Here is a 57,671-nt window from a genome sequence, read left to right as displayed (position 1 = left end):
GCGCTGGAAGGCTCTGGCATTCCGGTTGCTTCCGTTGCAACCGGCTTTCCGGCTGGCCTGACGCCGCTCCCCTTACGCCTTGCCGAAATCACCTATGCGGTGGAACAGGGAGCAACAGAAATCGACATCGTGATTACCCGCGAACATGTGCTCACACAGAACTGGACGGCTCTTTATGATGAGATTGCCGCCATGCGCGAGGCCTGTGGTGAAGCGCACATGAAGGCAATCCTTGCAACGGGTGATCTCAATACGCTCACCAATGTCTATCGCGCCTCGATGGTTGCGATGCAGGCAGGCTCCGATTTCATCAAGACCTCGACCGGCAAGGAAGAGATCAATGCAACCCTGCCGGTAAGTCTCACCATGGTGCGGGCACTGCGCGATTATGGTGAACTCTCCGGCCAGACCGTCGGCTTCAAGCCAGCCGGGGGCCTCAAGACCGCCAAGGATGCGCTCACCTGGTTGACCTTGATGAAGGAAGAACTTGGCAATCGCTGGCTGGAGCCTGATCTGTTCCGCATCGGCGCCAGCTCGCTGCTCGGTGACATCGAGCGGCAATTGGAACACTTCGTGACCGGACGCTATTCGGCCGCCAATCGTCACGCTGCGGCGTAAGGAAATGGACATGCCACCCATCAAGGACATTCTGAAGACCATGGAATATGGACCTTCCCCCGAAGCAAACAGCGACGTGACCAAGTGGCTGGACCAACATGGCCGCTCCTTTGGCCATTATATCAATGGTGCTTTCATCAAACCGGAAGGCCGGAAAATCATCGCAGTTCAAAATCCCGCCAATGGCGACAAACTGGCTGAAATCGTCTGCGGCGATGCGGAAGATGTAGACAAGGCTGTCAAGGCCGCGCGTGCTGCTTTCGGCAAATGGTCAAGGCTTTCTGGCCATGAACGCGCCAAATATCTTTATGCCATTGCCCGCCATATCCAGAAGCGTGAGCGTTTTCTGGCCGTGCTGGAAAGCATGGACAATGGCAAGCCGATCCGCGAAACCCGCGATATCGATATTCCGCTTGCCGCGCGCCATTTCTATCATCATGCCGGCTGGGCCGAAATGGTGGATGATGAATTCCGCGGCTTCTCGCCGGTTGGCGTCTGCGGACAGGTGATCCCCTGGAATTTTCCGCTGCTCATGCTGGCATGGAAGATTGCACCGGCGCTCGCAGCCGGCAACACAGTGGTGCTGAAGCCTGCTGATCTGACGCCGCTTTCAGCCATGGCCTTTGCGGAAATCTGCCATGAGATCGGCCTGCCGGCCGGCGTTATCAATATCGTGCAGGGCGATGGCACAACGGGTGCTGCAGTCTGCGGCCATGAAGGCATCGACAAGGTGGCCTTCACCGGCTCGACGGAAGTGGGCCGCGTCATTCGCAAGCAGATCGCCGGATCGGGCAAGAAACTCTCGCTGGAGCTTGGCGGCAAATCACCTTTCATCGTCTTTGAAGATGCCGATCTTGATGCCGCCATTGAAGGCGTGGTCGACGCCATCTGGTTCAATCAGGGCGAAGTCTGCTGCGCCGGCTCGCGCCTTCTGGTGCAGGAGGGCATTGCAGAGCGCTTTTTTGCCAAGCTGAAAAAGCGTCTGGAAACATTGCGCGTTGGCGATCCGCTCGACAAGTCAACCGATGTCGGCGCCATCGTCTCGCCCGGACAGATGAAGCGCATTTCCGATCTGGTGCAGAAAGGCATCGCCGAAGGCGGAGAACTGTGGCAGACACCAAACCCGCTGCCAGCAAAGGGCAATTATATCGCGCCGGGCTTTTTCACCAATGTGGATCAGGCATCCACCGTCTGTCAGGTGGAAATTTTTGGACCGATTGCTGCCGCCACCACCTTCCGCACCCCGGATGAGGCCGTCGCGCTTGCCAACAATACCCGCTATGGCCTTGCCGCTTCGATCTGGTCAGAAAACATCAATGTCGCACTTGATATTGCCGCACGGGTGAAAGCCGGCGTGGTCTGGATCAACTGCACCAATATGTTCGATGCGAGTGCGGGTTTTGGCGGCTATCGTGAAAGCGGATTTGGCCGCGAAGGCGCACGCGAAGGCATGTATGAATATCTTGCAGCCGACTGGGAAAAGGCGCTGCCCGCAGCCAAAGCTGCAGAAAGCTTCGTGCCATCAGCCTCACCATCCGGAGATGACAGGATCATCATCGAGGGCATTGACCGGACGATGAAGAACTATATTGGCGGCAAGCAGGCGCGACCCGATGGAGGCTACAGCTATTCCGTCATCGGCAAGGGCGGCGCAGTCATTGGTCAGGCGGGCATTGGCAACCGCAAGGACATCCGCAATGCCGTGGAAGCGGCAGGCAAGGCGTCAGGCTGGGGTGGTGTCACGGCGCATAACCGGGCACAGGTCCTCTATTATCTCGGCGAAAACCTTGATGCGCGCCGCGCAGAATTCGTTGAACGGCTGATTGAAAGCACCAGTGTCACAGCGAAAAAAGCCGAAGAAGAGTTTGAAGCCGCCTTGCGCCGCATTTTCTATTATGCCGCGCAGGCCGACAAGTTCGACGGCGCCGTTCATGCCACCAAGTCGCGCCATGTAACATTGGCCATGAACGAGCCATGGGGCGTGATGGGCATTGTCTGTCCGGATGAGGCGCCGCTTCTGTCACTGGTATCTCTGGTGCTGCCCACCATGGCCATGGGCAATCGCACGGTGGTAGTACCTTCAAGCCGCCATCCATTGATTGCAGGTGATTTCTATCAGGTTCTGGATACATCTGACGTGCCGGATGGTGTCGTCAATATCGTCACCGGTGAACGCGATCTCCTGGCCAGAACCCTGGCTGAACATGATGATGTTGCAGCTCTCTGGTATTTTGGCTCGCGCGAGGGCAGCGCCATGGTTGAAGAGGCATCAGCCGGCAATCTGAAAGCCACCTGGGTCAATCATGGCCGCATGCCCAACTGGTTCAATACGTCAGAAGGGCAAGGACGAGATTATCTGCGCCGCGCGGTACAGGTTAAAAATATCTGGGTGCCTTACGGCGCATGAACAACAAGGGCCCGGTTGATGATCGACCGGGCCTTTCCGTTCAGGCACTGAATGTCAGCAACCGGCGGAAAAGCGCACATAACTCACCCGCCGGTTAAAAGCTCAGCCCGCCTTGCGATAGTCGCTGTTCAGAACCTGCTCCTTCAGTTTCACCTTCTGCACTTTATGCGTCGGTGTAAGCGGCAGTTCGTTCATGAGTGCGACATAGCTCGGCACCTTGATTGCGGCGAGATGCTTGCCGCACCAATCCTTCAGATCATCCGGCGTGACTTCTGCGCCATCGCGCAGTTTGACGGCAGCAAAAATGTCCTCGTCCCCCATGGCACCCGGCACGCCAATCGCAGCCGCGATTTCAACATCCGGATGCTGCAACAGGACGCGATCGACTTCAGCCCCAGAGACATTTTCACCACGCACGCGGATAATGTCCTTCTTGCGGGCACTGAAGAAGAAATTACCCTCCTGATCGCGCCGCACCAGATCGCCCGTGCGAAACCAGCCATCGGAGAAACTTGCCGCCGTCTGTTCGGGGTCACCAAAATATTCAAGCATGCGCACAGGCGTCTTCACCCAGAGCTCGCCAATCTCGCCATCAGGCAGATCAGCGCCATCATCATCGACAACCCGGCATTCAGCCCAATCACGTGCCGGATCCGGATGCGCGCACAACTGGCCCATGCTGCCAACCGGCGCAACCATGCCAAAGGGAGTGGAAATCACACCGGGAATTTCCGTCATGCCATAACCGCCAATGGCATGGGTAATGCCGAATTTCTTCTGCACACGCTCAACCATGGCCTGACGAATGCCATAAGCCTTGCGGATCGTATGTTCCGGCCGATATTCCTCTTCCGGGCGCGTCAGCAGGATCGACACCACGGCCTCGATCATATTGACCTGGGTTGCGCGATGGCGCACTGCCACATTCCAGAACCGCGATGCCGAAAAGCGTTCTTCCACGATCAGCGTTGCGCCAGCCGCAAAAGCGCCTGACACCGAATAAAACAGCGCATTGATGTGGAACATCGGCAGGATCAGCAGCATGCGCTCATCCGGCTGCAGATGCATGCGGCCGATAAAGGCTTCACCAGCCAGAATGAAGCTTTGATGGCTGTGCAATACCCCTTTGGGGAAACCCGTCGTGCCGGAAGTATAGATCATCAGCAACGGATCAGTTGCGGCAATAGCAACGGCCGCAAGCGGCGTATCCACAGCTTCAACCAAAGCATCATTGAGCGTAAGGAGAGGTGCTGTCTGGCAGCTTTCCTGCATGGCCTGCGCGCAGATCTCCTGCAACTCATCGGCGCAGAGAACAAGCGCGGGCCGGGCATTGCCAAGAATATAGCCAAGCTCCCCGACGGTGAGTTGCGGATTGACCGGAACAAAGATCGCTCCGGTCAGACCGCAGGCAATCAGCGCAAAGACATGCCAGGCGGAATTGCGTCCCGCAACGATGACGCGATCACCCTTTTTCACGCCTTCGCCTTGCAGCCTTGCCGCAAGACGCCTGCTTTCTGCGAGTACCTCGGCCCGGCTCCATGTGCGTTCGGCAAAGATCAGCATTGCCTTGTCAGGATCGACCTCAACACGCACATCAAGAAAATAACCAAGCGTCAGATCATGCGGCGGGAAAAGCTGGAGCACCTCCAGCGGAGTCAGGATCGGCTTATTCATGGTCAGGCTCGGCATAAGGAATGTTTTCGCGCGTCAGACGCCAGATCTCGCGCGCGGTCGGCTGTTTTTCCTCCTCGACAATATGACCGAGAAGACCACCCGCACGCGATACGACTGCAATGCCGCGCATGGCTTTCAGCGGAATGCCAATATCCAGCAATACGGCGGCGATTGCACCGGTAGCGTTCAGCGTGATCGGTTTCCCGCGTGCGCGATCAACGGCCGCCGACAGCGCCTTGAGAAGGGTGACTGCTCGTCCTGCCACACCTGCTGCTTCCGCAGCATTGAGAATTGCAGGCGTGCGCGGATCAACAGGCTTGTGCACGCGATGGCCAAAGCCGGGGACGAGTTCCTTGCGCGCGGCAAAATCGGCCACCACCTGATCGCAATATCTGGCCGCCTCTTCCCCGTCCGTTATGCCCTGCTGCAAGCCTTCATGGAGGATGGCGGCACAGCCTTCCATCGTGCCGGCAAAAACCGGACCGACGGTCAAAAGACCGGCGGCAATGGCAAGCTGTACCTGATCCGGTACCGAATCAATCGCCAGACGCGAGATCATCGAGGTCGGCGTCCAGCCATGTTCCATCAGTGCGACAAGACAGGCTTCAAGCGCTGCCGCCTGTCCTGCAGTCGGCAAACGGTTCGTGACCAGCAGATAAAGCATTTCTGCAAATGACTTCTTGCCGATCAGATCTTCGCACAGATTCTGTCCCTTGACTGTCACGCTGGTGGCAGTCGAGGTTCCCATGGATTGTGTTAAACTGCTCATTCTGCTGCCCTGCCCTGTTCCAGTGTCCCGGGCGCCAGCTGGGCCTGATCCGCACCCAGATCAGGTGCCACCGTGCCAAAGCCCGGGCGCCAATCATCAATCGAGAATGGCAGGGCAACAAGCTTCAGCTGTTCAAGTGGCGAATCAAGCACCAGCCCCATTGCCTTGGTCTGCTCATGTTCCAGAACCTGCGGGATGGAATGAATCGGCGCGCAGGGAACACCCACCGCTTCCAGAAGCTCGACCCATTCGGCCATGGTCTTTTCACGGATCAGTTCGCCGATCATGCCAACCAGAACCGGGCGGTTTGCAGTGCGGTCCGCATTGGTGACAAAGCGTGGGTCGGTAATCCATTCCTCATGGCCCAGCACCTGGCAGAGCTTGGCATAGAGCCGGTCGTTGCCAGCGGCAATCACCACCGGGCCATCCTTGGCCTCAAAGGCCTGATAGGGTGTCAGCGAATTGTGCCCAGTGCCAACACGCGGCGGAATCTTGCCCGTCGCGCCATAGTCGCCGGCATGACGCGCCGCCCAGGACAGCGCCGTTTCGAAAAGCGAGTTGCGAATAATCGCTCCCTTGCCGGTCTGATTGCGTTGAATGAGCGCCGTCAGCGCGCCAATCACCGACCACATGCCCGTGCCAAGATCGACAACGGAAGGGCCAATGCGCGACGGCGGGCCATTCGGATCGCCATTAATGCTGATGAGGCCGGCAAAGGCCTGCAACAAGGGCTCGTAACCGGGCTTCAGCCGCATCGGCCCCTTATGGCCAAAGGCGCTCTGTTCGCAATAGATCAGGCGCGGATTCAGCTTCAGCATTTCCTCGCCACCAATATTGAGCTTTTCCGCAACGCCAGGACGCAGATTATGGACAAAGACATCCGCCTCACGAATGAGATTGAGGAAAGCCTCGCGATCCGCCGGACGATCCAGCGAAAGCTCCACCGACTTTTTGTTGCGGTTGATCATGTGGAAGGTGATTGACTTGCCCTCGACAAAAGGGGGGCCCCATTGGCGAGCATCATCGCCGCCCTTTTTCTCAACCTTGACGACATCTGCGCCAAGTTCGCCAAAAATCGCGGCGGCATAAGGCCCGGCAAGGTTCTGGCCCAGCTCGACAACTTTCAGACCAGCAAGCGGCCCTTTCCACGTGGTTTGCGCTGTCATTCGATTTCCGTTCTGTCTAATAATACTTGATTGCGCTTAACAGAACACAAATGACAAAAATTGACAATAAAAAACCGCCCTTGCGGCGGTTTTATCAAGGAAAATTTATTAAATTCTATTCTACGGAACGCCCTAGATTGCGCTCAAGCTCCTTGCGCGCAGCAACCAGCTCATCGCGCACCCGATCCACCACTTCAAAGGTAAAGCGCGAACGCAGCCCCGAAACCGTCAGCGCCCCCAGAAGCTGGTCCTTGGCATCAAAAATGGGAACAGCAATACCGGCTGCGTCCGGATCACGCTCGCCCAGCGATATGGCATAGCCTTCCTGACGCACGCGCTCCATGCCTGGGCCATCATCGCCCGAAAAGGCCAGCAGAACCTGGCTGGCAGAACCTCGCTTTTCCAGCGGCATGCGCTGGCCTTCCTCGACATGATGGCGGATGGAATGGGTGGAATTGCGCCGTTGCGCGCAGACACGCTCATTGCCATCACGAATATAGAAACTGACCGTTTCACCCGTGGTTTCAGCCAGACGTTCGATTGTCGCGCGCATCAATCCCGCCAGATCGAATGCAGCTGATTGCGCGCCCGCAAGTGCTGCGCAGGCAGGGCCCAGAACATAACGACCATCTTCACGCTTGCGGATATAGCCGAATTTTTCGAGCGACGTGATCAGCCTGAGAATCGTGCTCTTATAGAAATTGGTGGCAAGAGACAGTTCATGCAGAGTCATAGCGGCGCGTTTACGGGCCATGGCATCAAGAATTGTCAATGCGCGATCAACGGATTCAACGCCTTTCACATTCTGCTCCTTTCGCACCACATTCACCTTATTGCTCTGCATAGCGAAATTCCTGTCACCAAAACACTAAAAAATAGAACTCATTGCCCGGCATGCGTCTCGACCTGACGAATTGATTGAAATCAGCGTTCTGATTTACCGCAATGCACAACCCAAATTGCTTCATGCTTTTCGGGATGCGCTTTATTTCCCCGCACATCTTGTCCGAAAACCGTTTCACACTTTTCGGGATGCGCGGTGTCATGCCCCCAGCCGATCACGCGCGAGATTTTGCATGCCTCCTGCCAGCCAGCACGCCCGCTCAAAATCCGTATCCAGACGGCAGCGCACCACAATTTCCACCCTTTCTCCATTCTTCCGGTTGATCAGAACCAGCGACAAGCTCCTCCCCGGCTGCACCGCATCGGCCACAAACGGAAAGCAGACATCGTGATCCGCAAGCCCTTCCGGCCAGGACTCCACCTGCAACGGCAAAACGCCAACCAGTGCCAGATTGGTGCGATGAATACGCTCAAAACTTTGCGCGATCACCGCTCTCACACCCAGCGCTGCCGTTCCCTTGGCTGCCCAGTCACGTGCAGAACCGATACCATAATTCTTTCCCGCCAGAATGACAGTCGGAATATTGTTCTGACGATAGAGTGAAGCCGCAGCATCAATCGTCAGAATTTCATCTGTCGGAATATATCGGGTAAACCAGCCTTGCTGTTTCACCAGCGCATTATCAAGACGCGGATTGGCGAATGTGCCCATGCGCATGATTTCCGGATTGCCGCGGCGTGCGCCATAGGCGCCAAAGGCTTCTGGCTGCAGCCCCATTTCTGCAAGTCGCTGGCCGGCAGGACTATCGGGCGCAATCCGGCCAACCGGCGAAATATGATCCGTTGTAATTGCATCGCCAAGCACCAGAAGCGGCATGCCAAGCGGCATAAACTGACCTTGCGGCCTGACAAAGCCCGGTTCCGGCTTGCAGAAAAAGCTGCTGTTTTCCGGCCAAGGGAAAACCGGGCCGGTCTTGCCTTCAAGCTTCTCCCACAGTGCAAGCGCATGACGTTGCGCCGCATCCGGCTCAAATACGCTGTCCTGCGCCTCTGCCATGGCCGCCTGAACTGCTTCTTCTTCCGGCCAGATATCGGCAAGGGTAATTCCGTCTGGCGAAATCGGGCTTGTGGTAATGTCTTCGCGCATCGAACCCAACAGAGCATAAGCGACGACCATTGCCGGCGACATCAGATAATTGCGCTCAATGGCTGGATGAATGCGCGATTCAAAATTGCGGTTGCCGGATAGAACCGCACAAACCTGCAAACCGCCCGCGCGGATGGCGCCTTCAATTGCCGGATCGATCTCGCCACTATTGCCGACACAGGTCATGCAGCCATAACCGGCAATGCCAAAGCCAACGGCTTCAAGTTCCGACAACAGACCAAGCTTGGCCAGATAGGCCGAAACCTTGCGTGAACCGGGCGAGAAGGACGCCTTGATGCTGTCCTTCACCCGCAACCCCAAGGCATTGGCTTTCCTGGCCAAAAGACCAGCCGTAATCATGGTGCGCGGATTGGCCGTGATGGTGCAGGAGGTGATCGCGGCAAGGACAATATCGCCGTCACGCACGCCATCATGTTCAGAAACCTTCGCAAAACTCTGCGCGATTTCAGATGGTGTCGTTGTCTGATGCGGCAGTTTTGGCCCGGCAATGGTAAGATGCACGCTTGACAGATCAAACTCGAATTCGCGCGCATAGCGGATTTTGCGCCTGGTCGTCAGGATCGGCTGGCGGCGAAGATAGGCACGCAGGCGCTCTGCCACTTCCGCCTTGCCTTGCGCTTCGAGATAATTAGCCGTCTCACCATCGAACGGAAACAGGCTTGCAGTTGCGCCATATTCGGGTGCCATATTGGCAATGGTTGCACGGTCGGCCACCGACAGGCTTGCCAGCCCTTCGCCGGAAAATTCGATGATCTGTCCCACCACATCGCGTTCGCGCAGGAAACGCGTCAAGACCAGCGCCAGATCAGTTGCCTGCACGCCAGGATTGACCTTGCCCGTGAGGCGAACGCCAACAACGACAGGCGCGGGAATGGCAACCGGCAGATCGAGCAGCACTGCGGTGGCCTCGACCCCGCCGACACCCCAGCCAAGTGTGCCAAGACCGCCGCACATGGTGGAGTGGCTGTCCGTGCCAACCAGACTGTCCGGTATCAGCCAGCCATTCCAGATCCGCACCGGCTCGGTAAAGCGCTCCATATTCATCTGGTGCACGATACCCATGCCGGGCGGCACGATGGTCAGGCCGTCAAAGGCCTGTTCAGCCCATTTCAGAAACTGAAAACGCTCGCCATTATTGGCATATTCGTCCATCAGATTGGCCGCTTCTGCCCCCGGTCCGGTGGCCTTGGTCATTACCGAATGGTCGATTACCAGATGCACAGGCCGCGACAGACGGATACGCTTGGGATCACCACCGGCCTCTGCCACTTCGCCGCGCAGGGCGGCAATATCAAGCAAGGCAGGCAGACCGGCATAATCCTGCATCAAGACGCGGGCTGGCCGAAAGGCGACATCTTCCTCGCCCTTCAGCAGTGCCGTGATGGAGGCTTCCGCATTATCGCCCCGCGCCAGCATTTCCGCGAGAAGAAGAATGGCAACGGGTGCCTCGGCAAGCTCCGGCCAATGCGCCGTCAAGGCCGCAAGATCGATTTCCCGGATACCATCCAGACCGGGTACGGGGCGTGCAAAAGCATTTCTGTCCATCATTGGGCAATCAGAATTCCACGTGATGCAAGATCGGCGATTGCTTCATCCGAAAGGCCATAGGCGCTCAGGATCTCGCGCGTATCCTGGCCGACGGCCGGCGGATTGGTGGCGAAAGGTTCAAGCCCCTCCATGCGGATTGGCAGGCGCGGCAGGGCCGTGGTGACTCCATTGGGCAGGGTCACTTCCAGCAGGCCGTTGGTGGCTTTGAGATGCGGATCATCGAACAAATCTTCCGGCCGGCGCACTTCCGCAAATGGAATGCGTGCAGCCTCGCAGATTTCAACCGCGTGTGGCTGGGTGATCGAGGCAAAGAATTCCTTCAAGGCCGGAATCAGGCGCGGACGCGCCTCGATGCGCTGATTGTTACGCGCAAGGCTTTCATCATTGGCAAGTTCGGTGAGCCCTGCTTCCGCACAGAAACGCTGCCAATGCGCATCCGACGTGATGCCGACAAAAAGCTGCCCACCATCGCCCGTCTCAAAGATTTCATAGACCGCCCAAGCCGAAACGCGCTCCGGCATTGGCGGAATGGGCCCATCCGTCTGTGCCGCATAGCAAAGATGCTGCCCCATCAGGAAAACAGCCGATTCATAAAGCGAGGAACCAACGAGCTGCCCCTTGCCGGTCCTGTCGCGTTCGCGAAGGGCAGCCTGAATGGCAATGACTGCAAACATGCCACCGGCAATATCGATCACCGATGTGCCTGCGCGCAGCGGCCTGCCCGAAGGGCCAGTCATGAAGGCAAGTCCCGTCATCATCTGGACAATTTCATCAAGGGCAGCACGCTTGCCATAAGGCCCGTCGAAAAAGCCCTTGAGCGAAGCAAAGATCAGGCGCGGATTGATCTCGCGCACCACATCCCAGCCAAGACCTAAGCGATCAATCGTGCCTGGGCCGAAATTTTCAATCAGCACATCGGCATCGGCGATCATTTTCTTGGCCAGTTCCAGCCCTTCAGGCGTCTTGAGATTCAATGCGACCGAGCGCTTGTTGCGGTTGAAATAGCCGAAATAGCCGGTACCAAAACCCTTGAGCATGCGTGTTGGGTCACCACCCGGTGATGGCTCGATCTTGATCACTTCCGCACCAAGATCGGCAAGGATCATGGAACAGGAAGGCCCCATGACCGTATGGCCGAAATCAATGACCCTGATGCCAGACAATGGCCCCTTGTTCATAGTATCGCTCCCGGTCATCTTATCGTTCCAGATCACGGCGTGGCTTGCCGGTATAGGTGTAAGGAATGGAGGTTGGCATTGGCCCCTTGATGCGGCCGCCTTGGCGCATCTGCTCGCGCGCATGGGCAAGAATGCCGACCGAACGCGACAGGATGAAAAGCCCGCGTGCTTCCTCGCCGTCAAAGCCAAGCTCGCCGTAAATCGCAGCTGTTGCACCGTCTATATTCATCGGAATGAGCTTGCCCTTGATCTCTTTCAGCGACTCTTCAACCTGAAGCGCCACTTTCAGATGACGGCCGGCAACCGCCCCCTCTGCTGCTGCCTGACGGATAAGCTCCATGAGCGGCTTGCTTCTTGGGTCAACCGGATGAAAACGATGACCAAAACCCGGAATGAGCCTGGATTCACTCAAGATTGTGCGCAGGCTTTCCGTCACTTTTGCCGGATCTTCTGCTCCGCCTTCAGCAAGCAATCGGTCATAAAGTTGCAGGCACTGCTGGCCTGCCCCGCCATGCACGTCGCCCAGCGCATTGATGCCGGAAGCCATGGCATTGTTGATGCCAACGCCGCAGGTTGACGTCATGCGCGCGATGGAAATGGATGGCGCCTGCGGGCCGTGGTCAACGGCAGCAACCATGGCTGCTTCCAGCAGACGCGCCTGCCATGGCGTCGGCAATTCGCCGCGCAACATGTGCCAGACCATCTCGACAAAGCCGATCCTGCCGATCAGCTGTTCAATCGGATAGCCGTTGAAATTGATGATGCCGGGCTTGATGTCGACAATCGAAGTTTTCCACCAGGCAGTTGCAGCGGCGAGCTTTTGCTCGGCCGGATTTTCAATCACGTCAGTCACTGTCCAATCTCCTCCCGCTCAGTGCGCCGCCAGAGCGCGCACCACTTCCGGCCATGGGCGGCCGCCTTCCGGCCCGCGATGCACCATCGTCGTCATGGCAACAGAAGCGACGCGGCCATTCTGGCAGGTGACCTGTTCAAGCTGGATCGAGGTACGGCCAACCGATTTGATGCGGGTGAAGGTTTCAACCGGCGCGCCGTAAAGCATCTCATTGACAAAATTGATGCGCGTATCGGCCACGACCATTTTGGAATCTTCATCCAGATGACCGCGTACGCATTCAGTCAAGAAATCATGCCGGGCCGAGGCAAAGAATTCGGCAAAAACCGTATTGTTGACATGGCGCTGAAAGTCGATGTCGCGAATGCGGATACGATCCTCACGCTTGTGCGAGAATTCTTTGGGATCAGGAATTTCAAGCCGGCTCGACATCAGGCCGTCACCTCCGTCTTGGCATTGATAACCGAACCGGCATAGGCCTTCATCGCCTCTGCGCGATAAGCGCGCATGGCCTCATTGGCCTGACGGCCCAGGTCCTGACCTTCAGCCAGCGGCACATCACAGACGCGCTTGAATAGCTGTTTGGTTGCCTGCAGGGCGGACGGCACACGTATTGCCAGCTTTTCGGCAATTTCGAGCGCCTTGGCGAGATGCTCGCCTTCCGGCACGACATGGGTCACCATGCCAAGACGCCAGGCTTCCTGCGCATCGACAACGCGGCCCTCTGCCACGAGTGAATAGGCTGCCTTCTGGCCGATCTGCTTGACCAGATTGGCCATGACCACCGCTGCAACCAGACCATGACGGATTTCCGGATAGCCGATTCTGGTGTCTTCGCCTGCGACCACAATATCGCAAGCCTGCGCAAGCCCCGCGCCACCACCAACAGCATAGCCATGAACCGCTGCAACCACGGTCTTCTTCAGACGAGGAATGGTATAATGCAGCCGGTAGGTGAGCTCGGCGCGTTCTGCCACCAGACCTTCATTTTCCGGCGTCAGATTCTCGAATTCGCGTGTATCCGCCCCCGAACAGAAACCGCGACCCGCACCCGTCAGCACGATGGCGCGCACATTCTCGTCGGCATCGGCTTCTTCCAGCGCCTCGATCAGCCGCGCATAAAGCGCCATATTGATCGAGTTGATCGACTCTGGACGATTCAGCGTCATCAGACGGACATGACCACGGTCTTCAATCAATAAAATGCTCATTCTGCTGCTTCTCCCCCTTGGGTCGCACCGTGGCCACCCAAAAATGCCTGCTGAACGCGCGGATCGTTCATCAGCTCCGCGCCGGTTCCTTCAATGATTGATTTTCCAAGCGACAGGACATGCGCGCGGTCGGCAAGCCGCAGGGCAGCACGCGCATTCTGCTCGACAATCAGGATCGACATATCAAGCTCTGCCTTCATGACCCCGATCAGCCAGAAGATTTCGGCGACAACCAATGGCGCAAGCCCCATCGACGGCTCGTCCAGCATCAGAAGCCGCGGCTTGCCGGCAATGGCACGGCCAATCGCCACCATCTGCTGTTCGCCGCCAGACAGCGATCCTGCCATCTGTCTGCGTCGTTCACGCAGACGCGGAAACAGTTCATAAATCGTCTCAAGGCTTTGATTGACTTCCGCCTTGGAGCGGCCATAGCCGCCAAGCCGCAGATTGTCCTCAACCGACAGGTCGATGAACACACGCCGGCCTTCCGGCACCTGCCGCAGGCCAAGCCGCGCCACATTGGCAGCACGCTGACGCCTGATCGACTGGCCTTCCCACAGAATGTCGCCCGACCAGGCCGAAACAATGCCGGACAGCACATTCATCAAGGTCGACTTGCCCGCACCATTGGCGCCAACGACGGCAACAACCTCACCCTTGCCGACATGCAGATTGATGCCATGCAGAACCTCAACGCGACCGTAACCGGAGTGCAGTCCGCGTACATCAAGCAGGTATTCAGCCATGGATAGCCTCCCCGGTTTCGCTTGTGCCCAGATAGGCTTCAATCACCTTGGGATCGCGCTGGACGATGTCCGGCGTTCCTTCGGCAATCTTCTGGCCGAAGCAGACAACAACCACATGATCTGAGGTGGCCATGACCAGCGGCATGTCATGCTCGACCAGAAGAATGCCCAATCCTTCTGAGGAAAGACCCTTGAGATAGATGCCAAGCTCTTCCGTCTCGCGCGGATTGAGACCGGCTGCCGGCTCATCAAGCAGGATGATCTTCGGCTCATGGGTCAAGGCGCGCGCAAGCTCGACTTTGCGCTGATCACCATAGGCAAGCGCGCTTGCATCCATGTTCCAGAGACTTTCCTTAAGCCCCACGCGTTTCAGCGCCGCGCGTGCGGCCTCGCGCGAACGGCGGTTTGCTGCTGCAATCTTCCATGGCGCAAGCAAGGCTGCGCCAAAGCTCATGCGGTGCTGCATATCCGCCCCGACCTCGACATTTTCGAGCGCCGTCAGACCACGCACCATCTGCGGTGTCTGGTAGGAACGGGTAATGCCGCGCTTGACGCGCTCATGCGAACCCATGCGCGAGACATCCTCGCCCGCAAGCTCGACCCGGCCATCCGTCAAGGACTGCACGCCGGTAATGAGATTGATGACTGTCGTCTTGCCGGCACCATTGGGCCCGATCAGCGAAGTGACATGTCCGGCTTCCGCTGTGAAGGACAGGCCATCAACGGCGGCAAGTCCGCCATAGCGCTTGGTAATTCGGGTCAGTCTGAGCAGGCTCATCGCGACACCTCCTCTTTACGACCAAACAGGCGCTGGATCAGATGGAAGGCGCTACTGGCCAGTCCCGACGGCATGAACATCACGACCAGCGTCATGATCGTGCCATAGATGAAGAGCTTGGCATTTTCGAAATGCTCGAGCGCCTGCGGCAGAAGGATGACAAGGGCTGCGCCAAACAGACCGCCCCAGATGGTCGAAAGCGAGCCAACCATGACCATCATCAGAAGCTCGATCGACATCATCACACCAAAGGAGCCTGCATTGAAGGAGCGCATGAACAGTGCGTAAAGCCCACCTGCAAGACCAGCCGTGCCAGCAGAAAAGGCAAAGACCGCCGCCTTGGTTGCCGCCACCGGAATGCCATTGCCGGCAGCAAGGGTTTCGGAGGTGCGAATCGTCTGAAGTGCACGGCCAACCGGCGAGTGGACGACGCAAAGGGCAAGCCCAACGACAATCACCAGGCAAAGGCCGACAAACCAGAACAGAACATTGGTCGAGCCGATGGTAAGTGCCGGAAGATCGACAATGCCCGGGTCAAGCCCACCCGTGACCTCGCGCCACTGACTGGCAATGATCTGCGCTGCCGCACCAATGGCAAGTGTTGCAAGGCCGAGATAATGGCCCTGCAGACGCAGGATCGGGCGGGCGATGAGAAAGCCAAGCAAAGCCGAAAGCAACGTACCGAGAATGACGCCGATGACCGGATGCAGATGCAGGGCCTGCACGGCATTGGCCAGCATATAGGCGCCGATTGCCACAAAGGCGTTCTGCCCGATGGAAATCTGCCCGGTAAAGCCAACCAGCAGGGTCAGCCCGACGGAAGCGATGGAAAAGATCATGATCTGCAGGGCCAGACCGCGATAGAAATGCGATCCAAGCAGCAGATCTGCTGCAATCAGGCCAACCACCAGCACACCCATGCCGATGAAGTCGCCCTTCGCGGAAGAAGATGGAGAACTCATATTACACTCTCGCCGATGAGGTGCGGCCAAGCAGGCCGGAAGGGCATGCGATCAGGATGGCGACAAGGATCAGGAAAGATACTGCATCCTTGTATCCGGACAGGCCATATCCAGCCGATGCACTTTCAATAATTCCAATGAGAAGACCACCAATGACGGCACCAACCGGATTGCCGAGACCGCCGACAATGGATGCCGAAAAACCTTTAAGCCCCAGAACCACGCCATTTTCATAGAATGGTGGTGCAATCGGCGACATCAGCGCGCCAGCAAGACCGCCAATCGCACCCGCAATGGCAAATGCCAGCAGGGACATTGTGCGCACTTCAATGCCGCACAGGCCAGCCGCACGCGGCTCCATCGCCGCTGCCTGCATGGCGCGTCCGGTGACCGTATGGGTGAACATGAACCACAGGGCAAGACTGACCGCAATCAGCGAAAGCACGATCCAGATTCCCTGCGACGGAATATAGACTGAGCCAATGAGCATGGGCTGAAACAGGCCGAAATCCTGCATGAACAGCACGTCACGCCCGAAAATCAGCGAACATGCGCCACGCAGCATCAACGTGATGCCGATGGTCAAAATCACCAGCATATGCGGATCCTTGCTGCGCGCATGATTGATGGCCAGCAGCTGCATGGCCGCACCAACCACCGTGGTGGCAAGCATGGCAACCGCAACGGCCAGCCAGACCGGCCACGCGCCCATGCCGCCAACAGCCAGAACCGCAGTCGCCAGACCGCCTATGACCAGAAATTCACCATTGGCGAAATTGATCACGCGAGTGGCATTGAAAACGATTGTAAAGCCCAGGGCCGCCATTGCATAAATGCTGCCCACCAGAATACCGCTTATGATGATCTGAAAAAAATAGGACATGGTCTACGCGACCTGCCGATTGAAAATCAGCAAGATGGCCTCCCTGATAGCTTCCTCATAGTTCTGTTATACAGAATGCCGTGCTGACAGCAAGAATTTTTTAATTCCCCAACGGAAAATGCAGAAAAATGGAATTATGCTGAAATTTACAGCAGAACGGCATTGACCTCGATGAAAAACTGCGCATAAAATTCCATTGGGCGGAATATTGTTGCACTGGGAGGAATTATTGATCGTCGAATGGACTACATACCGGGTCAAACCGGGGGCGGGAAATGATGTCCTGAATACACTGGAAAGGCTGAAGCCGCAAAGTGGTATTTTCGGTGTCTGGTCATCTGTTCTCGGCAACGATCACCGCATTTATCTTCTCACGGAAGCCGCAGGGCAGAGCCTGGAATCACGCCGCGAAGACCTGTTGGCGGGTGAAGGTCTGTTTGCACCAGCACCTTTCTGCGAAGACATTTCTACCAGTGTTTTCCGTACGTTGGATGCTCTTCCCGGCATTACGGAAGGCGAGCATGGCGCCATTTACGAGATCAGAAGCTACGAGCTTCAGCCATCGGATGCGCTGAAACTTGCAGAAAAGGGCTGGGCGGATGTGCTGGATGTGCGCCTTTCCATCCGTCCGATCACTGCTGTCATGCATTCAGTCAACGGGCTGACGCCGCGCCTTGTGCATATCTACCCTTACAAGGATCTCGCGGAGCGGATTGCCGTGCGCAATCAGGCCATTGCAACCGGCAAATGGCCGCCAAAGGGGGGCGCTGGGCGAAATCGTGTCATGGCAAGCGAGCTTGCTGTCCCCGCGCCTTTTTCGACCATTCGCTGAGGCCGTCATGACCGTTCAATTTGTAACCTTTTCCATCAAGCCTGGTCGCGTTCCCGATTGTCGCGCACTGATCAAGGCGGCACCCAAGCCTTCCGGTCTGGTTGCCTATTTCTTTGTCGAAATTGGCGTGGTGAACACCATCATTGCGCTGTACGAAACGGACAATCTGCCCGAACTCAGTCAATGGGCTGCCGTGCGCTGGGAAGAAGCGAGGGAACAGAATTTTCTGCGCGGCATTTTTGTCGATTCCTATGGCGGCACCTTGCCATCCAGCCTGACCACGGCGCAGGCCATCATTCTCGAACGCACTGGCGACAATCCGATGCTGTCACCGCTCAATGGTGAAATCGGGCGCGGCGTTAATCTCCTTCCACATCAGAGCCTCGATGCGGCTCTGCAAGCAGCCATTTCATTGCGTCAGACAAGCACCGCCGAAACAGCCCTGCTTATTCCGGAGCATCTCTGACACATTAACAAGAGTTGAAAGAAACCAGCATGACTGAATATGGCACCTATGATCCACCAGCATATGATCCAACCTATGCCATCACCATGCAACGAGCGCCGATCCGCCCACGCGTGCTTCTGCCGAAGGGTTGGTTTCATAATGTCGAAGGCCCATGCTTTGACCAGATCAAGTGCACCGAACGCGACCGTGACCTGACCAGCCATGGTCGAGACGAACCGATTGGCTCACGCATCATGGTCTTTGGCCGCGTGACCGACAGCGATGGCAATCCGGTGCGCAACAAGCTGGTTGAAATCTGGCAGGCCAATGCAGCTGGCGGTTATGTCGACAGTCTCGACGTGACCGGCTTTCCGCTTGATCCGAATTTTATCGGCGCTGGCCGCTGCCTCACCGATCATGACGGCAATTACAGCTTCATTACCATCCGTCCGGGGCCCTATCCGGCATTCTATGCCTCAGGCGACCAGGGCTGGCGCGCTGCCCATATTCATTTTTCGTTGTTTGGCGAAGGCTATGGCTCACGTCTCATCACGCAGATGTATTTCGAAGGCGATCCGCTGCTCAAGCAGGACCGGATGTCACTTGCCATCCCGACCGAACGCGCGCGCGATTCGCTGATTGCAAAGCTCGATCTGGAAAAATCGCTGTCACTGTCCTTCGGGCCGCCACGCCATGTACCGACCCCTGATACGGCCGGAAAGCTGGTTTATCCGCCCGTCCGTACGGATGAAGCACGGCTTCAGTCGCGTAATCCGTCCTATCAGGCCTATCGCTTTGACATTGTTCTGCGCGGCCCACGTGCCACCGTCTTCGAAAATAAAGAACTATGACAAAAACCGTTATCACCCCATCGCACACATGCGGCCCGCTGTTCGGCTTTGGCATCATGCATGACGGCCTCAACCGCAGCACGGAAGCCTCTGATCCCAATGCCATTTTCCTGTCGGGTGAAATTCGCGACAGCAAGGCTGATCTTGGTTATGAAGCCTTCATCGAAATTTTTGCCGCAGGACAGGCAGTTCGCGTGCGCACCCATGCCGGCCGTTATGAAGCCCTGCTGAAACGACCAGCGCCCGAAGTGCTGGCCAATGGCGCAACACAAGCCCCGCATTTCACCGTTCTCATCCATGCCCGCGGCCTCGTCCGGCATCTGATGACGCGTGCCTATCTACCCGGCAACAGCCAGGAATTCGACTCTGATCCTGTCGTCCAGCTGGTGCCGGAAGATATGCGCCCGCGGCTTTTGATGCGCCCCGGTATTGATGAACGCCATTATGAATTCGACATCTGCCTTCAGGGCGAAGGTGAAAGCGTCTTCTTCGACATCTGACAAATCATCATTACGGGAGGAAACCAGTTGATTACCAAGCGCAAATTTCTGGCACTGAGCGTTGCCGCTGTTCTGTCTCTTGGAATGTCCGGCATGGCCAGCGCCGCGGATGACGAACTCAAGATCGGCCTGTTGCTGCCTACCTCTGGCCCGCTTTCCTTTGTTGGCGGCACCATGAAGCAGGCGGCTGACCTGATGGTGGAAGAATACAAGGCCAAGGGCGGCATTGGAGGAAAGCCGTTCAGCGTCCAATTCTATGATACCGAATCCAACACCACCCTTGTCGGCCAGCAGATGCGCCGCCTGATCGAAACCGATGGCGTTGATGTCGTGCTGGGACCGACCGTAACCGGCGAAACCCTGACCGCCCGCCCAATCGCCAATGAACTGAAAGTGCCGCTATTGCCATTTGCCGGCACGGAAGCCGTGACCGAACCTGCCACACCATATCTGTTTTCGGTCGTACCGTCAGATCGCCAGGTCGCCAAGGCCATGATTGATCTGGCCAAGAAACAGGGCCTGAAGAAGATCGCCTTCCTCTATTCAGCCGATGGTTTCGGCCAAACGGGGTTGAACGTGCTCAAGCAGCTGCTTGATTCCGAAGGCGTCGAACTGGTGGCAACGGAAGAATTTGGCCCGCGTGATGCCGACATGACACCGCAAATCATGCGCATCCGTTCGGCTGACCCGGATGTCATGTTTGTCTGGGGCGTCAATCCCGGCCCGACCATCATCATGAAAAATGCCAAGCAGATCGGATTCAACAAGCCGATCTACAACAGCTATGGCGTTGCCGTCCCGCAATTCATTGAACAGACGGGTGCCACCGGCGAAGGCAGCTATGTGGCGGGCACCGCCATCATGGCTGCCAAGAGCCTGCCGGAAGATGATGAAATCCGCAAGGCCAACATCGCCAATGTCGAAGCCTTTGAAGCAAAATATGGCAAGCCGGTCGCAGCCATGAATGGTTATGTCTTCGACGCCTTCAAGGCCCTGGATGCGGCCATCACCGAAAATGGCGGCAAGACCGACCGTGAAAGCATTGCCGCGGCACTGCGCAAGATTGGCTTCACGGGCGCCAATGGCAAGCTGCAGTTCAAGGAAGGCAGCTCTACCGCCCAGTCGCCAGATTCCGGTGCCATGGTCATGCTGAAAATCGAAAACGGCAAATTCGTCCTCGCAGAATAAAGCGCACGCCCCCGGCCAGCTGGGCCGGGGGCTTCCTGGCCCCCTCGTCTTGGTCCCGGTCAAAACGGGGGGGGGGGGTGATCATGCCCGGCGTTGTTGCATCCGGGCGGTTTCTTGAATCGGAAGATATTTCCCCCTGGATGCTTGGCAGCTGTCTGCCAAATTTCACCCCGGATCATATGCCATCATCACTTCTCTTGCGCTTGCGCATGCCGCCGCGCATGGTTGCGCGAAATTCGCCCGGGGGCATCTGCGCCATGCGCTTGAAAAAGCGGCTGAAATAAGCCGGCTCACGAAATCCCAGGCTATAGGAAATCGTTGTCGCCGGATGCGCGGTATAAAGCAGCATTCTCTTTGCTTCGGTCAAAAGCCGTTCATGTAACAGCGCCTGCGGTGTTTTTTCGCTTGCCGCCCTGCATATCGCGGTCAACCGCGCCGCTGTGACACCAAGTTTCTTCGCCATATCGGCGACCGTTGGCTGTGCCTTGAAATGCGCCTCCAGTTCACGCGTGAAGGCGGCAAATATTTCCTCCTGCACCAGATCGCCGGACGTGCTTTTCTGGCTTGCCATCCTGCCCATGGTTGTCACCATCAGCCGCAGGGCAGAAGCCATCACGATCTGACGCCCAACGGCCATTTCCGGATATTCCCGCGCAACAATCTTGAAGCTGGTGGCGATTTCCTTGCGTTCACGCAACGCATTGTCAAAATAGATCAGTTGCGGCTGACGCAGGACAGACAATAGCCCCGCATCCATGCCAATCATGGCTGCATCCATGAAGGGTTTGGCGACCGTGATGATCGGCGCACGTACATCACGCGAAAATTCAAAACCATGCACCGTTCCAGCTGGCATGAACATCAGGACTGGTGCCTTGAATTCATGCTGCTCGCCATCAAGGATAAGCCGTCCACTGCCACGAATGAAATAAAGAAACTGGTCAAGTCCCTCATGGAGATGCGCGCCAGCCTTCCAGCCATGAAAGGGGAGCTGATCCTCAATCCGCTCATAATGCAGAAAGGCGGCATCAAACTCCGGCAGGGCCGAGCCATAAATTCCGAAACTTGAAATTTCTTCCATGTGAAGAATCGCAATTTGCTACGAAAAGTCCAATAGTTTCGTCCGATAATGCATAGAAGAGCTGCGAATTAAAGAGGATAAATGCAACATGGAATAGCCGAAAGGCACTGAGGAGGAATTGCCCATGATGCATGTCGATTTCCGGAAACCGGAGGATTTTCGCGCCGACAAGGCCCGTCCATTCACCGGCGAGGAATATCTGGAAACCCTACGGCATGGACGTGAAGTCTATATTGATGGTGAGCGCGTCCACGATATCACCACCCATCCTGCTTTCCGCAACGCCGCCCGTTCGATCGCGCGCCTTTATGATGCGCTGCACGATCCGGCGAAAAAGGACATTCTGACCTGCCCGACCGATACCGGCAATGGCGGCTATACGTTCCGTTCGTTCCGCATTGCACGCTCGATTGAAGATCTACAGATGCAGCAGAAGGCCATTGCCGAATGGTCGCGCCTTTCCTATGGCTGGATGGGTCGCACGCCAGACTACAAGGCCGCGTTGATGAACACGCTGGGCGTCAATGCCGAATGGTATGGCGATTTCGCCGACAATGCCCGCGCCTGGTACAAGCGCGCGCAGGAATCGGTTCTGTTCATGAACCATGCCATCGTCAACCCGCCGGTTGACCGTGCGCAGCCGGTCGCATCCGTCAGGGACGTCTTCATCACCATCCAGAAGGAAGATGAAAACGGCATCTATGTTTCGGGTGCAAAGGTTGTCGCCACCTCGGCAGCCCTCACCCACTATAATTTCATCGGCCAGGCTGGCGCTGGCGCAAGCGATGATACCGACATGGCCGTTTCCTTCATCCTGCCGATGTCGGCACCAGGCTGCAAACTGTTCTGCCGCACCTCTTATGAAAAGATCGCCCATCTTGCCGGCACGCCGTTTGATTATCCGCTGTCATCGCGCTTTGACGAAAATGATGCGATCTTTGTACTGGATAATGTATTCGTTCCCTGGGAAAATGTGCTGATCTATCGTGATCCGGAACGTCTGAAGCGTTTCCAGCCAACCTCCGGTTTCCTTAATGGCTATTGCTTCCAGGGCTGCACGCGCCTTGCCGTCAAGCTTGACTTCCTGACAGGTCTCACTGCCCGCGCCCTGCACACCACGGGTGCCGATACGTTCCGCGGCAACCAAGCCCTGCTCGGCGAAATTGTCGGCTATCGCAACCTGATCTGGACGTTGTCCAACACCATGGCCAATGTGCCGGTCGACTTTGTTGGTGGTGCAAAGCTGCCAAATCTCGAAGCCGCCCTCTGCTACCGCACCTTTGCCGGCGACTCTTATGGCCGCATCAAGGAAATCATCGAGAAGATCATTGCCTCGGCCCTGATCTATCTCCCATCCTCGGCCAATGATTTCAAGAATCCAGAAATCGACAAATATCTCCAGCGTTATGTTCGCGGCTCTTACGGCATCGACCATATCGAGCGCATCAAGGTCATGAAACTGCTCTGGGATGCAATCGGTTCGGAATTCGGCGGACGCCACGAGCTTTATGAACGCAACTATTCCGGCAATCATGAAGATGTACGTCTGCACCAGCTTCAGTTCGCCGAACGCACGGGCACAATGGCCGAAATGCAGGCTCTCGTCGAACAATGCCTGTCGGATTACAACGAAAACGGCTGGACTGGCTCAGACTGGGTGAACTGACATGCAGGCAGCCATTGACGTTCAAGACCAGAAACAGGCTTTTCGCAACGCAATGGCCGCGGTTCCCGCACCGGTTCACGTCATCACCACCGATGGCGTGGCCGGCAAGGGCGGTATAACAATCACCGCCTTCACGGCGATTACCGACGAGCCACCAACCGTACTGGTTTGCCTCAACAAGAACAGCTACGCGGCAAGCCTCGTGCTTCAGAACAAGCATCTTGCCATCAATACGCTACATGCTGAAATGACGGAATGTGCCGGCCGTTTTGCCGGTATTGGCAAGCTCTCAATGCCGGAGCGCTTCGTCCATACCGAAGGTTGGGCCCCCTTGAAAAGCGGTTGCCCAACCCTGCCGGAAGCCCTTGCGGTTTTCGATTGTGAAGTACACCGCGTTGAGGAAATGGGCACGCATTATCTCATCTTCTGCCGCGTGATTGAAACGCAGGATCGCTCGGAACAGCCCGGCCTGCTCTATCACAACCGAACCTATAAAAAAGCGGTCTGACAAGGACCCACGCCTACCTCTGCAACGCTTTGGCGGATCAGCATGTCAGGGTTGATCCGCCGTCTTTTTGTCTGCAGACAGGCTCGTCTTGGGCAATTCAGATTTTCACGAAAACGCTGTTTGCTCCAACATGTTGTTCTTCGCAGTTCCGGACGGAAAACCGGTGTCCACTTTTCCTGGAACTGCTCTATACGCCCTGCTGAGAGGCGCGGCTTGCCTGCTGACGCCATGCCGCAGGCGACTGTCCGGTCATCTTGCGGAAGAAACGCGAAAAATAAGCCGGATCATTAAAACCCGTTTCATAGGCAATGGCTTCAACCGAGCTTACCGTATAGTGCAGCATGCGTTGCGCCACCCGCAGGCGGGTTGCGTCAATCACATCCTTAATGCCCTGCTGCCACAATTCCTGACAGGCGCGCGCAAGCTGATGGCGCGTGACGCCAAGTTTGCGGCAATAATCCTCTATTTTCCAGTCCTCCGCATAGTGCTGATCGACCAGAACCTGAAAGTCCAGCGCAAGGCGCACCAGACGCGGGGCTGCAATCGTGTTGCCGGCGGCCTGCAGGCGGCCAAAAATCTCAAACAGGGATCTGGTCAGCAACCCAACCAGACGCATCCGCCCCTGCCGTTCAACCGAATATTCGGCATAGGCCAGTTCAAACAGTTGTTCCGCCATTTTCCAGCTATGTTCATCGCCCTGATGGCTAAGCACATAATGGCTGCGTGTCAGATCAAACGGCAGCTGATCAGCCATGCCAGCCAGCGCATGATTGGCGATGGAAATCACCCAGCAATCGGTCGTAGCCGGATCGACCTCAAAACCATGCAGCGTATTGGCCGGAACGAAATGCATCATGGGCGCCTCAAAGGTCCAGGCCTTGCCTTCAATCTCATAGCGCCCGCCCCCTTTGAACCATAGGCTCAGCTGGCCGAAATGCGGATGCAGATGCGGCGTTGCCTTGCCGCCATGATAATCCTTGTGGTTCATCACCCGGTCGACATGGATGAAATCCAGATCAACCGGCCGGGCCGGCTCTCCATAAGTCGCATAGGCAGGAAAAGCTTCGCGCATTTTAAAAAAAATCCAATTCCTTTTCCGGAATGTACCTTACTTTTTGCTGTCCTCAAAGTTCTTTTGTGCAGAAGGAGGATACCAAAATGAGAGCTGAAGATTTTCGTGCAGATAAAAAACGCCCATTCACCGGCGCGGAATATATCGAATCGCTGCGTGACGGCCGCGAAGTCTATATAAATGGTGAGCGAATTCAGGATGTTACGACACATCCGGCCATGCGCAATTCGGTTCGCTCGCTGGCCCGCCTTTATGACGCGCTGCATGACCCGGCAAAGAAAGACATTCTGACTTGTGAAACGGATACGGGGTCAGGTGGCTATACGCACAAATTCTTCCGCCCGGCGCGATCAGTGGAGGATCTGGTCGGCCAGCAGCGAGCCATTGCCGAATGGGCACGCATGTCCTATGGCTGGATGGGCCGCACGGCAGATTACAAGGCCGCACTGATGAACACGCTTGGCGCCAATGCCGATTGGTATGGCCAGTTTGCCGACAATGCCCGCGCATGGCACAAGCGCGCGCAGGAAGCGGTTCTGTTCATGAACCACGCCATCGTCAACCCGCCGATTGACCGCGACAAACCTGCCGAACAGGTCAAGGACGTGTTCGTGCACATCACCAAGGAAACCGATGCGGGCATTTATGTGACCGGCGCCAAGGTGGTGGCAACGTCATCGGCGCTGACCCATTATAACTTCCTTGCCCAGTCATCCGCCACCGTGACCGAGGATCCATCACTGTCTGTCATGTTCATCGTGCCGATGAATGCGCCGGGCGTGAAAATGTTCTGCCGTGTCTCCTATGAACAGGCAGCAAACTCGATCGGCCAGCCCTTTGACTATCCGCTGTCGTCGCGTTTTGATGAAAATGATGCAATTCTCGTGCTCGATAATGTTTTCGTCCCGTGGGAAGACGTTCTCGTTCTGCGCGATGCACAGAAAATCCTGTCCTTCCACCCTGCCTCCGGCTTCATGCATGGTTATTGTTTCCAGGGCTGCACCCGCCTTGCGGTGAAGCTTGATTTCCTTGCCGGACTGCTTGCCAAGGCATTGCGCGCCACAGGTGGCGACGCCTTCCGCGGCAATCAGGCCATGCTGGGCGAAGTGGTTGCGCTGCGTCACAAGTTCTGGGCCTTTTCGGACGCCATGGCGCGCAATCCGGTGCGCTGGAAAAACGGCGTCTGCCTGCCCAATCAGGAAGCCGGTCTCAGCTATCGCGCCTTCATGTCGGATGCCTATCCGCGCGTGATCGATCTGATCCGCCGCTCCGTCGCCTCCGGCCTCATCTATCTGCCGTCTGCCGCAACAGATTTCCACAATCCGGATATTGACCGCTATCTCGCCCGTTATGTCCGCGGTTCCGGCAATATGCCGCATAAGGAGCGTATCAAGATCATGAAACTGCTGTGGGATGCGACTGGCACCGAATTTGGCGGCCGGCATGCGCTTTATGAGCTGAACTATGCCGGCACGCCAGAGGAAGTGCGCCTGCAGGTGCTCAAGGGCGCAGAACGCAGCGGAATCATGCGCGAATGCGAAGCGCTGGTGGAACAGTGCATGGCCGACTATGACGAAAATGGCTGGACATCTGATACCTGGCACGCGCCATTGAACCTGCACCTACAATAATTTCATTTAACAGAACACATGATGTGCGGAGCAGAATTTCGCACATCCTTGGCTTATGCGTCCTTTTGTTAAAAAAAGTCCAAGAGAATTTCATTTTATTGCATGTGCAATTTCGCCCCCTTCGGTGAGGCTAGCAACGAGTTTCACCGAATGTGAAAGGTCAGCCTTTCCATGCGGGAGCATTCGAGGGAGGAAGAATGATCAGAAACGTCAACCCGCCTCTGGCGGACAGTTCTTCTGCGGTCAGCTTGCTGCGCGTGCCGGTCAAGCCACCGGTACATCTTGATCGCGGCTGGTTCCATTGGCTTGAAGGGCCGGTTTTTGATCAGATCCGCCCTGGCCCGCTTGATGCCGATCTGACAGCACATGGCAATGGCGAGCCTATCGGTACGAAAATCATCGTGCATGGCCGCATCACCGACAGCGATGGCAATCCCGTACGTCATACGCTGGTGGAAATCTGGCAGGCCAATGCGGCAGGCGGCTATATCGACAGTCTGGATCAATCCGGCTTTCCACTCGATCCGAATTTCTTTGGCGCAGGACGCTGTCTGACCGACCACAATGGCTATTACCGCTTTATCACGATCCGGCCGGGCCCCTATCCGGCGATGTTCCGTGATGGCGGTCGCGCATGGCGCGCCTCACACATTCATTTTTCCATTTTTGGCTCAAGCGCCTCGTCGCGCCTCATCACCCAGATGTTTTTCGAAGGCGACGCGCTGATCAAGCATGACCGCCTGATCAATTCGATCACCTGCCCGCTTGGACGCGATGCGCTTATAGCCAAGCTCGATATCGACAACACCATTTCGGAAAGTTTTGGCCCCCCTCGCACAAGGCCGACACTTGATGGTTCGGGCGTGCTTGTAGATCCGCCAGCGCGCAGCGACGCCAATGCATTGTTGCCGCGCAATCCATCAGCGCTTGCCTACCGGTTTGACATTCGCCTGCGCGGGCCAAGAGGAACCTATTTCGAATGAGCGAAGATACTGTCTACACCCCGACCCAGACCTGTGGCCCGCTGTTTGGCTTTGCCATGCTTCCCAAGGGGATTACCGAGGTTCCGGTGCCGGAAGGCAAGCGGCCATTGCATCTTTCGATCGACATCTTCGATGGTGAGGGCAACCATCTGGATTATGGCGCCTGGGTTGAACTCTGGGACGCCACACAGGCCTGTCGTGTTCGCACCCTTGCCGGCAAGATCAGCACGACGATGATCTGGCCAGAGCCGCGCAGGCTGGGTGACGGAACTGTTCTGGCGCCACAGATCAACGTCATTCTGGTCACGCGCGGACTGGCGCAACCGCTTGCCACCAAGATCTTCATGCCCGGCACACCGGAACTCGCCGCAGATCCGATCTGGAACAGCGTACCAGAGGAACGCCGCCATCTGATGCTGGCAAGACCAAGGGATGACGGTTTCCACTTTGTCTGGAAACTGCAGGGCGAAGACGAAAACCCGATTTTTGACCTTTATCAGGACAATGATCATGACTGAGCCTGTCCTGCTTTCAAGCCAGTCCGGCAAGATCCTGACGCTGACGCTCAACCGTCCAGAGGTGCACAATGCGATGGACAGCGCCCTGTGCCGCGCCCTGATTGATGCCCTGCAGCAGGCAGATCATGATGAGAGCGTCAATGTCGTAGTCATATGTGGCGCTGGGCGCAGTTTCTGTGCTGGCGCGGATACCAATGAGTTCAAGCATCTAACGCCGGAACAGCGCGCCAATGTCAGGGACCGCGCGGGTCTGAGTGCCGGTATTCACACCACGCTGGCCAGAATGCAGACGCCCGTCATCGCCGCTGTTCATGGCCATGCGCTTGGCGGCGGCTGCGGTCTGGCTCTTGGCTGCGATCTGGTGGTCGCGCATGAAGGTGCAAGCTTCGGCTATCCCGAAATCAGACATCATCTTGTCGCCGCTGTCGTCATGGCCAATCTTACCCGCCAGATTGGCCGCAAGGCGGCGATGGATCTCGTTCTGACCGGCCGGCGCATATCAGCACGGGAAGCGCTGCAGCTCGGCATGATCAATCGCCTTCATGATGATGCATCATTCGAACAGGGCGTGCGCGAACTGGCAGAAACGGTGGCCGGACATTATCGCGGCGCACTGCGGCTTACCAAACATCTGTTCAACACTGTTGCGGAAATGGATCTCATTTCCGGCATTGAACGCGGCAGGCTGGCAAATGAGGAGATGCGCAGCCTGCGCGCGGCAGCCGGGACAAACTAGGCTCGGGCGAGAGCCATAACTGGGAGGAAAACATGGGTAAATTCAAGGGGCTGTCTATCCTCGAACAAGCAAGGGGCATGCTGTTTGCCTGTGCGATCGGCCTGGGGCTGGCAGCAGGCCCGGCACTTTCTGCCGAGACCGAAATCACCGTCTCGACCTGGGGCGGGCCGAACCATCCGGTCAATTCAAAACTCTGGCCAATTCTCTCAAGCTGGATTGAAAAGGCGACCGATGATCGCGTGACGTTGAAGGTCGTGCATGATCTTGGTCCGCCGGCTGCCCAGATGGATCTGGTCAATGACGGCGTTGCCGATATGGCATGGATTTTCCACGGCCATATGCCAGGCCGCTTTGTCCTGACGCAGATTTCAGAAATCCCATCGTCCAATGCCGATTCCGAAACCATTTCGGCCGCATACTGGAACCTGCATGAAAACTATCTGGCCAAGGCCAATGAGCATCGCGGCCTGCGCGTGCTGGGCATCGGCGTGCATGGGCCAGGCCAGATCTTTACCAATGCAAAGGCTGATGATCTTGCTTCCCTCAAGTCCAAGCGCCTGCGCGTTGGCGGTGGCGTCATGAGCGATGTCGTCGACCGGCTCGGTATTGTCAGTGCTGCCTTGCCGCCGAACCAGCTTTATGAAGCCGCCTCGCAAGGGGTCATCGATGGCGCCCTGCAGCCCTTTGACGGAGTCCAGGCCTTCCGCCTTGGTGAAGTGACCCATTATGGCCTGATCAATCCGGCCGGTTTTTACCGCGGCAGTTTCGCCATCATCATGAATCCGGACAAATGGGATGAAATTTCGCCAGAAGACCAGAAAGCGATTGAATCGGTCACCGGCGAAAAGCTCTCCCGCCTGTTTGGCGCGGTCATGGATGGTTCCGACAAGGCAGGCATGGACTATTTCGTCGCCAATGGCGGCAAGAATACCGAACTGTCGGCAGAGGACCAGGAAACCCTGAAAAAGATCTTCTCAGAGCTTCGTGGCAAATGGGAAACCACGGCTGCCAATGCCGGCATTGATGCCAAGGCAGCCATTGCCGCCTTCGATGCGGATATTGAAGCCGCAAGAAATGGCGAGCGCGTCACCATTGCGGCTGCGGAGTGATCCAGATGGCTGGTTCCTTTCCTGAAACCGGGGCGGCATCCAGTGCCGCCCAGGCCTTGGGGCCAGTGGGCTGGATCCTGTCCAGGCTCGAACTGTTTGCCGGTATCGTCGTTTTCCTGATGATGATCCTCACCGGCGTGGATGTGTTCGGGCGTTATTTTCTTGGCCAGTCCATTCGCGGCTCGGTTGAGCTGATGCAGGTGATGATGGCGATCAGCATCTTTGCCGCACTGCCCTATCTTACCTATCGCGGCGAAAATATCGCCGTTGACCTGCTGCCATGGATCGGCCGCGGCTATGGCTGGGTGCATCAGATCGTGATTGAAATCATCTGTGCCATTCTGATCCTCATCATGCTGCCCAAACTCTGGTCGCTGGCGCAGCGCGCCCTGCAATGGGACGACCGCACCGACTTTCTCGCAATTCCCACAGGTTATGTTCAGCTCTTCATGACGGCCATGATGGCGCTATCCGCGTTGGCTGCACTGGCACGCGCGATCAACATCTACCTGACACGCAGATCTTTCAAAAATGGTGACAATCAATGACCGCAGCCCTTATCGGACTGGTTGTCCTGCTGGCCCTGCTATTGTTGCGCCTGCCTCTGGCCTTTGCCATGGGGCTGGTCGGCGTGGGCGGCTTTTATGCCATTACCGGCAAGCTTGATTCCTCCATCCTCATGGGCGCGCGCCGCCTGATCGATGGTGGAATGGATTATGCCCTGACGGTTATCCCCCTCTTTGTCCTGATGGGCAATTTCGTGGCCCGTTCCGGCCTGTCTGAATCGCTGTTTCGTGCCACCAATGGCCTGATGGGTCACTATAGAGGCGGTCAGGCCATGGCCACGGTCGTTGCCTCCGGCGCCTTTTCTGCCATTTGCGGTTCGTCTCTTGCAACCGTTGCCACCATGGGCCGTGTCGCCATCCCGCAGATGGAGCGCTATGGCTATAGTCCCGCGCTTTCCTCTGCCTCTGTTGCGGCAGGCGGCACGCTTGGCATCCTGATCCCGCCATCGGTCATGCTGGTCATCTATGGCATGTTGACGGAAACATCGGTGCAGGGGCTGTTTGCCGCCGGACTTTTCCCCGGCATTCTCGGCATTCTGCTTTATGTCTGCTCGGTCATTTATGTCGTCAAAAGGCGCCCGGAAGATGGCCCGGCAGCACCGCGCCTGCCATGGTCTGAACGACTGGCCGTACTGCGCTCTGTCTGGCCAACGCTGCTCCTGTTCGTCATTGTCATGGGCGGGATTTATTCCGGCGTCTTCACGCCGACGGAAGCAGCCGGTATTGGCGCCCTGGGCGCTTTCATCATCTCGCTGTGCTTGCGCTCGCTCACGGTCAGGCTCGTCATCGAAATCGTCACCGAAACCGTGCGCACCACGGCAGCCCTGTTCCTGATCGTGCTGACGGCAATGATCTTTGCCAATTTCATCAACCGTGCCGGCCTGCCCAATGATCTTCTCGCGCTGGTTACCGACAAGGATATCCCCGGCTGGGCCGTTCTTGCCATTATCGTGCTGATCTATCTGGTCCTCGGCTGCGTCCTGGAAAGCATGTCGATGATGCTTCTGACCGTGCCGGTGCTTTTCCCCGTCATTGCCGGTCTTGGTTATGACCTGATCTGGTTCGGCATTCTGGTGGTGATCCTGATCGAAATCAGCCTTCTGACTCCTCCGGTTGGCATGAACTGCTTCGTGCTGCGCGCCGTAGCACCACATATTCCGATCGGCACGATCTTCAAGGGTGTCATCCCCTTCTGGTGCGCCGACATCGTTCGCATCGGCGTGGTGCTGTTCTTCCCGGCTTTTGTGCTCTTCCTGCCGCGCCTGTTGAGTTGAGGGAGGGGAAAGTGGCCGCGCCGGAGCATGGCTCATGGCAGAAACCAATATGAAACTCCGGCGATTGGTTTCAGCGCATGAGCTCTCCCGAAACCTGTTCCCGCCTTTGGGAGACATGCTCCAACTTATTGTTGTTCGCGGTTCCGGACGGAAAACCGCTTCCGCTTTCCTGGAACAACTTCAGGCGCGGTCACTTTGAAGTTCCCGAGAACAATCCAGATTTTCGCGGAAAAGCTGAATTGCTCTAACCTATTGTTTTTCCTTGGTTCCAAGCGAAAACCGCTTCTGCTTTCCCTGGAACTGCCCAACTGAGAGAACAGTCATGGACAAATCACCTGAACGTCCCTGCCCTGAATGGCTGCTTGACGATGAATTCGGCACCCGCGCGCGCCTTGGCCTGATCATACCCTCCTCCGGCTGGACGCCGGAACATGAATGGCCGCGCATGATGCCACGTGGCGTTGCCTATCACATCGCGCGCATGCCGCTTGGCAATGTCACCATGGCGGAACTCAAACAGATGGGCAGACATGCCCTCACCGCCGCACAAATGCTGGCAACCGCGCGTGTTGATGTCATCGGCTATGGTTGCACGTCACAGACCTTCATTGAAGGCATGGACTATGACCGCGCCCTTGCCCGCAACCTGCAGCAGGAAACCGGCATTGAAGTTGTCACCATGATTGAGGCCGTGCTGGAGGCGCTGAACCGTCTTGGCGCGCGCAAGCTTGCCATGGTAACCCCCTATACGAGCGATATTGCCCAGCGCGAAATCGATTTCATGCAGTCGCTTGGGTTCCAGGTCCTGACAGAACAAAGCCTGCATATTGCAGACACGATTGAAATTGCAAAAGTTCCGCCACACCAGATCATAGCGCTTGGCCTTGAGACCATGCACAAGGTACCGGATGCCGATGTCTTGTTCTTGAGTTGTGGTAATCTGCGCACGCTTGAAGCGATTCCACAGCTTGAAGCCGCACTGATGAAACCTGTCATCAGCAGCAATCAGGCACTGGTCGAAAGTCTGCTTGCACGCGTTGGCATTCGCTGATGCGGCTAGGCCTGTCTTTTGATGGCTGTCACAGACTGCCCAGTCGGGCCTGCTTTCAACCCGAACCTGCCTCCAGCACAAGCATGCTTACGGTTGCCGTCTGCACAGCTTCAGCCGAATAGACCAGCGGGCAATGTGTGCCATTGCGCCAGTGTTCAAGCAGATCCCGGTAATGGGAAGCGCCCGGCATGCCCGACTGGCCCGGATTGTTGACAAAGAGGCTGTTGTCCCATTCACCCACATCAATCACCATGCGTACCGATGGTCCGGCCAGGACGGAATAATCATTGAGCCGGTAATTGGCATAGTTCAGCGTTGAACTGCTGCCCCCCAGCGCCAGAGGTTCAATCGACCACGCCTCATCGGTAAAGCCTTGCAAGGGATGGGTGAGTTTGAGCTGATGGATGCGGCCCCATGACCAGTCATTCACACTTTCGCCCATCAACGCCCGGCATTCACCAAAGGCCTCTTCCAGGCTAGTTGCCAGATCGGCTTGGATCTGCGCATTCCCGGCCTGCCTTTCCAGCCATTCCACAAGGCTTGGTGAATCAAACGGCATCAGCATGGGAATGAGGGATGGCTCTGCCCCTTCATGACGCGCAACAAGGGGGCCAAGATATTTGCTGATCCAGACCTCAAACAGGGCTGCAGGGGCGGAATCTGCCGCAAGATCGCCATCCCAGTCTGCAAGCAATGGCCAGATTACGGACTTCTCCGTCACGGCCGGAATGGCCTTCAGGCATGCAAGCGCGCGCGCGGCAATGGGCGAGAAAGTCGAACATTGCAGCCGCACACAATCCTGCAACGTAATCGGCTGTTCACGCGCCAGTTCGCGATGCAGCGTGTCATGCCGGCTCTTGTCGAGCCACTCATAGCCGATTGCCGGATTATTGGCCGCCCAGTCATTGGGAATGTTCATCGCATTGGCGGTGGCAATGAAGCCGCGTTTCGGATTGACCTCGAATGGGGCCTGATCCGGCGCAAGATAGCCTTCCCATTCATAGCGCCCATCACCCGGCACTGGCAAAAGCCCATCCCAGTTTGGCCGGATCGGCGAAGCACCGGAAGGCTTCCATGCAATCGTATTGGATATGTCGGCATAGATATGATTGACCGACGGGCAGCCCCAGCCACGCAGCGCATCCGCATATTCATCATAAGTCCTTGCCTTCATGACCAAGAGGCTTGCCATGTAGGGAGCCATGCCTGCATCCAGCCAGACGGTGCGAAGCGCAAATGCGCGATTGTTCTGTCTATCCCGATAGAGCAGCGGGCCATGGCGGGTAAATTCAAGCGTGACGCTCTGGTCTGGACAGCCCTTGACCGGAATGGTCTCGGTCATTTTCGTCACTCTTTCCCAGCCACCCTGATAGGCATAAAGATCAGGGTCCTCGGCATGTGTCTCATAGACATGGATGTCTTCCTGATCCGCGCCGAAAATGGTGAGGCCAAAGGCAGCCGTGCCGTTATGGCCCATGGAGATACCCGGCACCATCGGCTCGCCCGCACCGATCACATCAAGCCCCGGCATGGTCAGATGCACGACATAACGGATGGAGGGCAGAACATGGGTGCGATGCGGATCAAGCGCCAGAATCGGGCGGCCTGTCGCGGTCTTTTCAGCCGAGATCGCCCAATTATTCGAACCTTCTTCAAAAGAAGCGCGGACGATTTCGCCAGATGGCGTCACCACTGTCCAGAACGCGGCCTCTTCAAGGCTTGCTGCAAGCCTCTCTCTGGAAAAGGTGACCGGGCTGACGGCAAGATTGAAATCACGCAAGACCCGATCCGTCATGATCGTCGGATCAAATCCGTCAACCGGTGTCGGCACAACACCGTGTGACAATTGCTTGCGCAACTGATCGAGCCTTGCGCCCAATTCGTTTCCGGCTGCGGCCATCACCTTTGCCCGCAGCAGTTCGGATGTTGCATTGCGTGTGAGCGAATGGGTGCGCACGCGCACTACATCTTCCGCCTTCCATCGGTCGGGCCGATGGCCAAGCAGCGCAAATTCTGGCGGAAGTGTCATTACACCTGCATCGCAGGCATCAATATAGGCATTGATGCCTTCGGCAAAGGCCGTACAGATTTCTTCCGAGTCCGGCCCATAGGCCTTCCATTCCGCCGCCATGTCGCCGCGATAAAGAAAGAGCCGCGCTGCCCTGTCCTGTTCAAGATAGCCGGGGCCAAAATCGGCCGAAAGCAGACCAAGACCACGCTTGCGCGCAATATCGATCTGCCACAGCCGGTCCCGCGCCGCATTCCAGCCTTGCGCGAAGAAAAGGTCATGCAGATTGTTGGCCCGGATATGGGGCACCCCCCACCGGTCAATTGAGATTGTGACATCCTGTTTCAGACCTGGAACCTTGTAGGCTGCAAGCTGCTTCTTTTCGCGCATGACTATACCTGTCCGTTCAGGCAATTCAGCGTTTTCGCAAAACCCGAATTGCTCTGACATGTTGGTTTTCTCAGTGCCGGACGGAAAACCGGCTTCCTCTTGTCCTGCTACTGCTCAGCTCAATTCTGCAAACAGACCCGCATGAAGACGCGCCCGCTCGATCAGGCTGTCCTCGAAGATATGTTCGCCCAGCGTATGCAGGCCTTCGCCACGCACCCCGATGGAGTCGAGCGTTGGCACGCCAAGCGCGCCGGTGAAATTGCCGTCAGAACCGCCGCCGGAACTCTGGGCGGTCATGGTAAAGCCGATCTTCTTGGCAATCTCATTGGCAAAATCGAAAAGCGCCATGTCCTGCGGCTGGCCATGTTCCCAGACCGGGCGGGTCACACCGCGCGTGACGATGAATTCCACATCGTCCTTGGTGTCGGCCAGCGCCATGATGCGGGCGACGCCTTCTTCCAGATCCTTCTGGGTCTTTGCCATGCTGAGCACTTCAGCCTTGCAGTTCGATGAGACGCAGTTGACCCATTGCCCGGCCTGAATGACCCCAACAGAGAAGGTGCAGTCATCCGTGGTCAGGGCCTCGATCTCAAGAATCTTTTCCGCCATGCGGCGAATGGCAGAACGGCCCTCCTTGAGCAGCCAGCCGGCATGACTTGGCCGGCCAACCGTCTCCAGGTTGAAGCGTGCAATGGCATAGCGCCCGACAACCGCACCACCATCACGCCGCGCCGGTTCCGGCACCAGCACATATTTGTTCTTGAGCGCTTCCTGCTCGATCAGCCCACGGGTGGAAGGCGTACCAACTTCCTCATCCGGCGTCAGCAGGAAGGTTACCGGCAGCTTTGTCGTCAGGCCATGACGGATGATCTGGCGCATTGCTTCAAGGGCAACGAAATTGCCGCCTTTCATGTCCTGAATGCCGGGGCCATAGATCTTGCCATCCTCGCGGCGGAACGGATTGACATTGAGAACGCCAATCAGATGTACCGTATCAAGATGGCCTGAGACCAGAATACCCGGTTTGCCCTGATCGGCATGCGGGAAACGGGCGCGCAGCGACCCGCCAAAGCCATCGCGGCCAGGAATGAACTCGACCGTGGCACCTGCAGCGGCAAAATCATAGGCCGCAAGCTCAACCATGCGGTTGACGGCAGCCGCATCAAAGGTTGGGCTTTCGGTTTCGATCCATGGGCGCAGACGCGCAATCATGTCTTCAAGATCAAACGGCAAATCATGTGCACTCATGCTGCAAGTTCCTTGTCCAGGGGCAAACGGGTTTCAACGATCCGGGCATAGATGGACGCGCCTATTGGCAGCGTTGCGGGATCAAGCGTAAAGGCAGGATTGTGCAGGGCAGCCTTGCCGCCATGCTGCACATTGATATAGGCGCCGGGCACGCGGGCGAGCATGTCAGCAAAATCCTCGCTGCCCATGAAGGTCGGGCAGTCATCGGTCACGTTTTCTTCGCCCAGAATATCGCGAGCGGCCGCAATATAGGCGTCCGAAAGTTCATGGTCGTTGCGCAGCACGTCAAACACATTGCGGATATCGACATCGACCGTAATGCCATAGCCCAACGCGACACCGGCGCAGATCTCACGCAGACGCTGTTCGGCAAGGTCACAGACCTTCTGGTCGAAATAGCGGATCGTGCCGGTGATGGTCGCAACTTCCGGCACGATATTATAGGCGCTGCCGGTGTGGAACTGCGTGCAGGATACAACACAGGCCTGTGTGGCCGGGACATTGCGCGACACGATGGTCTGCAACTGACCAACGAGATCAGCGCCAATCACCAGAACGTCACGGGCATTATGCGGCTGGGCGGCATGGCTGCCCTTGCCGGTCAGCTTGATGTCGAAGAAGCTTGCCCCCGCCATGGCCGGCCCCTTGCGCAGCGAAGCCTTGCCAAGCGTGCCAAGCGGCTGGTTGTGCATGCCATAGATTTCATCGCAGGGAAAACGCTCAAACAGCCCTTCGGCAATCATGCGCCGCGCTCCGCCAAGCCCTTCCTCGGCCGGCTGGAAAATGAAAACTGCCGTGCCTTCAAAATTGCGCGTTGCCGCCAGATATTGTGCGGCACCAAGCAGCATGGTCGTGTGGCCATCATGGCCGCAGGCATGCATGCGACCCGGATTCTGCGAACTATAGGGAAGACCGGAAATTTCCTCGATGGGCAGGGCGTCCATGTCGGCGCGCAGACCAATGCGGCGATTACCAGCTTTTTTACCCTTCAGGATTCCGACAACGCCGGTTTCGGCAATGCCGGTATGAACCTCATCGAAGCCCCATTTCCTCAAGAGATCGGCCACGACACCAGAGGCATGCTTTTCCTCAAAACCAATTTCGGGATGGCGATGAAGATCCTCGAAAACAGCCCGCATCTCGCCGGCTTTTTCCTCGATAAACGGTATGATGGGCATGATTTCTTTCCTGTTACAGATTGGAGGAGATCGGGGCTGCAAACAGCAGCCCTTCGATCAGGCTGCAGGGCGTCCCGCAGCAAAGTCCCAGAAACGGCCGGGGGCGGCTTCAATCAGCGCGCGCGTATAATCATGTGAAGGATTGCCAAGCACATCTGCGGCAGCGCCATATTCCACGACCTGCCCGTGTTTCATGACCAGCACCTCATCGCAGATCTGGGCTGCCACACGCAGGTCATGCGTGATGAAGATGATAGCAATGCCGGTATCCTTCTGCAATTCCGCCAGAAGTTCGAGAACCTGCGCCTGTACCGACACATCAAGCGCCGAGACAGCCTCATCGGCCACCAGAATATCCGGGCGAAGGGCTACGGCGCGTGCAATGGCAATGCGCTGGCGCTGTCCGCCGGAAAACTGGTGCGGATAGCGCTTGAGTGCATCCTCGGGCAGGGAGACGATCTTGAGCAGGCGCTTTGCCTCTGCCACGGCTTCCTCGTAGGGGACGCCATAATTGAGCGGCCCTTCGGTCAGACTCTGCTCGATCGTCCAGCGCGGATTGAGCGAGCGGAAAGGATCCTGAAACACCACCTGCAATTTCTTGCGGAACGGCTTCATCGCGCGTTTGCCGAGATGGGCAATATCCTGCCCGTCCACGATGATTTCGCCTTCCGTCGGTTCGATCAGACGCATGATCGAACGCGCAACCGTGGTCTTGCCAGAACCGGATTCGCCGACAATGCCAAGCGTGCGCCCCGGCTGAAGCGTGAAACTGACCTCACGCGATGCCTTGACGCCAGGCTTGCGGCTGAACAAGCCGCCACTCCTGTAGGTCATGCCGAGATCACGCACCTCGATGACCGCCTCGCGCTTCCTCAGCTCGCGCGCAGGACGGGGGATGAGGCTTGGCACAGAGGCAAGCAGATCCCTGGTATATTGCTGTTGCGGATCAGACAGAACCTGACGGATCGTGCCGCGTTCCACAATCTCGCCGCTGCGCATGACACAGACCCGGTCGGCAATTTCGGCCACCACACCCATGTCATGGGTGATGAACAGAACTGCCGTGCCGTGCTTTTCCTGAAGTTCCGCAATCAGCGACAGGATCTGTTTCTGCGTGGTCACATCAAGTGCTGTGGTTGGCTCATCGGCAATCAGCACGACCGGCTCCAGAATGAGCGCCATGGCAATCATGATGCGCTGGCGCTGGCCGCCCGACAATTGATGCGGATAGCTCTGATAGATGCGTTCGACATCGGGCAGATGCACCTGCTCCATGATATTGATGACCTTGGCGCGCTTTTCCGCTGCTGACATCGTGGTATGGATGTCCAGAACCTCCGTGATCTGCTCGCCCACCCGCATCACCGGGTTGAGCGCCGTCATAGGCTCCTGAAAGATCATCGAAATACGCGTGGCGCGCATCTTCTTCATCTCGGACGGCGAAAGCTGCAACAGATCCTGTCCGTTGAGGCGGATGGCGCCACTTTTCACCTGGAGTGCATTTTTCGGCAAAAGCCCCATGGCCGTCAGTGAGGTGACGGATTTCCCCGAACCCGATTCACCAACGAGACAGACAGTCTCTCCCTTGCGGATGTCGAAGCTGACATTGCGCAGGACAGGCGTACCGCTTGGCAGCGTCACGACAAGATTGTCGACGTCCAATACGACCGGTGCTGCCGAAAGGTCACGATTTCGCAGTTCCATCTCAGCCCTCCCGCTTTTTCAGGCGTGGATCGAGTGTGTCGCGGCCTGCGTCACCCAGAAGATTGATCGAAAGGACGCAGAGCGTCAGCAACAGCCCCGGCCAGAGCACGATCGACGGCTTGATACGGAAGAATTGCCGTCCCTCCGCCATGATATTGCCCCAGGTCGGAATTTCCGTGCTGATGCCGGCACCAAGGAAGGAAAGGATCGCCTCGGTCAGGATGGCAGAAGCCACGATATAGGTGCCCTGCACGATGAGCGGCGCCATGGTATTCGGCAACAGATGCCGGAACAGGATCTTTGGCGTGCTTGAGCCCAGAGCCAATGCTGCCTCGACATAGGGCTCCTCTCTGGCGCTCAGGATAACCGAGCGGACAAGGCGCACCACCCGCGGGATTTCCGGAATGGTGATGGCGACAATGACCGAACCGATCGACGGGCCATTGAGCGCAACCAGCGCAATGGCGATCAGGATCGAAGGCATGGCCATCAGCGCATCCATCATGCGCATGATGATGGCATCGGCGGTACGGAAGAAACCGGCGACGAGACCGATGATGACACCGACGGCAATCGAGGCGATTGCCGCCAGCACCCCGATCAGGAGCGAAATGCGTCCGCCAAGGATCATGCGCGAGAACAGGTCGCGGCCATAATTGTCCGTGCCCAGCAGATAGCCTTCCGAAGGTGGCTTGAGACGCATCATCGGGTTCATGGCCAGCGGATCATGCGGCGCGATCCATGGCGAGAACAGGGTGAGCAGAATGATTGCAGCGAGAATCACCGCAGCAATCAATGGTCCGATGCCAACGCGAGCGATACGCGGCAGCGATAACAGGCGCAGCATCCAGTGCATGCCAGCCGATGGTGATTCTGTGCGCATCAATAACGAATCCTTGGGTCGAACAATGTGTATGAAAGATCAATCAGGAGGTTGACGCAGACATAGAGCGTGCTCGTCAGCAGGATCATCGCCTGGATCACCGGATAATCGCGCGCCAGTACCGCATCGACCGTCAGGCGTCCGATGCCAGGAATGTTGAAAATGCTTTCCGTCACCACGACGCCGGAAATCAGCAGGGCAAAACCTGTTCCCACGACAGTGACGACCGGCACGGCTGCATTCTTGAGCGCATGGACGAACAGAAGCCGACGATCACCTACCCCCTTGGCGCGGGCGGTGCGGATATAGTCCTCACCCAATACGTCCAGCATTGCCGCACGGGTCATACGGGCGATGAGTGCGATATAGATCGAGGCAAGTGTCAGGGCGGGAAGGATCGCCCGCTCCAGAAAAGGCCCGAGGCCTGCCGAGATCGGTTTGAACCCCTGTACCGGCAGCCAGCCCAGATAGATCGAAAAGATAAGAAGCAGCACATAACCGACCAGAAAGACCGGCACGGAAAAACCCAGAACAGAGAAGCTCATCACCAGATAATCCGCCCATGTGCGGTGACGCCAGGCGGCAATGACACCCATGGGGATCGCGACCAGAACCGCAATGATGATGGTGAGAACAGCCAGCGAGATTGTTGGCCCGATGCGCTGCATGATCATGTCGAGGACAGGCACGCCCGAAATCAGCGAAACACCAAAGTCGCCGCGGAAGATATTGCCCATCCAGGTGAAGTATTGCGCCAGTATTGGCTGATCGAGGCCCATTGCCGTGCGAATGCGTTCAAGCTGCTCGGTCGTGGCAGCATCGCCCGCGAGAATTGCAGCCGGATCGCCCGGCGTCAGACGCAAGAGTAGGAAGACAAAGATCGATACCAGCAACAGAACCGGTACCAGCGCAAGAATGCGTTTTATCAGATAGACGATCATATGCACGCGCCTCGGATCTTGCGGCAGCGGCGGAACCGCCTTCCGCGTTGGAATGAGATGATCGCGCCCGCCCAGGCGAGCGCGACAGCAGCGGGCAAGATTATTCTTCGACCTTCTTCACATTCCAGAATACTGGAACGGGAGAGCCAAGCATGTCGACGACATTGGCGCGACGAGCCTGCGGCGGATTGTATTCGCCAAGCGGAATGTAGAGCACATTCTCAAGCGCATGGGCCTGAATCTTTTCGATCGCGGCCTTCTTTTCCTCAGGCGTCTTTGCGGCAATATATTCCTTCTTCAGCACCTCGATCTTTTCGTCCTGTGGCCAGCCAAACCAACCCTGATCGCCACGGCCATTCAGCATGACCGAATTCAGCGGCGTCCAGATTTCCGGGATCTGCCAGTTGGTGAAGAAGATATTCCAGCCGCCCTTGGATGGTTCGTCCTTGGATGCGCGACGGCCAACCAGCGTTTGCCAGTCCATTGGCTGCATGTCGACATTGAAACCTGCCGCGCGCAATTGCTGCGCCACGACAACAGGCTGTGGCGCAAGGCTTGCCACATCGGTTGGCTGCATCAATACGATCGGCTTGCCATCATAACCGGCTTTCTGAAGCAATGCCTTTGCCTCTTCCACATTGCCCTTTCCGGTCAGGCTTTCAGAGCCAACCGTGGTGGCATTCGGTGTTCCACAACCAAACATCGCGCCACAGACCTTGTAGTAATTCGGGTCAGCCATCAGGGCAGCCAGAACCGGCTCTTGTGACATGGCAAGGAAGGCAGCGCGGCGGACATCCGGATTGTCAAAAGGTGGATGCTTGAAATTGAGACGCCCCATGGTCTGGTAGCCAAGCGGGTCGCGCTGTTCAACCACAACTTCGTCATTGCCTTCCAGCAACGGAACCAAGTCAACCGGAACCTGTTCGATATAATCGATTTCACCATTGAGCAGGGCGTTGACTGCGGTCTGCTGGTCAGTCATCGTCACCCAGCGTACCTTGTCAACATTGACAACCTTGCCGCCCGCCATCCAGCTTGCCGGTTCCTTGCGCGGAACATAGTCCTCATTCTTGACATAGGTCACGCCAACACCGGGTTGGAATTCTTCCGGCACGAACTTGAACGGACCAGAGCCGATATGTTCGGTAATGGCCGTATCGGCCGGGGTTGCGGCAATGCGTGCCGGCATGATGAAAGGTGGCAGGGCCGCCTGCTTGGCAAGCGTATCCAGGAATGGTTCGAACGGTTCCTTCAGCGTCCAGACAAGGGTCTTGTCATCGACGGCCTTGAGCGATTCCGTAATGTCCATGATGAGCTGGCCACCCGTATCGCGCTTGGCCCAGCGCTCAAGCGAGGCAACTGCGTCGGCAGCCGTAACGGGCGTGCCATCATGGAATTTCAACCCATCGCGCAGTGTGAACGTATAGACCTTCTGATCATCCGATACGGTCCAGTCTGCCATTTGCGGCTGCGGCTTGAAATTCTCGTCAACGGCAATCAGTACGTCATAGATCATATAGGCATGATCACGCGTGATATGCGCGGTTGTCAGAATCGGATCGAGAACGCGCAAGTCCGAATGCATCACGGCGGTCAGCGTGGTTTCCGCCCAGGCATTGCCTGCTCCCAGAGCAATCAGGGAGGCAGCAAGGCCGTATTTCAGCCTGCGAAGAACAGGGCCAGTATCAGGATATTTCATAAATCGCATCGTTGGCTCCTCTGAAGGTTATTTATTGTTCTGGTCTGAATTCCGATCCAAGCGGTTCCATCCTTATGCCTGAACGCAATTTCTTCCACGGCAGGCTCGCCGGACTAAGCGGCATTGCGCCTGGCGCGGTGCAAACCAGAAGTTGTTCAGCAATCGGCGCGAAATCCGCACGGAAATGCACTGAGCTCTTGTTGACGAGAATGGCCTCCTTTTCCGGTTCTATCCCCACCATGCGATAGAGTTCGCGATCTGCCATCTGGGCGAGATTGGTTGTCACGACGATCCGGGTTCCACCAAGGCGCAGACAGGCCGATGGGCCCATGTCCAGCCAGGTGCCGCCAAAATAGGGCCCCGTTGCATGAACCCTGCCCTCCGAAAGCTTTTCCACGATGAACTCAGCCGTAAATGGCGCATCCCCCTTGATGCCGGACTTGCCGCCGAGGGCGATTTCAACACGTGCCCCCTCGCCTGCCTGATGCGCAATCCTGGCCGCTTCCGGGTCGTGAATGCAGCCGATCGCGGCTCGTTCTGCGCCGCATGCAATCAGCGCCCGCAGCATTCCGGTCGTATCCGAACTGCCACCAGCACCCGGATTGTCCTGCGTATCGGCAATAACGACGGGTCGCCTTGCATCACGCGCAATCGCGATTGCCTTGGCCACCCCTTCTTCCGGCTGATAGGCAGTTCCGGCAAAGGCCGGCTCGGCAGCCGCAAGCGCTGTCATGATCCTGTCGGCGCAGGCCTCGACTGCATCCCTGTCCCAGCCATAGGCAAAGACCGACGGTCCGCATTCGGCAAAGTCTGCCGCCGGAAAGCCCATGAACAGCGAGGCTGTCTCAACCTTTTCCGGCAGGTCAAAGGTCATGGCATAAAGGCTCTTGGCCGGCTCTTCGTCCGTGCATTGCCATGTAATCGGAATGAGATAATCCCCCTGCCGCATCGCCTTGTGCCAGCCTTCCGGCCTGTCCATGAAGGCCTGCAAGGCCTTGGCCGCGCGATAGCCGGTCTCGGCCATATCGACATGCGGATAGGTACGGAAACCCACCATCACATCGCAATGCTCAAACATCCGCCTTGTGATGTTTCCATGCAGATCAAGCGCAACTGCCAGAGGCTCGTCCGGGCGCACGGCGCGCACACGCTCCAGCAATTCGCCTTCGCCATCATCAACATGCTCGGCAACCATGGCGCCATGCAGATCAATGAAGATCCCGTCGAGCGGGCCGCAATTCTTGAGCCCTTCGATGATTTCCGCGACGATTGTCTCATAGGCGTCCCGCGTTACAGGCGCCGATGGAATGGCGCCCGCCCACAGGATCGGCACGACTTCCCACCCTGCCGCGCGGGCAAAATCCAGCGCACCAGCAATACCGAGATTTACATTTCGTGCATTTTTTAAAACAGCTTCACCGCGCGACAGCGGAATATAGCCCCCTCCCTGTATGAACGCTGCCATATCGGCCGGAGCCGGGGCGAAAGTGTTTGTTTCATGCAAAAAGCCAGCCACAGCCACGCGCCTGCGCACGAGCATACTCCCAAATATGCATTGATCCCCAAGACGAAAGCGTGTATCTATCAGCGATACATCTATATTGTTTTTTCATAATAGGGGGCAATTTTGTTCCTTGTCAATCCATGAAAAGCGGATAAAAGCGCCTTGCCATGAACCAGTTTCGTGACCTTACCGGACTGTCCAGTTTCGATCCGAATGAAGCGGACAAATTCAAGGATGACCCATTGTTCCTGCGTTCGGTGGCGCGTACGATTGCTGTGCTGTCCGCGTTCCAGAGTGCCCGTCACCCCTTGTCCCTGACCCAGCTTGCAACCGCATCCGGCCTTGACCGCAGCGCCACGCAACGCATTGTCCATTCACTTCTGAAACTTGGCATGATGACCCGCGATCCGGAAGATCGCGGCTATCTTCCGGGTCTGCGCATTCTTGATATGGCGCATGATTTCATCCGGCTTAACCCGATGCTGCAGAGGGCCAATCCAGTCATGCTTGAACTGCGGCGCAGAGTGCGAGAGCGTGTGGATCTGTCGCTTTTTGACGATATAAGAGTGGTCTATGCCCTGCGCATGCCGTCGAAACATGAAGTCTTCAGCGCCACCATTGTCGGCCATGCGGTTCCCACCTATTGCACGGCAGGCGGCATTGCGATCCTCTCTCGCCTGCCAGACGAACAGATTGCTGATATTGTCAACCGTTCTGACCTCACCCCGTTTACGCCCTATACGATTACCGATCTGGACGGCGTGATGGAACAGGTGCGCGCCACGCGCCAGCGGGGACATTCCGTGCTCTGCCGTCAGCTGCTGCCGCATGAAGTGGCAATGGGCGCCCCCATTACCGATGCCAATGGTGCGCCAATAGGGGCCATCCATATCGCCGGCAATCTACAGGAATGGACGGCGGAAAGTTTCAGCGACAGTTTTGGTCCGCTGCTTGAAAATGCCGCGCGCACGGTTTCCGAGCGGCCCCAGCCTAGCGACGGCAGAAACTCACCAGCATTATGACCCGCCTGCCCGGCAGATTTTCTGCAACTGTCAGACGGGTGACAATCTACCTTTCCGCGATTGTACCAGCCGAGATGCAACATGCTTGCGGCACAAGCCGGATTGGGCAACTTGTCACAAACATGCTGGCCTGACGAAACAGCCGGTACGCGGGCAGGCGCATAATGCACGCAAGCCACGCATAGAAAAGCTGACAGAACAGGCACGAGCCTGCTGCCCTAAGCTTCGGCGACAATGAACAATTCGCCCCCCTCACCGAAGCGATCAATGGCCTTGCATGGCCGAGACCAGCCATAAGCAAAAACCGTAGCGCGCCTTCGAGGCAGCGGTGTGCGCCACGCTGAAATGAGCGCTTGCTCCAACAGCTGCTGCCAGTGCCGCCTGCAGGCAATCGCGGCGCGGCCTGTACGCGCAAACAGGCTCTTTTGAGCCGCAGCCCTTCGCAGTGCAAAATCCCCACACCGCATCATCGTTTGAAACCTTCACCCCGCACCCGGCCAGTTCCTCCTTCAACCGATGCAGCGTGCGTTCCGGCCTCTGCCTGAGCCACATCCCTGAAGTCCATGATATTCCACAAAACTGGCTATCTTGTTCTCCTTGAAGGTTTGTCAGCGGTCTGGACAGGCCCTGCAGGGCCTGTCACTTCAATCAACAGCGGATTGCTGTTTGCTGACCTCTTCGGCCGTGACCGGTTGTCCCTGTCCGCCCCATTCGGCGCGGATCCAGGAAACAAGATCGGCCACTTCTTCATCCGACAGCTTGTGGGCGAATGGCGGCATGGCATACATGCGCTGGCCATTGGCGAATTTCTGCGTCGGTATGCCGTTCAGCACCACCTTGATCAGCGTCTGCGGATTGTCCATGGCGAGCGTTGCATTGCCCTTCATGGCGGGTGCCACATTCGGGATGCCTTCGCCACGCATGCCATGGCAGCCGCTGCAGGCCGACATATAGGCAAGGCGGCCCTTGTCCATGTCGCTGCCCGGTTCAGGCGAAGCAGCCGCAGGCAATGGTGCAGGCGGTGCAGATGGCTCAAGCAGCTTGCCGGTTTTGTCGGTCAGAAGATAAGTGGCGATTGCCTTCACGTCATCCTCTTCCATGGCAGAGGTCGAGAAATGCGTAACTGTGAACATGCCGGCAAAGGACGTGCCCTGTGGCGCAACGCCGGTTGCCAGATATTGCGTCAGTGTCGGCACGTCAAAACCGTGCTTGGCAAGCGCTTCAGCAGTAATGTTCGGCACAGCCAGCCCGTCGATTTCGCCACCTTCAAGATGATGCGAGAAATCCGGTCCCATCATGAAATTCATTGGTGTGTGGCAGGAGCCGCAATGGCCAAGACCATTGACGAGATAGGCGCCACGGTTCCATTCCGCCGAGCGCGCAGAATTATGCGGTGCCTCACGGGCGGGAAAATTGACGAGGTTCCAGAAATTCATGAACGGGCGAACCGGCAGCATGAAGACGCCCGTATTGTCCTTGTTTGGTACCGGCATGGCCGGAATACTCATGAGATAGGCATAAAGCGCGTCGAGATCATCCGGCGTGGTGATATGGGTATAGACATAAGGCATGGCCGGATAGAGATTGCCCTTCTTGCCAATGCCGTCACGCAGCGCACGATGGAAATCCTCGCGGCTGTAATTGCCAATACCATACTGTTTGTCCGGCGTGATATTAGTTGAATAAAGCGTGCCAAATGGCGTTGAAATCGCAAGCCCACCGGCTCCCATCGGGCCCTCTGACTGCGAGTGGCAGCCAAAGCAGTCGCCGGCGAGTGCCAGTTCGCGTCCGCGTGGGATCAGCGCCTGCATTTGTTCCTGACTCAGAGCCTCCTTGGCCTGCGGGGCGACACTGGTCGTGCGGAATACGCCAAACAGGATCAAAAGACCAACAAGAACTGCTAACGCGATTATGCTCAAGATTGTATTGCGCAATCCGTGGCTCTTCATGGCCTGTCTCCTAATCAATCACACAGCCAGGTGTTGCCAGTGCCACGTCGCGGATGGCTTCGTAATAGCGTACATAGCCGGTGCAGCGGCAGATATGCACGTCAAGCGCCTCTTCAATTGCCTTTTCGAGGTCAGCGCGCTTGACCGGATTCTTGTTGAGCCGGTCAAGGAAGACAGTTGCGCCCGCAACAAAACCTGGCGTGCAATAGCCACACTGGAAGGCGAAATTGTCGATGAATGCCTGCTGGATCGGCGTGAGCTTGATGACATTGCCCTTGTCGTCCGTCTCGGCCTGTCCCTCGATGGTGATGATGTTCTTGCCATTGAAGAAATGGGCATCATAAATGCAGGTGCGGCTTTCCTGTTTGCTGCCATCGGGCAGGATTTCCACCACGGTGCAGGCATGGCAGACACCCTGTCCACAGCCGAAATGGGTTCCCGTCAGATCCAGATATTCATGCAGAAAATCAATCATCGGCATGCCGACCGGTACGGCTTCATGCTCGATTTTCTTGCCATTGATGGTCAATGACAATGGGCGTTTTTCAATTGTCATCACAAAGCCCCTTTGATCTTTTCTGCAGTAATCGGATATTCATAGAAACGCTTACCCACGGCATGGCAGACAGCATTGGCCACAGCTGGCACAATCGGGATCATGCCCAGTTCCGCCATGCCCTTAGGTGGAGCCGTTTCGGTCAGTGGCGGCAGATAGTCCGCCGTCTGGGTCCAGACCGCCACATCCTTGGCTCGTGGCAAGGTGTAGCGATTGAAATTCCATGTGCCATTGCCGGGGCCATCTTCATAAAGCGGCAGTTCTTCCATCAGCGCATGACCAATACCCATGGCAGTGCCGCCCTGTACCTGTCCCGATACCAGCTGTGGCACCACCATCGTGCCCGGATCCATAATCATGTGATGGCGCATGATCTGCACCACACCGCTCATGCGGTTGACATTGAGTTCAACCAGACAGGCCGCGGACGTATAGGTGGTCGGCTCGCCAGAACCACGGTTTGATGGCGGATAATAGGCAATATTGCGCTTGATGAAGTCAAAGCCTGCCGTGGTCATACGTTTTTTCAGCTCTTCCGGCGCGCCTTCACCATATTTGACCGAAAGTGCGTCGATCGGAAGCGTGCGGGTGCCAACGGTTGGAATGTCAAATTCTGCCTTCGCCCACTGCCAGCTACTATAGGTATGCACGGCAACGCCTGTAATAAGACCCATTTCATGCGCCTTGGCAGCCAGTACATCAAACGGGATTGGCGTCATGCCGCCACCGCCAAGCCCATCCGGGCCGATGCGCATATCGCTGACATCAACATTAAAGCTGGCAAACTGACCACCGCCAGGGCCTTCACTCCAGATTGCTTTTGCAGCCGGCCACAGCGTGAATTCAAGCAGGAATTTCGCTGCCTGACGGGTGGCGAAACCAACATAATAGACACCGGCAGACGAGCTCATGTCCGGAATAAGTGCCGGCGTCCAATAAGGGTCAGTCTTGGACAGCTTGTCAACTTCCTTCTGGTCAGCCCAGCTTGACTTCAGTGGCAGTTCATCAAACTGGGTCACGCCAAACTCAACCACATCCGGCACTTTACCCAGATCCTTCCAGACCATGACCTGCTGCGCCGTGGTGCCGCCTGTACCGATTTCCTGTACACAATGACGCATGGTGAGCTTGCCCTTGGGATCAAACTCCAGCACCAGAGCGGATGGCACACCACCCGAACCATAGACCTGCTGCACCTGCGCAAAGCCGACGCCATAAAGTTTGCCCGGGTTTGCGGCTTCAAATTCTGCCTTCTTCTTCGCGCGCTCCGTCCAGATCGGATGCTGTGCGGCCAGTTCCAGCATTTCCACATTGCGCGGATCGCCGGCAATCACGCCACCTTGCGTATTGAGATAGCCAGACTTGATGGCATTGATCTTGCGCAGCTCGATTGGATCCATATCGAGTTCCTGTGCCAGCTCATCCACCATCTGTTCGGTAATGGCCATGGACTGGATCGAACCGAAGCCGCGCATGGAGCCGGCTTCAACCGCAGGGGTTGCCATGGCAAGCGCCGTCAGATCCGACTTCGGGAAATAATAGATCGACTGTGCGCCACGCGCACCAACATGCGAGACGGCAACCGACAGGTTTTCGCGGCCACCGCCATTGCAGTTGTAAAGACCTTTCATGATCTCAAACTTGCCGGTCTTGCGGTCGGCGGTGATTGTCACATCCATTTCGATGGAGTGGCGTTTCATCCCCATCTGGAACTGTTCATAGCGGTCATTGGCCATGCGCACCGGCAGACCATCGCTATAGAAGCTGGCAGCCATGGCATAAAGCGGGAAGACCGAATAGTCTTTCGAGCCATAGCCAACCGTGGAGCCGGTGAGCAGCACGACATTTTCAACCGGTGCAATCTTGTTTTTCTTCACAAGACAGGTTGCCTGATCAATCACACCGACCGGTGACTGCGTGGCGGTCAGGATGTGCATGGTCCTGGTTTCCTGATCGAGCCAGACATTGCAATTGTCCGGCTCCATCGCACATGGGTCGATGGACTGCGAGAAACCATGGCGGGTCAGAACAATCTTGTCCGGATTTTTCTCGGCTTCCTCGATTTCCCGGGCAATCTGTGCTGCCGCATCCATGGCAATGCCCTGCTTGTCGGACTTGGCTTCTGCATCAAGCAGGGCGGCAATGAACTTGCCCCCGCGGTCACGGCGCAGCGATGGCGGAATGGTGACACCTTCGCCTTCATCATAAGGCGGCCAGATGACAGTATTGCCCTTGAAATGGCCCTTGATGGCCGTATCCGGATAGGGCGCGAAGAGCGATGGTGAGGTTGGCGTCTCACCACCCAGACGCACATAACGCGCCGCGCCATAATTGGCAGGCGGATTGATACCCTTCACCTCACCATAAATGACAGCCGACTCCTCAAAGCGCAGCAGACGCCGTGCAGCTTCAAAACGGTCAAAATCCTTGTAGATCAGGATTGCAACCGGATGGCCAAGAAGATGTGGAACCTCACCTTTTGGCACCAGCAGGTTATAACCATAGAAGCCTTCGCCCATTTCGGTATCCTGCGGGATGTTCAGCTCATCGCGCACGATGTCTTCCTGCAGCACGAGGCGGTCTGGCTGGAGTGAATTGCCAAGGATGGAGAGATTGACGCCTTCGACCGTGCGGTCAGCCTTGGTCGCCTTCAGCATGAAGGCATAGGCCTGTTTCTTCGGCCAGCCCGGCAGGTCACGCGCGCGAAAGTCACGGGCAAAGTTCTTCTGTCCCGTAACCTTGCGTACGCCATCCCAGCGAAAGCGTGGCTTGCCATCCCTGCCGATCCAGTCCGTGCTGGTCGGGCCGGAGTGAACTTCTAGTGCCTCGGCAAGCGGAACACGCCCCAACATGACCGAAATACCGGCAAATGTGCCGAGCTTGATAAAATCTCTGCGTGAAATACCCGAAGCCAAGGTACTACTCCTGTTTTGCAAGTCGGATGCTACCCAAAACACGCCATAAAAGTTTCGGGCATGATTGCCGTATTCGGCCTAGTATTCCAGTGGGCGTTGTTTCTCGGAAATACGATTTTGATATGTACCTGTCTTTTTCTGTTGCTGCTTGTCAGACTGTTCCTCAAACAGGACCGCACCTGTAGCCGCCACCAGGATCATGAAGCCGGTGCCAAGCAGCCATGACAGATACCAAGGGCCATAGTCACCGAGGATGACACCCAGAAATATGGCAATGACCGCCACAACCATTGCCACCACAAAACGCCAGAATACAGTCATGTCCCGTCTCCTTAATGGCCAGAGGTCTTGACTGCCTTTGGATCAAGCTTGCCGCGCATGATCCAGAAGGCCCAACCCGTATAGGTGATGATGATCGGCATGAAGATGAGCACGAAGCCGAGCATCCACATCAGCGTCAGTTCACTGGAGCCGGAATTCCACACGGTCAGGCTGTGCGATGGATTGCTGCTCGATGGCATCAGAAACGGGAACATGGCAATGCCAGCCGTGCCGATGACACCGATCCAGGCCAGAACGCCAAACCACCAACCAAGGAAGGCTTTGCGGGCGGCAAGCGCAAAGAGGCCAAAGACAATGCCGGCATAGCCAAGGATCGGCACGATCCACAAAAGCGGGTAGTTGTAGTAATTGGCAAGTAATGCGCCTGGCACCTGTTCAACCTGCTGGTGCAGTGGTGTTTGCGGCAGCGCCGGAGCAGGTGCCTCGACAATGCAGTAGCCTTCGATGCTGGCGACCCAGAAACCACCAATGCTGAAGAAGACGATGGCTGCAATACCGCCTATCAGGGCTGCACGGCGCGCACGCTCGGCAATATTGCCAACACTACCATTCATCAACATCGCGCCTCCCATATAGATGGAGAGCGAAACCGAAAGCAGGCCACACAGAATGGCAAACGGATTGAACAGTTCGATGAAGCTGCCGGTATAATAGGAGGTCATACGCCAGTCGAACTGGAACGGGACACCCTGCAGCACATTGCCGACAGCCGCGCCAAAGACCAGCATCGGCACGAAGCCCGAGATGAACAGCGTCCAGTCCCACAGATTGCGCCAGCTTGGCTGCGGCAGCTTGGAGCGATATTCAAAACCAAGTGGCCTGACGATCATGCTCCACAACAGAACCAACATGACAATATAAAAGCCGGAAAAGGCTGTGGCATAGACAAGCGGCCATGCGGCAAAGATCGCGCCGCCACCAAGGATGAACCATACCTGGTTGCCATCCCAATGCGGGCCGATGATGTTAAGCGCAACACGGCGCTCGGTATCGGTGCGGCCAACATAGCGCAGCAGCGTGCCAACACCCATGTCCATGCCAACCATCACGGCAAGACCAATCAGAAGTACCCCCAGAAGGAGCCACCAGATCAGCTTCAGGACAAGATAAAGTTCCATGTCAGCCCCCACTTATGCCGCAACCGCTTTACGACCCGCCAACGGGCCTTCCGGCTCATCGGGTCCCTTGCGGATGAAATGGATCATCAGGAAAATCTCGACGACGGCGAAAATCGTATAGAGCAATACAAAGCCAGCCAACGAGAAGACCATGTAGGTTACCGTATGGGTCGAGGCCGAAAGCCAGGTTGGCAGGATTTCAAACACCGTCCACGGCTGACGGCCAATCTCGGCAACGAGCCAACCAAATTCGCAGGCCAGGAATGGAACCGGGATCATCCACACCGCCAGCCGCAGGAACCAGCGATAATTGCCAACCTTGTTGGTCAGGGTCAGGACGAATGCCAGGATGAAATAGGCAAGCATCAGAAGACCAAAGCCCACCATGGCGCGGAAAGACCAGAACACGATCCAGACTTCCGGGATCGCATCATTGGCTGCCTTCATTATATCGGCATCGGTGACACGGGTGACGTCACCATCCGGCGCATAACGCTGGACGAGGAAACCATAGCCCAGGTCGCTCTTGTGCGCCTCAAACTTGGCAAGCGCATCTGGATCGGTCGGATCCTTGCTCAGGACCTGCAAGGCTTCAACAGCCGGAATGCCGTTCCTGATGCGCTCTGCCGCCCTCTGTTCCAGAACATCAGCGGCCGGAACCGTGCCATCGAGCGAATGGGTCACCAGAATGGAGAGAAGCGCCGGAATCTGAATGGCAAAATCATTGCGCTGCTCGCTCTGCGACGGGAAAGCGATGGCATTGAACGCCATTGGCGCTTTTTCCGTTTTCCAGAGCGCTTCCATTGCCACCAGTTTGGTCGGCTGCGCATGGGCACCAACATAGCCCAACGCGTCACCAAGCGTCAGAACCCCGCCCGTACCCAGCACACCAAACAGGGCGGCAATACGGAAGGAACGACTGGCAATTTCGACATGGCGGTTGCGCAGAAGATAAAATGCACTGACACCACAGACGAAGATCGCTGCCGTCACATAGCCCGCCAGAACCGTATGCACGAATTTTGCCTGTGCATCCGGATTAAAGAACATATCGAAGAAGCTTGAGAGCTCAAGACGCATGGTTACGGGATTGAACTCCGCCCCCTTCGGGCTCTGCATGAAACTATTGGCAACAAGGATCCACAGCGCCGACAGGTTCGAACCAAGGGCGACCAGATAGGTGACGACCAGATGCTGCATCTTGCTGAGACGATCCCAGCCAAAGACCATGAGACCAACAAAGGTTGATTCCATAAAGAAGGCCATCAGACCTTCGATTGCCAGCGCCGTACCAAAGGCGTCCCCCACGAAAGAGGAATAAAACGACCAGTTCGTGCCGAACTGGAACTCCATGGTCAGACCCGTGGCAACACCAAGCGCAAAGTTGATCAGCAACAGCCTTGCCCAGAACTGGGTCATCTGACGGTAAACATCACGACCAGTCGTGACATAGACCGTCTCCATTATCGCAACAATGATCGTGAGCCCCAGCGTCAACGGGACAAAAAGAAAGTGATAAAGCGCCGTCGCCGCAAACTGTATGCGCGACAAATCCACAACCAGATCGTCTACCACCGTAGCCCCCTACCCCACTCCATAATTACTCGACTCTAATTTATTGATAGATGACCTTTTTCAAAAAGCAACGGGAAATCTTTCAAAAAACGTCAAAATGCCCATGGTTTTCAGCACAATAAATATATTTATCGAATAATATTAATTATAGAAATTAAAAATCATACAATCAATATTTAATTCGAAATATAATTCATTTTATATATATTTCTTAAGCAAATTCATAGAAAGTACCTATTAAGAAACGATAAAAATATATCAGACTATTACATTAATTACAAAAAATAAAATACACATCCCTTATGAAATAAAACCATGTTCACGAAAAATGACGCCATCAAATTCAAAAATTTATTATTGTAATATATCAAAATTTTTATCTATTAAAATCACAAAATTCAATAATAAAATAAATTCTTTAATCAATCCAAACGAAAACTTTAAAATAATCGCCCAAAGTAAACACCAAAATGGATATTTTTATTTTAAAATAAAATACTTTAATGAATTTTATATACAATTTTTAATATATTTTATTAAAATGAATAATATATTAGATATCTATCTTAAAAATGCAAAACTGATATCATATCAATAACGTAATAAATTATAATATTCATATTATATATTCATTAAACATGCGCTTAATTTTGACGGGTATATATATTATTCAATCATTATTCCGCATATTTCATAATAATTCACAGAAAATGTCCTTCATTCAAAGGCCGTATAGCCATCATCATGGATGACAGCATGATTTACGTCTTGACGGGAGTTCTATTATATCTCTGCATTTGACAATCGAATTATCAATGTCTGGCTATAAAGCCGGAACCAATGCAATGAATAAAGGAAGTCATTGAATGGATTTATCTCCTTTGGCAGCTTTTACGACCATTGATGAAAATGACTTTCCCTATCAGCCAGCATTGCACGATCCTGATCATGCCTTAGCTATAATTACAAACACTGAAGGTCCTTCCTACCGGCGCTGTGGCGCAGCTATGCTGATACATAAGTCGGGCCGCAGATATGGCAATCTGTCATCTGGCTGCATTGACAAGAATATTGGCCTGCGTGCTGTTGAGGCGCTGGAATCCGGCGTGGTGAAGCGCCTGCGCTATGGCAAGGGCTCGCCCTATTGGGACATGCAGCTGCCCTGCGGCGGAGGGCTGGAAATAACCATCATACCGTACCCGGACAGACATGCGCTTGAGGCAATTGATCGTACCCTGAAAGGGCGCAATGAAGCTCTGTTTTCCATCAATCATGATGGAATTTTTGCACCCCAATTGACTCAATCAGGACTGAACGTCAGCATCCAGCCACAGCTGCGTGTTCTGATCTTTGGCACCGGCCGGGAAGTTGTCTGTTTTGCATCTTTGGCAAGAGCGGCAGGATGTCAGGTTGAAGTCTTCTCGCATGATGCGGACGTCTTGGAAGAAGACAGAATGGCCCATGCGCATATGAAAGACGACTGGCCGGACAATCTGCCTATTGATGCAAGAACCGCGGTCATCACCTTCTATCATGACCATGACCGGGAGCCTGCCATTCTTGGTCATGCGCTGAAAAGCAGCGCCTTTTTCGTCGGAGCGCAAGGCAGCAAGCGGGCACATGAATTGCGTTGTGCGGCACTTGCATACAAAGGTTGCAGCAAGACAGATATCGAGCGGCTTGAACATCCGTTGGGTGTAATCCCATCCACGCGAGATCCGCAAACTTTGGCTGTTTCAGTTCTTGCACATGTCCTGCAAAAGGTCTCAACATCAGTAAAGACAAAAGCCATTGAGCCGGCACAAATCCGCATATGAGTGCAGCATAAAGGTATTTCGCTAAAGGAATAAATATGCATACAACTGTCGGCCTTGTCGTGGCGGTTCTAGCTGCAGGCCAATCTAAACGCTTTGGTCCTGCAGATAAGCTTTTGTCCTTTTATCACGGAAAAGCCCTGGCAAAACATGTTGCGTTACGGTTGCAGAACCTGCCTTTTGTAGAAGCCTGTGTGGTGACGCGCACAATGGCGGTAGCCGGCCTGTTCAACCAGCCACGTATAAAACCGGTTTTTGTCCCGCCCGGAAAAGGTCAGGCTGCAAGCTTCCATGCCGCAATCCAGTTTGCACGCAAAAGACGCGCCAGCCATGTGCTTCTGCTGCTTGCCGATATGCCGAAGCTGACGCCTGAAACTTTAGCGCGGTTCTGCGCATGCAGATCCCATGCGCCTGTCATGGCGCGCTGCGGGAAAGTGAGCCTGCCGCCGGTGCTCATTCCGCATTGCCTGTTTGCCAGACTATCAGGATTGCACGGCGATAGTGGAGCCGGCTCCATTCTGCGCCGCTTGCCAAATATCCGCTTTCTCGACATCACTCCAGAAGAAACCGTTGACATAGATCAGCGCTGACTCAAACCGATTCACAACACTGGCATGACAGCCTGATTACAGCACATTTGATGGCACGTGATAATTTTCAGACATGCCATGTCGCAACACAGAGGGCCTTGTCACGTCTTCAGGGCGAAAGCGCACATACATATCGCAATATCAATATTCGGGATCAATGAAGAATCTGCGATAAAAACTTCCTGGCTTGCGCCGTATTTGATTGCCGAAGAAGTCAGCCGGAGCTGCCTCTTCCACGATCTGTCCACGGTCATGAAAACAATGTGGTCAGCAACTTCCCTGGCAAAGCCCATTTCATGCGTGGCGCAGAGCATGGTCATACCGCCTTCTGCCAGTTCAGCCATCGTATCCAGCACTTCCTTGACCATTTCCGGGGCAATGGCAGAAGTGGGCTCATCAAGCAGAAGGATCTTTGGCCTCCGCACATGGCGCGGGCAATCGCAACGCGTTGTTGCTGATCGCCGGACAACTGCGATGGATATTTCGCGCCTGCTCGGCGATAGGGCCTCAACTGAGAAAATGCATTGCTATTTCCTTGGCTTCCTCGCGGCTCATGTCCTTGACGGACATGATCGCAAGCAGACAATCTTCCAGCACATTCATGTGTGGAAACAGGTTGAAACTCTGGAGCGCCAGCCCACTTCGCGACGGATTTTGTTCCGATTGGCTTTCACATGATCGAACGGAACACCGTTGACAATGGTCGTACCGGAATCATGCCTTTCGATACCGTTGAGACAACGGATCAGCGTTGACTTGACCGAGCCTGACGGGCCGCAGATGACGAGCTGTTCACCGGATCGCACATCAAGATCAACATCATTGAGCACCTGAAAAGCCCATAATGCTTGCCAACGTTGGCAAGCCTGATTTCTCCTGACTGTTGTGCATCATTCGCGATACGCACTTTGGTCACTGCTGTTTGGGTCATGATCGTTTTCTTTCCCGTTACCTGCGACCAGCAAGCGTGAACAGCTTCGGTTTGCCACAGGGATTCAATGAGTTTTGGCAAGGCCTCAGACATGAGTTGGCGATCAAGCATCCTTGCCCTCCTCATACAAAACCGCAATCAGCACACTCGCGTGCATAGGGCAGCCCCAAAGTCGCACGAATGATGTCGCTTGCACAGGCGCCGAAAGTGAACGCAAAGCACATAAGCCAGCCGTGAAACCATTCACGTCAACATAGTCGCCGGTCAGCCTTGTGAGCGCAGCCGTACTGCAAAATGGATGAGGTAAATGATGATCAGATCAGACACGCCCTGCACGATGGTGCTGTATGCTTCGACAACATAACGAAAGGAGCGGCTAACATAGGTTTTGATCGCACCCAAAAGTGTCCGACATCAACGCCCATGAGACCAAATTGTATTAATTGAGAAGAGAGGGTTTTCGGCTCATCATAGCTTTATCAAAGG

50 protein-coding genes and 1 pseudogene (1 of these 51 running past the window's edge) are annotated in these 57,671 nt (G+C 56.1%); 20 read left to right on the top strand and 31 right to left on the bottom strand.

Annotated elements, in window-relative coordinates; all coding sequences use genetic code 11:
• Positions 1–618 carry the 3' portion of a deoxyribose-phosphate aldolase gene (gene deoC / locus ACFO1V_RS13280; RefSeq protein ID WP_374832626.1) on the top strand. Its footprint begins 342 nt before the window's first position, so 618 of the gene's 960 nt are visible here — the last part of the coding sequence; the start codon falls outside the window, past its left edge; the stop codon is at positions 616–618.
• 10 nt (positions 619–628) lie between these two features.
• Positions 629–3,025 (top strand): aldehyde dehydrogenase family protein, encoded by a 2,397-nt coding sequence (locus ACFO1V_RS13275; RefSeq protein WP_374832628.1) that lies wholly within the window; start codon positions 629–631, stop codon positions 3,023–3,025.
• Between the two features lie 102 nt (positions 3,026–3,127).
• Here the strand turns inward: ACFO1V_RS13275 and ACFO1V_RS13270 are convergent, their stop codons facing one another.
• The 13 genes from ACFO1V_RS13270 to ACFO1V_RS13210 all read right to left on the bottom strand — a co-directional run bounded on the left by ACFO1V_RS13270 (position 3,128) and on the right by ACFO1V_RS13210 (position 16,804).
• A complete protein-coding gene (locus ACFO1V_RS13270; protein WP_374832630.1) occupies positions 3,128–4,699 on the bottom strand; it encodes a class I adenylate-forming enzyme family protein in 1,572 nt (523 codons plus the stop codon).
• Entirely contained in the window at positions 4,692–5,468 is a 777-nt protein-coding gene (locus ACFO1V_RS13265; protein WP_374832632.1) for a citryl-CoA lyase, read from the bottom strand. The genes ACFO1V_RS13270 and ACFO1V_RS13265 overlap by 8 nt, the downstream gene beginning before the upstream one ends.
• Positions 5,465–6,634, bottom strand: coding sequence for a CaiB/BaiF CoA transferase family protein (locus tag ACFO1V_RS13260; protein ID WP_374832634.1), 1,170 nt, complete (start codon positions 6,632–6,634; stop codon positions 5,465–5,467). Before ACFO1V_RS13260 ends, ACFO1V_RS13265 begins: the two co-directional genes overlap by 4 nt.
• Positions 6,635–6,749: 115 nt before the next feature.
• Positions 6,750–7,478: an IclR family transcriptional regulator gene (locus tag ACFO1V_RS13255; RefSeq protein ID WP_374832636.1), complete on the bottom strand. Its 729-nt coding sequence runs from the start codon at positions 7,476–7,478 to the stop codon at positions 6,750–6,752.
• A 198-nt stretch (positions 7,479–7,676) separates the two neighbouring features.
• Complete coding sequence (gene acnA / locus ACFO1V_RS13250; RefSeq protein WP_374832638.1) at positions 7,677–10,193, bottom strand: aconitate hydratase; 2,517 nt, start codon at positions 10,191–10,193, stop codon at positions 7,677–7,679.
• Positions 10,190–11,389, bottom strand: a complete 1,200-nt coding sequence (locus tag ACFO1V_RS13245) for a CaiB/BaiF CoA transferase family protein (protein WP_374832640.1) — start codon at positions 11,387–11,389, stop codon at positions 10,190–10,192. The genes acnA and ACFO1V_RS13245 overlap by 4 nt, the downstream gene beginning before the upstream one ends.
• A 1-nt stretch (position 11,390) precedes the next feature.
• Complete coding sequence (locus tag ACFO1V_RS13240; RefSeq protein ID WP_374832642.1) at positions 11,391–12,224, bottom strand: citryl-CoA lyase; 834 nt, start codon at positions 12,222–12,224, stop codon at positions 11,391–11,393.
• Between the two features lie 18 nt (positions 12,225–12,242).
• Positions 12,243–12,656 (bottom strand): acyl-CoA thioesterase, encoded by a 414-nt coding sequence (locus tag ACFO1V_RS13235; RefSeq protein WP_374832644.1) that lies wholly within the window; start codon positions 12,654–12,656, stop codon positions 12,243–12,245.
• The gene (locus ACFO1V_RS13230) at positions 12,656–13,435 is read right to left on the bottom strand and encodes an enoyl-CoA hydratase/isomerase family protein (RefSeq protein ID WP_374832646.1); all 780 of its coding nucleotides are present in this window, start codon (positions 13,433–13,435) and stop codon (positions 12,656–12,658) included. Before ACFO1V_RS13230 ends, ACFO1V_RS13235 begins: the two co-directional genes overlap by 1 nt.
• Entirely contained in the window at positions 13,432–14,181 is a 750-nt protein-coding gene (locus ACFO1V_RS13225; protein ID WP_374832648.1) for an ABC transporter ATP-binding protein, read from the bottom strand. Before ACFO1V_RS13225 ends, ACFO1V_RS13230 begins: the two co-directional genes overlap by 4 nt.
• Positions 14,174–14,959 (bottom strand): ABC transporter ATP-binding protein, encoded by a 786-nt coding sequence (locus ACFO1V_RS13220; protein WP_374832650.1) that lies wholly within the window; start codon positions 14,957–14,959, stop codon positions 14,174–14,176. Before ACFO1V_RS13220 ends, ACFO1V_RS13225 begins: the two co-directional genes overlap by 8 nt.
• Entirely contained in the window at positions 14,956–15,921 is a 966-nt protein-coding gene (locus tag ACFO1V_RS13215; RefSeq protein WP_374832652.1) for a branched-chain amino acid ABC transporter permease, read from the bottom strand. Before ACFO1V_RS13215 ends, ACFO1V_RS13220 begins: the two co-directional genes overlap by 4 nt.
• A 1-nt stretch (position 15,922) precedes the next feature.
• On the bottom strand, positions 15,923–16,804 hold the full coding sequence (locus ACFO1V_RS13210; RefSeq protein WP_374832654.1) for a branched-chain amino acid ABC transporter permease: 882 nt from the start codon (positions 16,802–16,804) through the stop codon (positions 15,923–15,925).
• 229 nt (positions 16,805–17,033) lie between these two features.
• Between ACFO1V_RS13210 and ACFO1V_RS13205 the strand changes: the two genes are divergently transcribed.
• Genes ACFO1V_RS13205 through ACFO1V_RS13185 form a run of 5 tightly spaced genes read left to right on the top strand, consistent with a single transcriptional unit; the run spans position 17,034 to position 20,623 of the window.
• On the top strand, positions 17,034–17,636 hold the full coding sequence (locus ACFO1V_RS13205; protein WP_374832656.1) for an NIPSNAP family protein: 603 nt from the start codon (positions 17,034–17,036) through the stop codon (positions 17,634–17,636).
• 7 nt (positions 17,637–17,643) lie between these two features.
• Positions 17,644–18,102 (top strand): hypothetical protein, encoded by a 459-nt coding sequence (locus ACFO1V_RS13200; RefSeq protein ID WP_374832658.1) that lies wholly within the window; start codon positions 17,644–17,646, stop codon positions 18,100–18,102.
• Positions 18,103–18,131: 29 nt separating this feature from the next.
• Complete coding sequence (locus ACFO1V_RS13195) at positions 18,132–18,935, top strand: dioxygenase family protein (RefSeq protein WP_374832660.1); 804 nt, start codon at positions 18,132–18,134, stop codon at positions 18,933–18,935.
• Complete coding sequence (locus tag ACFO1V_RS13190) at positions 18,932–19,435, top strand: peptidase associated/transthyretin-like domain-containing protein (RefSeq protein WP_374832662.1); 504 nt, start codon at positions 18,932–18,934, stop codon at positions 19,433–19,435. Before ACFO1V_RS13195 ends, ACFO1V_RS13190 begins: the two co-directional genes overlap by 4 nt.
• A 27-nt stretch (positions 19,436–19,462) precedes the next feature.
• Positions 19,463–20,623: an ABC transporter substrate-binding protein gene (locus ACFO1V_RS13185; RefSeq protein WP_374832664.1), complete on the top strand. Its 1,161-nt coding sequence runs from the start codon at positions 19,463–19,465 to the stop codon at positions 20,621–20,623.
• Between the two features lie 175 nt (positions 20,624–20,798).
• Here the strand turns inward: ACFO1V_RS13185 and ACFO1V_RS13180 are convergent, their stop codons facing one another.
• Positions 20,799–21,704 (bottom strand): helix-turn-helix domain-containing protein, encoded by a 906-nt coding sequence (locus tag ACFO1V_RS13180; protein WP_374832666.1) that lies wholly within the window; start codon positions 21,702–21,704, stop codon positions 20,799–20,801.
• 124 nt (positions 21,705–21,828) lie between these two features.
• Here ACFO1V_RS13180 and ACFO1V_RS13175 point away from each other — a divergent pair, with 124 nt between their 5' ends.
• Together ACFO1V_RS13175 and ACFO1V_RS13170 are read left to right on the top strand one after the other, a co-directional pair.
• A complete protein-coding gene (locus tag ACFO1V_RS13175; protein WP_374832668.1) occupies positions 21,829–23,370 on the top strand; it encodes a 4-hydroxyphenylacetate 3-hydroxylase N-terminal domain-containing protein in 1,542 nt (513 codons plus the stop codon).
• Between the two features lies 1 nt (position 23,371).
• Positions 23,372–23,878 carry a flavin reductase gene (locus ACFO1V_RS13170; RefSeq protein ID WP_374832670.1) on the top strand — a complete coding sequence of 169 codons (507 nt, stop codon included), beginning with the start codon at positions 23,372–23,374 and terminating at the stop codon, positions 23,876–23,878.
• 187 nt (positions 23,879–24,065) lie between these two features.
• Here ACFO1V_RS13170 and ACFO1V_RS13165 read toward each other — a convergent pair whose 3' ends face one another.
• Positions 24,066–24,950 carry a helix-turn-helix domain-containing protein gene (locus ACFO1V_RS13165; protein ID WP_374832672.1) on the bottom strand — a complete coding sequence of 295 codons (885 nt, stop codon included), beginning with the start codon at positions 24,948–24,950 and terminating at the stop codon, positions 24,066–24,068.
• A gap of 86 nt (positions 24,951–25,036) precedes the next feature.
• Here ACFO1V_RS13165 and ACFO1V_RS13160 point away from each other — a divergent pair, with 86 nt between their 5' ends.
• From ACFO1V_RS13160 to ACFO1V_RS13125, 8 genes are all read left to right on the top strand, one after another.
• On the top strand, positions 25,037–26,581 hold the full coding sequence (locus tag ACFO1V_RS13160) for a 4-hydroxyphenylacetate 3-hydroxylase N-terminal domain-containing protein (RefSeq protein WP_374832674.1): 1,545 nt from the start codon (positions 25,037–25,039) through the stop codon (positions 26,579–26,581).
• 197 nt (positions 26,582–26,778) lie between these two features.
• Entirely contained in the window at positions 26,779–27,564 is a 786-nt protein-coding gene (locus ACFO1V_RS13155) for a dioxygenase family protein (protein WP_374832676.1), read from the top strand.
• On the top strand, positions 27,561–28,082 hold the full coding sequence (locus ACFO1V_RS13150) for a peptidase associated/transthyretin-like domain-containing protein (protein WP_374832678.1): 522 nt from the start codon (positions 27,561–27,563) through the stop codon (positions 28,080–28,082). Before ACFO1V_RS13155 ends, ACFO1V_RS13150 begins: the two co-directional genes overlap by 4 nt.
• Positions 28,075–28,818, top strand: a complete 744-nt coding sequence (locus ACFO1V_RS13145) for an enoyl-CoA hydratase/isomerase family protein (protein ID WP_374832680.1) — start codon at positions 28,075–28,077, stop codon at positions 28,816–28,818. Before ACFO1V_RS13150 ends, ACFO1V_RS13145 begins: the two co-directional genes overlap by 8 nt.
• A 32-nt stretch (positions 28,819–28,850) precedes the next feature.
• A complete protein-coding gene (locus tag ACFO1V_RS13140; protein ID WP_374832682.1) occupies positions 28,851–29,927 on the top strand; it encodes a TRAP transporter substrate-binding protein in 1,077 nt (358 codons plus the stop codon).
• A 5-nt stretch (positions 29,928–29,932) separates the two neighbouring features.
• Entirely contained in the window at positions 29,933–30,475 is a 543-nt protein-coding gene (locus tag ACFO1V_RS13135; RefSeq protein WP_374832684.1) for a TRAP transporter small permease, read from the top strand.
• Positions 30,472–31,767 carry a TRAP transporter large permease gene (locus tag ACFO1V_RS13130; protein WP_374832686.1) on the top strand — a complete coding sequence of 432 codons (1,296 nt, stop codon included), beginning with the start codon at positions 30,472–30,474 and terminating at the stop codon, positions 31,765–31,767. The genes ACFO1V_RS13135 and ACFO1V_RS13130 overlap by 4 nt, the downstream gene beginning before the upstream one ends.
• Positions 31,768–32,089: 322 nt before the next feature.
• The gene (locus ACFO1V_RS13125; RefSeq protein WP_374832688.1) at positions 32,090–32,818 is read left to right on the top strand and encodes a maleate cis-trans isomerase family protein; all 729 of its coding nucleotides are present in this window, start codon (positions 32,090–32,092) and stop codon (positions 32,816–32,818) included.
• Between the two features lie 55 nt (positions 32,819–32,873).
• On the opposite strand, the gene ACFO1V_RS13120 is transcribed toward ACFO1V_RS13125, so the two are convergent.
• The 8 genes from ACFO1V_RS13120 to ACFO1V_RS13085 all read right to left on the bottom strand — a co-directional run bounded on the left by ACFO1V_RS13120 (position 32,874) and on the right by ACFO1V_RS13085 (position 44,409).
• The gene (locus tag ACFO1V_RS13120) at positions 32,874–35,216 is read right to left on the bottom strand and encodes a penicillin acylase family protein (protein ID WP_374832690.1); all 2,343 of its coding nucleotides are present in this window, start codon (positions 35,214–35,216) and stop codon (positions 32,874–32,876) included.
• 114 nt (positions 35,217–35,330) lie between these two features.
• Positions 35,331–36,464, bottom strand: coding sequence for a M20/M25/M40 family metallo-hydrolase (locus ACFO1V_RS13115; RefSeq protein ID WP_374832692.1), 1,134 nt, complete (start codon positions 36,462–36,464; stop codon positions 35,331–35,333).
• Positions 36,461–37,642 (bottom strand): M20 aminoacylase family protein, encoded by a 1,182-nt coding sequence (locus ACFO1V_RS13110; protein WP_374832694.1) that lies wholly within the window; start codon positions 37,640–37,642, stop codon positions 36,461–36,463. Before ACFO1V_RS13110 ends, ACFO1V_RS13115 begins: the two co-directional genes overlap by 4 nt.
• A gap of 57 nt (positions 37,643–37,699) precedes the next feature.
• Positions 37,700–39,346, bottom strand: a complete 1,647-nt coding sequence (locus ACFO1V_RS13105) for an ABC transporter ATP-binding protein (protein ID WP_374832696.1) — start codon at positions 39,344–39,346, stop codon at positions 37,700–37,702.
• A gap of 1 nt (position 39,347) precedes the next feature.
• Positions 39,348–40,193, bottom strand: coding sequence for an ABC transporter permease (locus ACFO1V_RS13100; protein WP_374832718.1), 846 nt, complete (start codon positions 40,191–40,193; stop codon positions 39,348–39,350).
• 35 nt (positions 40,194–40,228) lie between these two features.
• Positions 40,229–41,170 (bottom strand): ABC transporter permease, encoded by a 942-nt coding sequence (locus tag ACFO1V_RS13095; protein WP_374832698.1) that lies wholly within the window; start codon positions 41,168–41,170, stop codon positions 40,229–40,231.
• A gap of 100 nt (positions 41,171–41,270) precedes the next feature.
• Positions 41,271–42,878 carry an ABC transporter substrate-binding protein gene (locus ACFO1V_RS13090; protein WP_374832699.1) on the bottom strand — a complete coding sequence of 536 codons (1,608 nt, stop codon included), beginning with the start codon at positions 42,876–42,878 and terminating at the stop codon, positions 41,271–41,273.
• Between the two features lie 22 nt (positions 42,879–42,900).
• On the bottom strand, positions 42,901–44,409 hold the full coding sequence (locus ACFO1V_RS13085) for a M81 family metallopeptidase (RefSeq protein ID WP_374832700.1): 1,509 nt from the start codon (positions 44,407–44,409) through the stop codon (positions 42,901–42,903).
• 131 nt (positions 44,410–44,540) lie between these two features.
• On the opposite strand from ACFO1V_RS13085, the gene ACFO1V_RS13080 reads away from it, so the two are divergent.
• On the top strand, positions 44,541–45,395 hold the full coding sequence (locus ACFO1V_RS13080; protein WP_374832702.1) for an IclR family transcriptional regulator: 855 nt from the start codon (positions 44,541–44,543) through the stop codon (positions 45,393–45,395).
• A gap of 644 nt (positions 45,396–46,039) precedes the next feature.
• Here ACFO1V_RS13080 and ACFO1V_RS13075 read toward each other — a convergent pair.
• The 6 genes from ACFO1V_RS13075 to ACFO1V_RS13050 all read right to left on the bottom strand — a co-directional run bounded on the left by ACFO1V_RS13075 (position 46,040) and on the right by ACFO1V_RS13050 (position 53,850).
• Entirely contained in the window at positions 46,040–47,344 is a 1,305-nt protein-coding gene (locus ACFO1V_RS13075; protein WP_374832704.1) for a cytochrome c, read from the bottom strand.
• 10 nt (positions 47,345–47,354) lie between these two features.
• Entirely contained in the window at positions 47,355–47,900 is a 546-nt protein-coding gene (locus ACFO1V_RS13070; protein ID WP_374832706.1) for a (2Fe-2S)-binding protein, read from the bottom strand.
• Positions 47,900–50,815 (bottom strand): xanthine dehydrogenase family protein molybdopterin-binding subunit, encoded by a 2,916-nt coding sequence (locus tag ACFO1V_RS13065; RefSeq protein WP_374832708.1) that lies wholly within the window; start codon positions 50,813–50,815, stop codon positions 47,900–47,902. The genes ACFO1V_RS13070 and ACFO1V_RS13065 overlap by 1 nt, the downstream gene beginning before the upstream one ends.
• Positions 50,816–50,893: 78 nt before the next feature.
• Positions 50,894–51,136 carry a hypothetical protein gene (locus ACFO1V_RS13060; RefSeq protein WP_374832710.1) on the bottom strand — a complete coding sequence of 81 codons (243 nt, stop codon included), beginning with the start codon at positions 51,134–51,136 and terminating at the stop codon, positions 50,894–50,896.
• Between the two features lie 11 nt (positions 51,137–51,147).
• Positions 51,148–52,275, bottom strand: coding sequence for a cytochrome d ubiquinol oxidase subunit II (cydB, locus tag ACFO1V_RS13055; RefSeq protein ID WP_374832712.1), 1,128 nt, complete (start codon positions 52,273–52,275; stop codon positions 51,148–51,150).
• A gap of 12 nt (positions 52,276–52,287) precedes the next feature.
• Positions 52,288–53,850, bottom strand: a complete 1,563-nt coding sequence (locus tag ACFO1V_RS13050) for a cytochrome ubiquinol oxidase subunit I (RefSeq protein ID WP_374832714.1) — start codon at positions 53,848–53,850, stop codon at positions 52,288–52,290.
• A gap of 866 nt (positions 53,851–54,716) precedes the next feature.
• On the opposite strand from ACFO1V_RS13050, the gene ACFO1V_RS13045 reads away from it, so the two are divergent.
• Both ACFO1V_RS13045 and ACFO1V_RS13040 read left to right on the top strand, forming a co-directional pair.
• Positions 54,717–55,667, top strand: a complete 951-nt coding sequence (locus ACFO1V_RS13045; protein ID WP_374834692.1) for an XdhC family protein — start codon at positions 54,717–54,719, stop codon at positions 55,665–55,667.
• 35 nt (positions 55,668–55,702) lie between these two features.
• Positions 55,703–56,254, top strand: a complete 552-nt coding sequence (locus ACFO1V_RS13040) for an NTP transferase domain-containing protein (RefSeq protein ID WP_374834690.1) — start codon at positions 55,703–55,705, stop codon at positions 56,252–56,254.
• Positions 56,255–56,408: 154 nt separating this feature from the next.
• Here the strand turns inward: ACFO1V_RS13040 and ACFO1V_RS13035 are convergent.
• Positions 56,409–57,123 (bottom strand): annotated as a pseudogene (locus ACFO1V_RS13035) (amino acid ABC transporter ATP-binding protein); the annotation flags it as partial.
• 326 nt (positions 57,124–57,449) lie between these two features.
• The gene (locus tag ACFO1V_RS13030; protein WP_374834688.1) at positions 57,450–57,587 is read right to left on the bottom strand and encodes a hypothetical protein; all 138 of its coding nucleotides are present in this window, start codon (positions 57,585–57,587) and stop codon (positions 57,450–57,452) included.
• Positions 57,588–57,671 lie beyond the last annotated feature (84 nt).

Origin of the sequence: Daeguia caeni, assembly GCF_042653845.1 — a bacterium.
GTDB lineage: Bacteria > Pseudomonadota > Alphaproteobacteria > Rhizobiales > Rhizobiaceae > Brucella > Brucella caeni.
The sequence above is the reverse complement of the archived record's forward strand: the minus strand, read 5'-3'. Positions and strand labels throughout refer to the sequence as shown.

Bases quoted from the DNA above. Each gene is read 5' to 3' on its own strand.
- ACFO1V_RS13195 (WP_374832660.1), top strand. From the start codon at position 18,132: ATGACTGAATATGGCACCTATGATCCACCAGCATATGATCCAACCTAT.
- ACFO1V_RS13085 (WP_374832700.1), bottom strand. From the start codon at position 44,409: ATGCTCGTGCGCAGGCGCGTGGCTGTGGCTGGCTTTTTGCATGAAACA.
- ACFO1V_RS13080 (WP_374832702.1), top strand. From the start codon at position 44,541: ATGAACCAGTTTCGTGACCTTACCGGACTGTCCAGTTTCGATCCGAAT.
- ACFO1V_RS13200 (WP_374832658.1), top strand. From the start codon at position 17,644: ATGACCGTTCAATTTGTAACCTTTTCCATCAAGCCTGGTCGCGTTCCC.
- ACFO1V_RS13110 (WP_374832694.1), bottom strand. From the start codon at position 37,642: ATGCCCATCATACCGTTTATCGAGGAAAAAGCCGGCGAGATGCGGGCT.
- ACFO1V_RS13260 (WP_374832634.1), bottom strand. From the start codon at position 6,634: ATGACAGCGCAAACCACGTGGAAAGGGCCGCTTGCTGGTCTGAAAGTT.
- ACFO1V_RS13155 (WP_374832676.1), top strand. From the start codon at position 26,779: ATGATCAGAAACGTCAACCCGCCTCTGGCGGACAGTTCTTCTGCGGTC.
- ACFO1V_RS13255 (WP_374832636.1), bottom strand. From the start codon at position 7,478: ATGCAGAGCAATAAGGTGAATGTGGTGCGAAAGGAGCAGAATGTGAAA.
- ACFO1V_RS13105 (WP_374832696.1), bottom strand. From the start codon at position 39,346: ATGGAACTGCGAAATCGTGACCTTTCGGCAGCACCGGTCGTATTGGAC.
- ACFO1V_RS13130 (WP_374832686.1), top strand. From the start codon at position 30,472: ATGACCGCAGCCCTTATCGGACTGGTTGTCCTGCTGGCCCTGCTATTG.
- ACFO1V_RS13100 (WP_374832718.1), bottom strand. From the start codon at position 40,193: ATGCTGCGCCTGTTATCGCTGCCGCGTATCGCTCGCGTTGGCATCGGA.
- ACFO1V_RS13210 (WP_374832654.1), bottom strand. From the start codon at position 16,804: ATGTCCTATTTTTTTCAGATCATCATAAGCGGTATTCTGGTGGGCAGC.
- ACFO1V_RS13165 (WP_374832672.1), bottom strand. From the start codon at position 24,950: ATGCGCGAAGCTTTTCCTGCCTATGCGACTTATGGAGAGCCGGCCCGG.
- ACFO1V_RS13070 (WP_374832706.1), bottom strand. From the start codon at position 47,900: ATGACAATTGAAAAACGCCCATTGTCATTGACCATCAATGGCAAGAAA.
- ACFO1V_RS13160 (WP_374832674.1), top strand. From the start codon at position 25,037: ATGAGAGCTGAAGATTTTCGTGCAGATAAAAAACGCCCATTCACCGGC.
- ACFO1V_RS13125 (WP_374832688.1), top strand. From the start codon at position 32,090: ATGGACAAATCACCTGAACGTCCCTGCCCTGAATGGCTGCTTGACGAT.
- ACFO1V_RS13045 (WP_374834692.1), top strand. From the start codon at position 54,717: ATGGATTTATCTCCTTTGGCAGCTTTTACGACCATTGATGAAAATGAC.
- ACFO1V_RS13095 (WP_374832698.1), bottom strand. From the start codon at position 41,170: ATGATCGTCTATCTGATAAAACGCATTCTTGCGCTGGTACCGGTTCTG.
- ACFO1V_RS13175 (WP_374832668.1), top strand. From the start codon at position 21,829: ATGATGCATGTCGATTTCCGGAAACCGGAGGATTTTCGCGCCGACAAG.
- ACFO1V_RS13040 (WP_374834690.1), top strand. From the start codon at position 55,703: ATGCATACAACTGTCGGCCTTGTCGTGGCGGTTCTAGCTGCAGGCCAA.
- ACFO1V_RS13145 (WP_374832680.1), top strand. From the start codon at position 28,075: ATGACTGAGCCTGTCCTGCTTTCAAGCCAGTCCGGCAAGATCCTGACG.
- ACFO1V_RS13170 (WP_374832670.1), top strand. From the start codon at position 23,372: ATGCAGGCAGCCATTGACGTTCAAGACCAGAAACAGGCTTTTCGCAAC.
- ACFO1V_RS13060 (WP_374832710.1), bottom strand. From the start codon at position 51,136: ATGACTGTATTCTGGCGTTTTGTGGTGGCAATGGTTGTGGCGGTCATT.
- ACFO1V_RS13245 (WP_374832640.1), bottom strand. From the start codon at position 11,389: ATGACCGGGAGCGATACTATGAACAAGGGGCCATTGTCTGGCATCAGG.
- ACFO1V_RS13120 (WP_374832690.1), bottom strand. From the start codon at position 35,216: ATGCGCGAAAAGAAGCAGCTTGCAGCCTACAAGGTTCCAGGTCTGAAA.
- ACFO1V_RS13190 (WP_374832662.1), top strand. From the start codon at position 18,932: ATGACAAAAACCGTTATCACCCCATCGCACACATGCGGCCCGCTGTTC.
- ACFO1V_RS13135 (WP_374832684.1), top strand. From the start codon at position 29,933: ATGGCTGGTTCCTTTCCTGAAACCGGGGCGGCATCCAGTGCCGCCCAG.
- ACFO1V_RS13235 (WP_374832644.1), bottom strand. From the start codon at position 12,656: ATGTCGAGCCGGCTTGAAATTCCTGATCCCAAAGAATTCTCGCACAAG.
- ACFO1V_RS13275 (WP_374832628.1), top strand. From the start codon at position 629: ATGCCACCCATCAAGGACATTCTGAAGACCATGGAATATGGACCTTCC.
- ACFO1V_RS13220 (WP_374832650.1), bottom strand. From the start codon at position 14,959: ATGAGCCTGCTCAGACTGACCCGAATTACCAAGCGCTATGGCGGACTT.
- ACFO1V_RS13215 (WP_374832652.1), bottom strand. From the start codon at position 15,921: ATGAGTTCTCCATCTTCTTCCGCGAAGGGCGACTTCATCGGCATGGGT.
- ACFO1V_RS13150 (WP_374832678.1), top strand. From the start codon at position 27,561: ATGAGCGAAGATACTGTCTACACCCCGACCCAGACCTGTGGCCCGCTG.
- ACFO1V_RS13075 (WP_374832704.1), bottom strand. From the start codon at position 47,344: ATGAAGAGCCACGGATTGCGCAATACAATCTTGAGCATAATCGCGTTA.
- cydB (WP_374832712.1), bottom strand. From the start codon at position 52,275: ATGGAACTTTATCTTGTCCTGAAGCTGATCTGGTGGCTCCTTCTGGGG.
- acnA (WP_374832638.1), bottom strand. From the start codon at position 10,193: ATGATGGACAGAAATGCTTTTGCACGCCCCGTACCCGGTCTGGATGGT.
- ACFO1V_RS13230 (WP_374832646.1), bottom strand. From the start codon at position 13,435: ATGAGCATTTTATTGATTGAAGACCGTGGTCATGTCCGTCTGATGACG.
- ACFO1V_RS13270 (WP_374832630.1), bottom strand. From the start codon at position 4,699: ATGAATAAGCCGATCCTGACTCCGCTGGAGGTGCTCCAGCTTTTCCCG.
- ACFO1V_RS13265 (WP_374832632.1), bottom strand. From the start codon at position 5,468: ATGAGCAGTTTAACACAATCCATGGGAACCTCGACTGCCACCAGCGTG.
- ACFO1V_RS13090 (WP_374832699.1), bottom strand. From the start codon at position 42,878: ATGCGATTTATGAAATATCCTGATACTGGCCCTGTTCTTCGCAGGCTG.
- ACFO1V_RS13180 (WP_374832666.1), bottom strand. From the start codon at position 21,704: ATGGAAGAAATTTCAAGTTTCGGAATTTATGGCTCGGCCCTGCCGGAG.
- ACFO1V_RS13140 (WP_374832682.1), top strand. From the start codon at position 28,851: ATGGGTAAATTCAAGGGGCTGTCTATCCTCGAACAAGCAAGGGGCATG.
- ACFO1V_RS13115 (WP_374832692.1), bottom strand. From the start codon at position 36,464: ATGAGTGCACATGATTTGCCGTTTGATCTTGAAGACATGATTGCGCGT.
- ACFO1V_RS13225 (WP_374832648.1), bottom strand. From the start codon at position 14,181: ATGGCTGAATACCTGCTTGATGTACGCGGACTGCACTCCGGTTACGGT.